Raw genomic sequence first — 56,407 nt, forward strand, 5'->3', positions numbered from 1 at the left:
CCCGCCTGCTGGGGGGTCGGGGGTGTGTGCTCATTTCGTTCCCGCCCCTGCGGGCGCCCCGCCCGGGGGGGGGCCCCGCCCCCCTTCGGCGTTGCTCAGGCCTGCCGGTCGCGGCGCAGCTGCTCGAAGAAGCGCAGGTGGTCGATGTTGTCGACGGAGCCCGGGTTGACGGCCTGCTCCAGCGGGGTGCCGGAGAGGATCCGCTTGACCGGGACCTCGATGCGCTTGCCGGTGAGGGTGTGCGGGAGGCCGCGCACGACGATCACCTCGTCGGGCACGTGGCGCGGGGAGAGCTCGGTGCGCAGCGAGGTGCGGATGCGGCCGATGAGGGCCTCGTCGAGTTCGGCGCCGGGGGCGAGGACGACGAACAGCGGCATCCAGTAGCCGCCGTCGGGCTCCTCCAGGCCGATGACCAGGGATTCGGCGATCTCGGGGAGTCGCTCGACCACCTCGTAGATGTCCGAGGAGCCCATCCGGACGCCCTGGCGGTTCAGGGTGGAGTCGGAGCGGCCGTGGATGATCACGGTGCCGCGGGAGGTGACGGTGATCCAGTCGCCGTGGCGCCAGATGCCGGGGTAGGTGTCGAAGTAGCTGTCGTGGTAGCGGGTGCCCTCGGGGTCGTTCCAGAAGCCGGTGGGCATCGACGGGATGGGCTTGGTGACGACGAGTTCGCCGACGGTGTCGGTGTGCGGGTGGCCCTGGACGTCCCAGGACTCGACGGCCGCGCCGAGGCAGGGGGCCTGGATCTCGCCGAGGTGCACCGGCAGGGTGGGGACGCCGCCGACGAAGCAGGAGCAGACGTCGGTGCCGCCGCTGACCGAGGCGAGCCAGACGTCCTGCTTGACCTCGTCGTAGATCCAGCGGAAGCCGTCGGGCGGGAGCGGGGAGCCGGTGGTGCCGATGCAGCGGACGGCGGAGAGGTCGAGCTCGCGGCCGGGGTGCAGGTCGGCCTTGCGGCTGGCGATGACGTAGGCGGCGGAGGTGCCGAGGACGGTGGCGCGGGTGCGGGCCGCGACGGACCAGAGGGCGCCGGTGTCGGGGTGGCCGGGGCTGCCGTCGTAGGTGACGATCGTGGCCCCGACCAGGAGGCCGGCCAGCAGGAAGTTCCACATCATCCAGCCGGTCGAGGTGTACCAGAGGAAGCGGTCCTGCGGGCCGAGGTCGAGGTGGAGGCCGGCCTGCTTGAGGTGTTCGAGCAGGATGCCGCCCTGGCTCTGGACGATGGCCTTGGGCAGGCCGGTGGTGCCGGAGGAGTAGAGGACCCAGAGCGGGTGGTCGAAGGGGACGGGCTCGAAGACCGGCTCGACGTCCTCGGCGACCAGGTCGTCCCACTGGAGGGCGCCCTCGGGGGCGGGGGCGCCGAGCAGCGGGACGTGCACCACGGTGTGCAGGCTGGGGAGTTCGCGGCGCAGTTCGGCGACGACCTCGGTGCGGTCGTGGTCCTTGCCGCCGTAGTGGTAGCCGTCGACGGCGAAGAGGACGCCGGGTTCGATCTGCTGGAGGCGGTCGAGGACGCTGCGGGCGCCGAAGTCGGGGGCGCAGCTGGTCCAGACGGCTCCGACGGCGGCGGTGGCCAGGAGGGCGACGGCGGCCTGCGGGATGTTGGGCAGGTAGGCGCTGACCCGGTCGCCGGGGCCCACGCCGCGGGCGCGCAGGGCGGCGGCCAGCGAGCCGACCTGGCGGCGGAGTTCGGCCCAGGTGAGGACGGCCGGCTGCTCGGTGGTCTCGTCCAGGTGGAGGATCGCCGGGCGGTCGGCGTTGGCCGGGTCGTCGGCCGCGCGCAGGGCGTGCTCGGCGTAGTTGAGGCGGGCGCCGGGGAACCAGCGGGCGCCCGGCATGGCCGGGTCGGCGAGGACGGCCTCGGGGGCCCGGGTGAAGCGGACGTCGAACCACTGGGTGACCGCCGTCCAGAAGCGGTCGAGGTCGGCGGTGGACCAGGCGTGCAGGTCGGCGTAGCGCTGGGCGGCCTGCTGGTCGTCCTCGGCCGGGGCGAGCGGGGCGGCCGGGGCGGCGTGGTGCTCGGCGGCCCAGGCCTGGAAGGCCACCAGGGTGGTGGCGGCGGCGCGAGCGGGGTTGGGGCGCCAGAGCGGCTGGTCCTGGGTTGGGGTGCTCACGGTGGTGGTCTCCCGGCCGGTGGTGGGGACGGGTGAGCTCGTGGCCAACCCGTCCGGTTGGGCTGTCGGTGCAGACCATGCCATGTGCGGGCCCGCTGCGCCAGGGTCGGCCGGTGGGCCGTGGGGGCCTGTCCCGCCGGACGGGCCCGAGGTCAGCCGGTGGTGAACTCGCCGTCGAACCAGCGGCGCAGGATGCCGTTGTGGAAGTCCCAGACGAGCGGGGTGTCGGCGGTGGCGAGCAGCCAGCCCTCGGTCTCGTCGGTGGGGCGGGAGGGCGGGAGTTCGGCGAGCGGGCGGGCGGGGAGCAGCCCGCAGACCATGACGAAGCGGCCGTTGGGGTCGGAGGCCAGGTGGACCAGGCGGATGTCGGCGGCGTCGGCCAGGATGCCGGTCTCCTCGGCGAGTTCGCGCACACAGGCCTGCTGCCAGCTCTCGCCGAAGTCCATGTAGCCGCCCGGGAAGGCGAGTTCGCCGTAGCCGGGCTCGATGGTGCGGCGGATGACGACCAGGGCCGGGTCGGCGTCGGGCCGGGTGACGGGGAGGACCGTGACGGCGACGGGCAGCGGGTTGCGGTAGCTGATCTCGGCGCAGCCGGGGCAGGTGCGGGGCCAGCCGTCGGTGCCGGGCGGGTAGGGCGTGCCGCAGAAGTGGCAGTGGGAGAACGGCCGGTGGGTGGGGCGGGCGGCTTCGTCGATGGTCATGGGCGGATGGTAGCCGGGGGCTCAGCGGGGCCGGTCGGCGGTGCTGGGCCGGTCGCCGGGGGGTTCCGGTTCCTCCTCGCGGGCGGGGCGGAGCAGGGCGGGGTGGAGCAGCCGGGCGTCGCCGGCGTGGTAGGTGCGGGCGCGGGGGCCGCCGCGGGCGCCACCGCGCTCGGTGGTGGTGCCGGTGCTCTCGACGAAGCCGGGGCAGGAAAGGACCTTGCGGTGGAAGTTGCCGGGGTGGAGCTTCTCGTCCCAGACGGCCTCGTAGACGGCGCGCAGTTCGGGGATGGTGAAGTCGTGGGGCAGGAAGGCGGTGGCGAGCGGGCTGTACTCCAGCTTGGCGCGCACCCGGTCCAGGCCGTCGGCGAGGATCCGGGCGTGGTCGAAGGCCAGTCGGATCGGGCCCGCCGGGCCCGGGTGGGGACCGGTGTGCCCGTCGACGCCACCCCCGTGGGTGTCGGCGGGCACACCGGTGTCCGGTGCGCGGTCCGGGGACCGCGGTGCCGGGTCGAGGTCGGCCACCGGGTGCCAGGCGGCGGCCGCGGCGTCCGTCCCGGCCTGCGGGTCGGGCAGGTCGGGGGCGAAGGCCAGGTAGGCGACCGAGACGACGTGCATCCGCGGGTCCCGTTCGGGGGCTCCGTAGGTGCCGAGCTGTTCGAGGTGCAGCCGGCAGAGCGCGGCCTCCACCTCGGAGGCGCTCTGCAGACCCGTCTCCTCGGCGAGTTCGCGCGCGGCGGCCTCGTCGAGGTTCTCCTCCCCCGCCCGCAGGAAGCCGCCGGGCAGCGCCCAACAGCCCTGGTGGGGCGGGGCGCCGCGCTCGACCAGCAGGACGTGCAGGCGGCCGTGCCGCAGGGTCAGGGCGACCACGTCGACCGTGACGGCGATCGGGGCGTAGGCGCGCGGGTCGTACGCGGCGAGCCACTCCTGCTCGGCCGCGGGCCCGGCGGCGGGCTGGGGGGACGGTTCGTCCGCGGCCATCGCCGGCTCCTCTCCCGCACCCCTGGGGCACGTGGTGCTGTCGTTCTCGGGATGAGCACAACGTAATGGCTTCGTTCCCCGGCGGCAAACGGTTTTCCCGGTGGCCGGAGGGCTCCGGCTTCTAGGCTGTGACCAGGAACTACCGTGTTCGAGGAGGCCGAGATGCCCACTGCTCCCCCGCCGGACTTCGCCGCCGCGCTGGCGGCCGGCCCGCTGGTCCTGGACGGCGGGATGTCGAACCAGTTGGCCGCCGCCGGTCACGACCTGTCGGACGGGCTGTGGTCGGCGCGGTTGCTCGCGGACGAGCCGGAGGCGGTGGTGGAGGCGCACCGGGCGTACTTCGCGGCCGGGGCCGAGGTCGCCATCACGGCGAGCTACCAGGCGAGCTTCGAGGGCTTCGCCCGGCGCGGGGTCGGGCACGCGGCGGCGGCGCGGCTGCTGGCGAGCAGTGTGGAACTGGCCCGGGAGGCGGTGCGGGCCGAACCGGGCGGGCGGCGGCGCTGGGTGGCGGCCTCGGTGGGTCCGTACGGGGCGGTGCTGGCGGACGGTTCGGAGTACCGCGGCCGGTACGGGCTGGACCACGCGGAGCTGGTGGCCTTCCACCGGCCGCGGCTGGAGGTGCTGGCGGCGGCCCGCCCGGACGTGCTGGCGCTGGAGACGGTGCCGGACGCGGACGAGGCGCGGGCACTGCTGGAGCTGGTGCACGGGCTGGGGGTGCCGGCCTGGTTGTCGTACAGCGTGGCGGACGGTCGGACCAGGGCCGGGCAGCCGCTGGCGGAGGCGTTCGCGCTGGCCGCGGACGTGGACGAGGTGCTCGCGGTGGGCGTCAACTGCTGTACGCCGCGGGACGCGGACCTGGCGGTGGCGGTGGCCGCCGAGGTGACCGGGAAGCCGGTGGTGGTGTACCCGAACAGCGGGGAGGAGTGGGATCCGGAGCGCCGGGGCTGGCGCGGGGAGCCGACCTTCCGCTCGGCACGGGTGGGCGGCTGGCTGGCGGACGGCGCCCGGCTGGTCGGCGGCTGCTGCCGGGTCGGCACGGACGGGATCGCGGCGCTGGCGGCCGAGGTGACCGTGCGGCGGGGGCTGCTGAGCGGGGTGGACGGGTAGGGCCCGTCGTCGGACTCCCGCCTGCGGGGCCGCGGAGGTTAACACCCGGCCGAGCGCGGGTTACCGAGGGGGAAGGTGCACGGACGGACAGCGGCCTGGCAGACTCGTCCCGTCACCACTGCGGTCGACATTGTCGACCGCCTGTCAGCGCGGAGGTACCCATGCCCGGCCCGATCCAGTCGCTCTCCCGGGCCGCCGCGATCATGCGCCTGCTGGCGGGCGGTGAACGCCGGCTGGGCCTGTCCGAGGTCGCGACGGCGCTGGACCTCGCCAAGGGCACCGCGCACGGCATCCTGCGCACGCTGCAGCAGGAGGGGTTCGTCGAGCAGGACCCGGAGAGCGGCAAGTACCAGCTGGGCGCCGAGCTGCTGCGGCTGGGGCAGAGCTACCTGGACGTGCACGAGCTGCGGGCCCGGGCGCTGGTGTGGGCGGACGACCTGGCCCGGGCGGCCGGCGAGACGGTCTACCTGGGGGTGCTGCACCAGCAGGGCGTGCTGATCGTGCACCACGTGTTCCGGCCCGACGACACCCGGCAGGTGCTGGAGGTCGGTTCGATGCAGCCCCTGCACAGCACCGCGCTGGGCAAGGTGCTGGTGGCCTACGACCCGGTCGCGCGCGGGGAGTTGGGCGACGGCCCGTACGAGTCGTACACCCTGCGGACGTTGACCGAGGCGAGCGACCTGGACGCCGAGTGCGCGCTGATCCGCGAGCGCGGCTGGGCGGACTCGATCGAGGAGACCTGGGAGGGCGTGGCCTCGATCGGCGCGCTGATCCAGGACCGGCGGCGCAACCCGGTGGGCGCGGTGTGCATCAGCGGGGCGGTCGAACGGGTCTGCGAGGACGGCTTCGTGAAGCCCTCGCTGGTGGCGTCGGTGCGCAGCGCGGCGCGGGCGATCTCCCGCGATCTGGGTGCCGGGCGGTTCTGACCGCAGCGGTCTTTTTCGTCACGCTGAGGCGCGGACGGGCGGGAGGCCTGTCCGCGCCTTGGCGTTTTGCCCCGATTCGGGGCACTCCGCTGGGTAACTTCGGGGGACCCGCCGAGGCGAGGGTCACAGCTCCGTAACCCCGCCTTGACGTGGGGCCGACCTGGGGAGGAAGCTTCCGCATGACGGTCGACATTGTCGAACGATGGCCGGGAAGATCACTTCCCCCGATGCGCTCACCCGCACAGGGATCGACCCGCCGCCTGCCCCCACCCGCACCTCGGGCCATGACAAGGGAGTCTTTGTGTCCGCGTTCTCCAACGGCGACGTCTTCGTCGGCGAAACCCTCGGCACCGCCGCCCTGATACTCCTCGGCGGTGGCGTCTGCGCCGCCGTGACCCTCAAGAAGTCGAAGGCCGTCAACGCCGGCTGGCTGGCGATCACCTTCGGCTGGGGCTTCGCGGTCCTCATCGCCGCCTACATGTCGGCTCCGAAGTCCGGCGCCCACCTCAACCCGGCCGTCACGATCGCGCTCGCGGTCAAGAGCGGCGAGTGGAGCCAGGTGCCGCTCTACCTCGGCTCCCAGCTGCTCGGGGCGATCATCGGCGCCGTACTGGTCTGGCTCACCTACCTCGGCCAGTTCCAGGCCAACGAGGAGCCCACCCTCGGCATCTTCGCGACCGGGCCCGAGGTCCGGAACAAGCTCCAGAACGTGATCACCGAGGTCATCGGGACCTTCGTGCTCTGCTTCGCGATCCTCACGATCGGCACCAACTCCGGCCTCTCGCAGTCCGGCACCAGCACTCTGATGGTCGCCTTCACCGTCGTCGGCATCGGCCTCTCCCTCGGTGGCCCGACCGGCTACGCCATCAACCCGGCCCGTGACCTCGGCCCGCGCATCGCCCACGCCATCCTCCCGATCCCGGGCAAGGGCAGCTCGGACTGGTCGTACGCCTGGATCCCCGTCGTCGGACCGCTCCTCGGCGGCCTGGCGGCCGGTGGCCTGTACAACGCGATCTTCTAGAGCGACGGCTTCGAACCCGCCGAGCACGGGGACTGACCGGACAACCGTGTCAGACCCACCCACCCCGTAATCCCCCGAACTTGAGCCGAGGACCCTCCACATGACCTCCACTGGCAACTACATCGCCGCGATCGACCAGGGCACCACCTCCAGCCGCTGCATCATCTTCGGCGCCGACGGCCGGATCGTCTCCGTCGACCAGCAGGAGCACCGGCAGATCTTCCCCCAGCCCGGCTACGTCGAGCACGACGCCGCCGAGATCTGGACCCGGGTGCAGTCGGTCGTCCGCGGTGCGCTGGAGAAGGCCGGCCTGACCCGGGACGACATCCGCGCGATCGGCATCACCAACCAGCGCGAGACCACCGTCCTGTGGGACAAGAACACCGGTGAGCCGGTGCACAACGCGCTGGTGTGGCAGGACACCCGCACCGAGGCGCTCTGCCGCGAGCTGGGCCGCAACGTCGGCCAGGACCGCTTCCGCCGCGAGACCGGCCTCCCGCTGGCCAGCTACTTCGCCGGCCCGAAGATCCGCTGGCTGCTGGACAACGTCGAGGGCCTGCGCGAGCGCGCCGAGGCCGGCGACATCCTGTTCGGCACCATGGACACCTGGGTGATCTGGAACCTCACCGGCGGTGTGAACGGCGGCAAGCACGTCACCGACGTGACCAACGCCAGCCGCACCATGCTGATGAACCTCAAGACCCTGGCCTGGGACGAGGAGATCGCCGAGTCGATGGGCGTGCCGATGGCCGTCCTGCCGGAGATCCGCTCCTCCGCCGAGGTCTACGGCGAGGCCGTCGGCGACCTGGCCGGCGTCCCGGTCGCCTCCGCGCTCGGTGACCAGCAGGCCGCGCTGTTCGGCCAGACCTGCTTCAACGAGGGCGAGGCCAAGTCCACCTACGGCACCGGCACCTTCCTGCTGCTGAACACCGGCGAGAAGATCGTCAACTCGTACCACGGCCTGCTGACCACGGTCGGCTACCGGATCGGCGACCAGGCCCCGGTGTACGCCCTGGAAGGCTCGATCGCCGTCACCGGCTCGCTCGTCCAGTGGCTGCGCGACCAGCTCGGCATCATCTCCACCGCCGCCGAGATCGAGACCCTCGCCAACACCGTCGAGGACAACGGCGGCGCCTACTTCGTCCCGGCCTTCTCCGGCCTGTTCGCCCCGTACTGGCGCTCCGACGCCCGCGGTGTGATCGCCGGTCTGACCCGGTACGTCACCAAGGGCCACCTGGCCCGAGCCGTCCTGGAGGCCACCGCCTGGCAGACCCGCGAGGTCGTCGACGCCATGCAGAAGGACTCCGGGGTCGAGCTCACCGCCCTCAAGGTCGACGGCGGCATGACCAGCAACAACCTGCTCATGCAGAACATCGCCGACGTCCTGAACGCCCCGGTCGAGCGCCCGTACGTGGCCGAGACCACCGCCCTCGGCGCGGCCTACGCGGCCGGACTCGCCGTCGGCTTCTGGAACGACCTCGACACCCTGCGGGCCAACTGGCACCGCGCCGCCGAGTGGACTCCCCGCATGGACGAGGCCACCCGGGAGCGTGAGTACAAGAAGTGGCTCAAGGCCGTGGAGCGCACCATGGGCTGGGTGGAGGAGGAAGAGAACAACTGACCGACAAGCCGGTCGGGGCCCCGTGCCCCGACCGGCCGGTTCCGTTTGATCGGCCCGCCGCACACGGGCCGACCGGCCTCTCCCGGAGGGGCCGCACCGCACACGAGAGGAGTAACGGCGCCGCCCGACCAGCGCGCCGTACACAACCACCATGGCAACCATCCCGACCCTGGGCGCCGAGCGCACCGCCGGCCGCACCGCCTCCCGCGCCGAGACCCGTGAACTGCTCGGCAAGGCCACCTACGACCTGCTGGTGATCGGGGGCGGCATCCTCGGCACGGCCGTCGCCTGGACCGCGTCCCAGGCCGGCCTGAAGGTCGCCATGGTCGACGCCGGCGACTTCGCCGGCGCCACCTCCAGCGCCTCGTCCAAGCTCGTTCACGGCGGCCTGCGCTACCTGCAGACCGGTGCGGTCAAGCTGGTCGCGGAGAACCACAAGGAGCGCCGCGCGCTCTCCACCGACGTGGCTCCGCACCTGGTCAACCCGCTGACCTTCTTCGTGCCGGTCTACAAGGGCGGCCCGCACGGCGCGGCCAAGCTCGGCGCCGGCGTGTTCCTGTACTCGGCGCTGTCCGCCTTCCGCGACGGCATGGGCCGGGTCTCCACCGCCGCCCACGCCGCCCAGCAGGTGCCCGCGCTGCGCACCGAGGGCCTGCGCTCGGTGGCCGTCTACGGCGACCACCAGATGAACGACTCGCGCGTCGCGGTGATGACCGTGCGCGCCGCCGTCGACGCCGGCGCCGTGGTGCTCAACCACGCCGAGGTCACCGGCCTGCGCTTCACCGGCGGCCGGGTCACCGGTGCCGAGCTGCGCGACCGCCTGGACGGCAGCGAGTTCGGCGTGAACGCCCGCCTGGTGCTCAACGCCACCGGCCCGTGGGTGGACCACCTGCGCACCATGGAGGACGCCGGCGCCGCGCCGTCGATCCGCCTCTCCAAGGGCGCCCACGTCGTGGTCAAGCGCCGCTCGCCGTGGCGCGCCGCGCTGACCATCCCGATCGACAAGTACCGCGTCTCCTTCGCCATCCCGTGGGAGGACCACGTCCTCCTCGGCACCACGGACGAGGAGTACACCGGCGACCCGAAGGACGTCCGGGCCACCGACGCGGACATCGACCAGATCATGGGCGAGGCCGCGCACGCGATCCGCGACGAGCACCTCGACCGCGACCTGATCACCTACTCCTTCGCCGGCCTGCGGGTGCTGCCCGGCGGCCCCGGCGACACCGCCGCCGCCAAGCGCGAGACCGTCGTCACCGAGGGCCGCGGCGGCATGCTGTCGGTCTCCGGCGGCAAGTGGACCACCTACCGGCACATCGGCCGCGCGGTGCTGGAGAAGCTGGCCCACGTGCCCGGCACCGGCCTCGCCGAGGACATGTCCCCGATCGCCCCGACCGTCCCGCTGCCGGGCGTCGGCGCGCCGAACGCCGTGGCGCACCGCCTGCTGATCGACCGCGAGCCGGGCTCGCGGATGGAGCCGCTGGTGGCCAAGCACCTGGCCAGCCACTACGGCACCCTGTCCTTCGACATCGCCCGCATGATCGACGAGAACCCGGAGCTCGGCCGGCCGATCCACGAGGACGGCCCGGACGTCTGGGCGCAGGTCGCGTACGCGGCCGAGAACGAGTGGGCGTACACCGCGGACGACGTGCTGCGCCGCCGCACCACCATGACGGTGCGCGGGCTGGACACCCCGGAGATCCGGGACGAGGTCGAGGCCTTCCTGACGAAGCGGGCCGGCAAGTAGGCACCTCTGCCGGCAGGCGACTGCGGTACGGCGGGCGGGCGTTCGGGGTTTCCCCGGGCGCCCGCCCGCCGTTTCGCGTTCCGCCGGGGCACGGACCGGTCGGCCGCTCGGACCGGTCCGTCGCTCAGACCGGTCGGCCGGCCTTGATCACGTGGCGGAGGTGGCGCTCCGGCCGGGTGAGCACGGTGAGGTCGGCCAGCGGGTCGCCGTCGACCAGCAGCAGGTCGGCGTGGGCACCCGGGGCCAGGGTGCCGATCTCCCCCGCCAGGCCGAGCAGCCGGGCCGCGGTGGTGGTGGCCGAGCGGAGCACGTCGGCGGCCGGCTGGACCCGGGCGCGCAGGGTGAACTCCTCCAGCTGGGCCTGGTGCAGCGGGCCGAGCAGGTCGCTTCCGTAGACCAGGTTGACGCCGGCCCGGTGGGCGCGCTCCAGGGCCTCCAGACCCCGGTCGCGGACCTCGGCGAGCTTGGCCAGCGAGGCCGGCGGCAGGCCGCTCGCGGCGCCGAGCCGGGCGGTCTGCTCGTAGGCGACCAGGGTGGGGACCAGGAAGGCGTCCTTCGCCAGCAGCAGCTCGATCGTGCTGTCGTCCAGCAGGTTGCCGTGTTCGACGCAGCGCACGCCGGCCCGCAGGGCGCGGTCGATCGCCCGCGGGTGGTAGGCGTGCACGGTGACGTAGCGGTTGTGGTTCTCCGCCTCCTCGACGGCCGCCCGGATCTCCTCCTCGCTGTACTGGACGGCGGCGATCTCGTCGTGCGGGGAGGCGACGCCGCCGGAGAGCAGCACCTTGAGGTGCCGGGCGCCCTTGCGGAACTCGTCCCGGGCGGCCGCGCGCACCGCGTCCACGCCGTCGGCGGTCCGGCCGAAGTGGGGGCGGGCCTCGCAGCAGGGCAGCGAGTCGTCGCCGAGCGGGCGCAGGTCGCCGTGGCCGCCGGTCTGGGAGAGCGCCTTGCCGCCGTGCAGCAGCCGGGGGCCGGGCACCAGGCCCTCGGCCAGGGCGCGGGCCATGCCGTGGTCGGCGCCGCCGACGTCGCGGACGGTGGTGAAGCCGCGGCGCAGCATCCGCTCGGCCTCGGCGAGGGCGCGCACGGTGGCGTAGCCGGGGGTCCAGTTGGCGACGTCGGGCAGGTCGAGGCTGGTGACCAGCAGGTGGACGTGGGCGTCGATCAGGCCGGGCAACACGGTGGCGCCCCGCGCGTCCAGGACCCGGACGTCGTCGCCGGCGGCGGGCGGGCGGCCGGTGCCGGTGGCGGTGATCCGGCCGTCGGCGGCCTCCAGCCAGCCTCGGTCGGTGCGGGTGCCGTCCTCGGGGTGGAGCAGGTGGGCGTCGGTGATCAGCAGTCGGTTCATGCCGTGGTCCCCTCCGGTTCAGTACGGGCCGTATTGAATACGACTCGTACTGAATACACCATGTATCGTGCTCCCGTGAACCCACCCCCCGTCGACCGCACCGACCCCGCCGCTCCCCGGCCGCCCCGCCGCCGGGCCCACACCCGGGCCCGGCTGCTCGCCGCGGCGGGCGAGCTGTTCCTCACCGCGGGCTTCGCCCGGACGAGCATCGAGGACGTCTGCGCCGCCGCCGGCTACACCCGCGGCGCCTTCTACTCGAACTTCCGCAGCAAGGAGGACCTGCTGCTGGCGCTCTTCGACGACCAGGCCGCCGAGCGGATGGCCGAGCTGGAGCGGCTCGCCACCGCCTGCGGGGCGCTGGAGCCGCGGGAGCGGGCCCGGCGGCTGGTCGAGGCGCTGCTGCGGGTCGAGCCCGCGGAGACCGGCTGGATCCTGCTGTTCCTGGAGTTCCGGCTGGTCGCGGCCCGGTCCGAGGCGCTGACCGGGCAGATCGCCGAACACGACCGGACGGTCGCCCGGGCGCTGGCGGACGTCCTGGAGCGGGCGCTGCCCGAGCTGGTGCCGCCGGGGGCGGACGCCGGGCAGGCCGCGGTGGTGGTCCTGGCGGCCCGCGAGGGACTGCTGGCCCGGACCGCGGCGGGCGGCGCGGCGGCCGAGGAGCTGCTGACGGCCGCCTCGGCGGTGCTGTCGGGACTGCTCGGGCCCTGACCCCGCCCCGGGCGGGCGTGCGGGCGCGGACGCGCCGAGGGGCGGCACCCGTACGGTACGGGTGCCGCCCCTCGGCGGTGACGGTGGCGGTGGCGGGACGCCGGGCTAGATGATCATGCTCAGCGGCAGGATCAGCGCTATCGCGACGACCGAGATGATCGTCTCCATCACCGACCAGGACTTCAGCGTCTGCCCGACGCTCATCCCGAAGTACTCCTTCACCAGCCAGAAGCCGGCGTCGTTGACGTGCGAGAGGAACAGCGAGCCGGCCCCGATCGCGAGCACCAGCAGGGCCGCGTGGGTCGAGGACATGTTCGCGGCGAGCGGGGAGACGATGCCGGCCGCGGTGATGGTGGCGACCGTCGCCGAGCCGGTGGCCAGGCGGATCAGCACCGCGATCAGCCAGCCGAGCAGCAGCGCGGAGATGTGCCACTTCGCGGACCAGTGGCTGACCATGTCGCCGACGCCGACGTCGATCAGGGTCTGCTTGAAGCCGCCGCCCGCGCCGACGATGAACACGATGCCGGCGATCGGGCCGAGCGCCTTGCCGACGGTGTCGGAGATCCGCGCCCGGTCGAAGCCGGCCGCCTTGCCGAGGGTCAGCATGCCGAGCAGGGTGGCGGCGAGCAGCGCGATCAGCGGGGAGCCGATGAAGTCGAAGACCCGCTGGCCGACGGCCTTCGGGTCGTCGATCACCACGTCGGCCAGGGCCTTGCCGAGCATCAGCACGACCGGCAGCAGGATGGTCGCCATCACCGCGCCGAAGGACGGGGTGCGCTCGGACCTGGCCGTCTCCTCGGGGGTGACGGCGGCCGGGATCTCCAGCGGGCCGACCCAGCGCTCGGCGACCCGGGCGAACAGCGGCCCGGCCACGATCAGGGTCGGGACGGCGATCAGCAGGCCGAGCGCCAGGGTGATGCCCAGGTCCGCCTTCAGGGCGTCCACGGCGACCAGCGGGCCCGGGTGCGGGGGCACCAGGCCGTGCAGCACCGACAGGCCGGCCAGGGCCGGGATGCCGACCCGCATCAGCGGCACGTTGCCGCGCCGGGCGACCAGCAGCACGATCGGGACCAGCAGGACGACGCCGACCTCGAAGAACAGCGGCAGGCCGAGCACGGCCGCGATCAGCGCCATCGCCCAGGGCAGCGCCTTCGCGCCGGTCCGGGACAGCACGGTGTCCGCGATGATGTTGGCGCCGCCGGAGTCCGCGAGCAGCTTGCCGAGCATCGCGCCCAGGCCGATCAGCAGGCCGACGCTGGCGACGGTGGAGCCGAAGCCGGTGGAGAAGCTGCTCAGCAGCTTGTCGAAGGGGGCGCCCGCGACGGCGGCCAGCAGGCCGGAACCGAGCGTGAGGGCGAGGAACGGGTGCAGCTTCAGCTTGCTGATCAGCAGGACGATCACGCCGATGCTGAGCAGCACCGCGATCAGCAGCTGGGAGTCGCTGCCGGTGTGCGGCAGGGCCGGTGGGGCGGCCGCCAGGAGGGTGGGGGTCAGGCTACTCACGCGAGGTCTCCATTGACGGGCCGCAGCAGCGCCACGGCCTTCTCGACGAGTTCTTCGGGGGACGGGCCCACGTCCAGGACGGCGCCGTGCTCGTCCGCGCCCAGGGGCTCCAGGGCGGCGTACTGGGATCCGAGCAGCGACGGCGGCATGAAGTGGCCGGCGCGGTGGGAGAGCCGGTCCTCGACCAGCTCGTGACCACCGCTGAGGTGCAGGAAGAAGGCGCCCGGGGCGGCCGCGCGCAGGATGTCGCGGTAGCCGTGCTTCAGCGCCGAGCAGGTGACCACGCCGCCGGTGCCGGCCTCGGTGCGCTCCTTGAGCCACCCGCCGACGGCGTGCAGCCAGGGTTCGCGGTCCTGGTCGTCCAGCGGGATGCCGGCGGACATCTTGGCGATGTTGGCCGGCGGGTGGAACTCGTCCGCCTCGGCGAAGGGGAGATCGAGGCGGTCGGCCAGGAGGCGGGCCAGCGTGGTCTTGCCGACTCCGGAGACACCCATCACCACGACGGTGAGGGGGGCGTCCGGGAGGGCTCGGTTCTCGACGTTGAGAGCCATGGGTGGTGCTCCTTCGTTGCAGGCCGCCACTATCGCTTCAAAGATATGACGTATTCAAGTGGGGGAAACCAAATCGTCATACTTTTGCGGTGTGTGCTCGATCGCAGGGGCGGCCGGACCCGACCGCGGGCCCGGTCGGGGCGGAGGCGCCCGGGAGAGCCCGGGCCCGGCCGTCTACGCTGGGCGGATGGAGATCCAGGGGCTGCCCGGTCGGGTGCTTGACGAGCTCGGGCCGGCGATCGCGTCGGGGGAGATCCCCGAGGGCGCGGTGCTGCGCGGGGAGGAGCTGGAGCAGCGGTTCGGGGTGTCCCGGACGGTCGTCCGGGAGGCGGTGCGCGTCCTGGAGGGGATGCGCCTGGTGGCCTCCCGGCGACGGGTCGGGATCACCGTCCAGCCGAAGTCGCTCTGGGACGTCTTCGACCCGATGGTGATCCGCTGGCGGCTGGCCGGCGCCGACCGGTCGGCCCAGCTGCGCTCGCTCGGCTCGCTGCGGATGGCCGTCGAACCGGCCGCGGCCGCGCTCGCCGCGACCCACGCCACCGACGACGACCGGCGCCAACTCAGCTCGCTGGCCGTGGAGTTGACGGTCGCCGCGCGGGAGGCCGACCTGACCACCTTCCTCGGGCACGACATCGCCTTCCACGCCCTGGTGCTGCGCGCCTCCGGGAACGAGATGTTCGCCCACCTCGGGGACACCGTGGGAGCGGTGCTCACCGGCCGGACCGAGTACCATCTGATGCCCCATCAGCCGGAACCGTACGCGATCAGGCTGCACCGGGAGGTCGCCGACGCGATCTGCGGGGGCGACGCCGCCCACGCCGAGCAGGCGATGCGGACCATCGTCACCGGCGCCCTGGCCGAGCTCAACCAGCAGCTGGGCTGAACCGGCAGTCGGTCGGAGCGGGCCGGGAGTTGGGGCGAGCCGGGCGCAACGCCTGTCCGGATGACACGATTTGGCAGCAGTTCAGCGGATTCGGACGCATAGTCCGGGTTCGACGGGGCAGAGTGTGTCGAGGGGGGCGCATTTCGCGTGCGCCCGTTCCGCGTTCACCACCGGATCCGCGCCTGGGGGTCGCCCGATGTCCGTGCCACGCCGCCGTCGCCGCCTGCCCGACGAGGTGCGCTCCGCCGCGGTCCGGGCGGTGCTCTCGCTGGCCTTCACCCTGGTGGGCGTGGTGGTCGCGACCCTGGCCTCGTACGCGGGCAGTTGGCTGATGACGCCCGCACTGTTGGCGATGGGGGTCGGCGTGTTCGGCACCATGTGGTGCCTGCTGGAGATCCTGATCTCCCGCCAGGTCGCCGCCCAGCGGCAGCGCGGGCCGAACTCCGCCTCCCCCATGGCGGGCAGCCGGGTCGCCCCCGAGCCGCTCGCCGCCCGGCCGTTCCCCCGCCCCGGCGCCGCTCCCCCACAGCACCAGCCGCAGCGTCGGCCACCGCAGCCGCACCCGTCCCAGCAGCCGTACCCGCCCCAACAGCCGTACCAGCGCCGGATACCGCCCGGCCGGCAGTACGGCTCCTGACCGGGCCCGCCGGCCGGGCCCGGTCGGACCGGGCCTACTCGGGGACCACCCGGTAGTGGGTGGTGAGCCGGGCGTCGTCGCCCAGGACGTGGAAGGCGAGCATCGGCGGGTGGTCGAAGCTGATGCCGCGCCCGCCCTCGCAGGGCAGCGTGACGGTGGAGACCACCCCGGGCGCGACCAGCACCGGCCGGCCCGCGAAGGTGGTCGCGGCGGGGGTGTGGGAGTGGCCGCAGAGCAGCGCGGCCACCCGGGGGTGGCGGTGCAGGACCCGCGCCAGCCGGTCCTCGCCGAACTGGCGGATCCCGTCGACGCTCGGTATGTGCAGCTCCACCGGCGGGTGATGGAAGGCCACCAGGGCCGGCAACTCCTGGCGGCCGTCCGCCAGTCGGGCGTCCAGCCAGTCGATCGTCGGATCGTCCAGCAGGCCGTCGTGCTGCTCGGGTATCGAGGAGTCGAGCATCAGCACATCGGCGCCCGGCAGCCGGTGCAGCCGGTTGACCGGGTCCGTCGAGGGCTGCTCGCCGAGCAGCACCTGCCGGTACGGCTCCCGGCGGTCGTGGTTGCCGGGGCAGGTGAGCACCGGGTGCGGCGAGGCCAGCACCTCGGCGACCTGCCGGTACTCCTCGGCCAGGCCGTGGTCGGCGAGATCGCCGGTGGCCAGCACCGCGTCCAGCGGGCCGGGCAGGGCGTTGAGGTACGCCATCACCTGCTCGGCCCGCCGCCGGGCGCGCTTGCCGCCGTCCCGGCGGTGGACCTGGCCGAGGTGGATGTCACTGAGGTGCGCGATCGTCAGCATGGCGGTCACGCTAGTGACTTCACTGCCGGGCGGGTAGCTCGCCCGGCATCAGGCCTCCGCCGGGCGCTTGAACATCCGGGTGGCGGTGATCTCGCCGTGGATGGTCGGGCCGTCCGGGTCCTGCGGGGCGGGCAGGCCGGGGCGCAGGTGCTCCTCCACCGAGATGTACTTGAGGCCGGCCCGCAGGTCGGCGTCGTTGCGCAGCCGGATCACCAGCGGGAACTCGGCGAGCGCGGTGGTGTCGAACAGGCCGGTGGTGTAGATGAGCTGGACGCCGAGCGCGTCCGCCACCGCGCGCTGGAGCTCCAGCAGGTAGGTGGCGTTGGCGCGGCCGATCGGGTTGTCCAGGAACAGCGTGCCGGCGTGCCGCAGCTGGGACTGGCCGCGGTCGTTGGCGCGCAGCGCGGCCATCGTGCAGTAGAGCGCGATGGCGGCGGTGAGCAGCTGGCCGCCGGAGAAGACGTCGGACATCTGGCCGACGCTCACCCGCTCGGCGCGCAGCACCGCGTCGGGCTTGAGGATCTCGACGCTGACGCCCTTGGGGCCGATCGCCGCGGCGACGCCGCGCAGCAGCAGGGACATGCCGTCGCGGCGCAGGTCGCTGTTCTTCCGGACGGCGGCCCGGGTGGCCTCGTCGATGACCTCGCCGAGCCGCTCCACCAGGGTGGCGTGGTCCGGGTCCTCGAAGCGGATCCGCAGGAACTCCTGGCCGGACCACTCCCCCAGGCCCTCGGGCAGCCGGGACAGCCGCTGGGCGGCGCGCAGCGTGGTGAGCGAGGACTCGACCAGTCCGCGCAGCCGGTCCACGATCGAACCGCGGTTCTTCTCCAGCTGGGTGAGCTCGTCGGTGAGCACCCGCAGCCGGGGCGCGAAGGCGGCGGCCCAGGCGGCCGCGTGCTCGGGCAGGGCGGCGGCGGGCAGTTCGCGGATCTGCTGGCGGGCCGGGGTGCGGACGGCCTCGTAGCGGGCGGCGTTGGCGTGCCGGACCAGCGCGTCGGAGGCGTCGCGGACGGCGAGCTCGGCGGAGGACAGCTCGCCGACGGCGGTGCGGAGGGCGCGGCGGGCGTCGGTGGAGGCGTTGCGGGCCTCGGGCAGCGAGCCGAGGTAGGGCTCGGCCGACTGGCCGTCGTCCTCCGGCTGCTCGCGCAGTCCGTCGCGCAGCTGGCCGGCCAGTTCGTCGAAGTCGGCGCCGGCGGACTGGGCGGCGTCGAAGGTGCGCTGGAGGTCGGCGTGCGCGGTGCGGGCGGCGTCCACCGCCTCCCGGCACTCGGCGAGCCCGCTGGTGGCGGTGCGCAGCAGGGTCTGGGCGTGCTCGGGGTCGGTGGGGACGAGCTCCTCGGGCAGCTCGGTGTGCGCCTCGCCGTTCGCCGGGGCGGAGCGCTCGGCCTCGCCGCGCAGTCGGCCGAGCTGCTCGCTGGCGGCGGCCGAGCGGGCCTCGATGGTGGCGACCAGTTCCTCGGCGCGGGCGGCGGCGGCCTGGCGGGCCGGGCCGTCGGCGCCGTCGGGGCTGCCGAGCAGCTCCTCGGCGCGGGTGCGGACCTTGTTGGTGAGGCGGTCGAGTTCGGCCGCGGCGGCAGCCTCGTCGCCCTCGGCGCGGGCCTGCTCGGCGCGCAGGTCGGCGCCGACGCCGACCTTCTCGTACAGCTGGGAGGCGGCCCGGTAGGCCTCGCGCAGCGCGGGCAGCGCGGCGGGAGCGGTCTGCTCGGCGGGCTCGTCGGCCTGCTCGGCGGCGGGGATCTCGGCGCGTTCGGCGCGCAGCGCGCGGACCGTGCGGCGGGCGTCGTCGGCGGCGCGCTGGGCGGCGCGGCGGTCCTCGTCGCAGGTGCGGGCGCGTTCGGCGCAGACCGTCTGGCGGCGGTCGCACTCGGCCGCGTCCTCGGCCAACTCGCGCTGGCGGCGCGCCCAGTTGGCGCGCTCGCGGAGCCGGAAGGCGAGGCCGGAGAGGGCGTCGGCGCGGCGGCGGGCGCGCTGGGCGGACTCGCGGTGCTCCTCGTGGGCGGAGGCGGCGGCCGCGTGGTCGGTCTCGGCCTCGTCGTGCTCGGCGCGCAGGGTGGCCAGGGCGGCGGCGGCCTGCTCGGCGTGCTCGCGGGCGGCCTCGGCGGCGGCGGCGAGTTCGGCGAGGGTGCCGGGCGGGCAGCTGGCGTGCCAGGAGGCGAGCCGGGCGGCCAGGGCGCGGTCGGCGCCGAGCCGGCCGGCGAGTTCGCGGATGTGCTCCTCGCGGGCGGCGGCGCGGGCGCGCAGTTCGCGGCGCTCGCCGTCGGCGGCGGACTCGTCGTGCATGGCCGGGTTCGGCGGCACCAGGAAGAAGGCGGGCTCGTCGGTGATCGGGGCGATCAGCGCGGCGGCGGCGCCGACCGCCACGGTGGAGCGCGGCAGGAGGGCGGCGGCCTGGAGGGCCTCGCGGGCGCGCTCCAGCGAGGACGGGTCGGTGACGACCACGCCGTCGACCAGTTCGGGGCGGGCGGCGAGGATCGCCTCGTGGTCGGCCGGGTCGACGGACTGGGCGAGGTAGCGCCAGCCGGGCAGCGCGGGGATGCCGTGCTCGGCGAGGTACTCGACGGTGGCCAGCACGTCGGGGCCGGGCGGCAGCAGGCCGCCGTCGCCGAGCGCGGCGAGGATCCGGGAGTCGTCGGCGGCGGCGGTGCGCAGGTCGAACAGGGTGCGTTCGGCGTTGGCGATGGCCTCGTCGAGGAGTTCGCGCAGGTACTCGGCGTTGCGGTCGAGCACGACGGGGGTGAGGAAGCCGGCGTCCTCCTCGGCCTCTTCCTGGTACGGGGTGAGGGAGAGCAGGTCGGCGAGGCGCTGCTCGGTGGCGAGCAGGGCGGCGGTGCGCTGTTCGGCGGCCAGGGCGCGGGCGGCGTCCTTGCGGGCGTCGCCGGCGCGTTCGGCGGCGAGTTCGGCGCGGGAGGTGGCGGCGGCGGTCTCGCGCAGCCGGGTGGCGCCGGCCTCGGCGGCGGTGCGGGCCTGGGTCAGGGCCGCGGCGGCGGCCTTCTCCACGTCGGCGGCGTGCAGCGCGGCGCGGGCCGGGTCCACGTCGCCGTCGGCGTCGATGAAGCCGGCCTGGACGGCGGCCTCGGTCTCCTGCTCGACCTCGGCCAGGCGCTGGCGCAGGTGTTCGGCCTCGCTGCGGGCCTTCTGGGCGGCGGTGGCGGCCTCGGTGGCGTCGGACTGCGCCTTGCCGCCGTCCTGCTGGAGTTCGCCCGCGCGCTGCTCCTCGGTGTCGGCGCGGGTCTCGGCGGCCGCGGCGGCGGTCTCCAGGGCGCGGGCGAGGGCGCCGGCGGCGCGGGCGCGGGCGGCCAGTGCGGGGGCGGCGTCGAGTTCGGCCTCGCGGATGGCGGCGGCGACCCGGGTGACCCGGTCGGCGGCGGCGCGCTGGCGCAGCACGGCCTCGGCGGCCTGCCAGGCGGAGTGGAGGGTGCGGGCGTCGGTGAGTTCGCGGCGCAGCGCGGCGGCCTCGGTGGTGGCCGCGGCGAGGCTCAGGGTGGCGTGCTGGTGGGTGAGTTCGTCGGCGATCAGGCTGTGCCGGGTGCGGTCGGACTCGGCGGCGGTGACGGCGCTCGCGGCGGCGGCGACCTCGATGGCGAGGTCCTGGGCGCGGTCGCGTTCGGCGGCGGCCCGGGAGGTGAGGGCGTGGGCGAGGCGGCGGGCGCGGCGTTCGGCGGTGCGATGGGCCTCGCGGACCGTCTCGCGGGCGGCGGTGGCCTCGACGATGCGCTCCAGCAGGTCCAACGAGCCTGCGGTGAAGTCGCGTTCGGCGGTGAGTTCGGCGCGCAGGCCGAGCTTGGCGGCGAAGCCGTGGACGAGGTCGGCCAGGCCGTCGGTGTCCCGGGTGTCGGTGACGGCGCGCAGCAGCAGGTCGGTGAAGTCCTTGTCCTGCTTGACCGCGAAGAGGCCTGCCGCCTCGCCCTCGTCGGCGTTCATCTCGCGCTGGTAGCGGAAGAGTTCGGGGTCGAGGCCGAGTTCGCCGAGGTGTTCGGTCCAGCGGTCGTGGCCGTCCTCGAAGATCAGGTCGAGGTGCGGGTGGGCCTTGCCGGCCTCGGTGAGGGCGTCGCGGAAGCCCTTCATGGTGCGGCGGCGGCCGCGGGCCTTCTGGTCGCCGACCAGGCTGACCCGTTCGGCGACCGGCAGCGAGTCGAGGGTGAGGCCGGGGCCGGGGCGGAAGGAGTACCAGGTCTCGGCGAACTTGCGCGGGTCGGAGGAGACCTGGCGGCCGCGCCACTCGCTGACCTTGCCGACCACGATCAGCTCGCCGGTGACGGTGTGCTGCCACTCCAGGGCGACGTGGCCGCAGTCGTCGGCGAGCAGGAACTTGCGCAGCACGCCGGAGCTGGCGCCGCCGAGGGTGTTGCGGTGGCCGGGGAGCATCACCGAGAAGATCAGCTTGAGCAGGACGGACTTGCCGCCGCCGTTCTCCAGGAAGAGCACGCCGGCCGGGGCGGGGCGGCGGACCGGGCCCTCGGTGTCCTCGCCGAACAGGCCGATCTGCTGCGGGGCCGGGTCGGCGACGGGCTCGCCCACGCCGCGCAGGTCGAGCACCGTGTCGGCGTAGCGGGCGCCGGCCGGTCCGATCGAGTAGAGGCGGACCCGGTTGAGCTCGTACATGTGCGGCGGTTCTCCGTGCGTCTTATGGGGTTGTCAGAACGATCAGAGCGAGTGGAACGGCAGGCCGGCGTCGGCGACCAGCTCGTCGGAGGTGTCCGGCGGCAGCAGGCTGGCGGTGCCGTCGGAGACCGGGACGATGCCGAGGTCGAGCAGTTCGGCCATCGCGGCGCCGCCGGCCAGGTCGCGGACCTGGAGCTGGTAGCGGGCGGTGGTGCGGTAGGTGCCGCCGGAGTCGTCCGAGACCTTCTGCAGGAAGCCGGAGTCGACCAGGAACAGCACGGCCTTGGCGACGATGCCGATGGTGGAACCGGAGAGCCGGCGGGCGTCCTTGGTGGCGCCGGTGGCGGTGCGCCGGGCCCAGACCCGCCAGGCGGCCTCCAGACCGGGGGCGTCGGAGGCCGGGTCGGTGTTGGCGCCGTCGGCGTCGGCCCGCTCCTCCAGCCGGCGGCAGGCCTGGCGGACGAAGGAGTCGACGCCGTTGACGGTGATCCGGCCGAGGTAGCCGTCGTCGGCGAGGTCCTCGGGGCGGGGGAAGGCCATCGCGGCGACGGCGAGGTGCGCCAGGCCGTGCAGGAAGCGGTCGGTGGACTCGGAGGCGGCGCGACGCGAGTAGTCGCCCATCCGGACCGCGAACAGCGACTCCTCGGCGGCGGCGACGGCCATGCCGGCCCGCGGCGAGACCTCCAGGACGACCAGGCCCATGCCGGTGGCGATGGCGTCGGCGAGGCGGGCGAACGGCGGGTCCTCACGGTGGCGGCGGACGAGTTCGGCGTACTCGGCGTCGCGGGCGGGGAGCAGCTTGGCCTGGAGGCCGAAGGAGACCAGCCGGGCGGCGTCGGCGACGTCGGCCGGGGTGATCGGCGCGGGGGCCGCGGGTTCGCTCTCGGCCGCCCAGGACGTGTCGGGGTGGGTCGTCACGGGCGGTGCTCCTCGGGGGTGGCGCGGTGGTTACGGTTCGTCAAGGTGGGTGTCGGGGCAGTCGCTGCCCGGCCGGTCAGCCGGCGTCCTTGCGGTCGGCGGCCATGCCGACCGCGTCGAGCAGGGCGCTGCCGACGATCAGGTCGGCGCCGCCGAACTCCCGGTCGCGCAGCGGGGTTCCGTCGTCCACGGCGAACAACAGCCGCTCCTCGCCCTGGCGGTAGGCGGTGCCGACCGGCGGGCTGGCCGCGTGCACGGCCAGCAGGGCGACCAGGTACGGGAGTTCGGGATCCTGCCGGCGGGCGTCCGCGAGCAGGCCGGAGAGCCGGCGGGGGGCGTCCGGGGGCAGGTCGAGCAGTTCCTGGGCGGCTTCCAGCTGGGCTTCGGAGAAGCGGCTGTCGTCCGGGGTGGCGACCAGGTCCGGGTCGGGCAGTTCGGCGCCGAGGTGCTCGCGCTCGACCGGCGGGGTGAGCAGCAGGTCGACCAGGTCGGCGACCCGGACCGAGACGGGCGTGCGCAGTCCGGCTCCGCGGGCGAAGAAGGCGCCGGTGGGGCGGACGGCCTGCTCTATCGGCAGCCGCAGCACGGGGGCGAGCAGCTGGCCGTAGAGGTCGATGCCGCTGCGGGCGCCCGGGGTGGCGAAGGCCTGCCGGTCCTGTTCGGCGCGGAACAGCGGGCCGGCCTCCAGCAGTCGGGTCTGCAGCTTCGTGTGGCGGCGGATGCAGTCCTTGACGATGTCGAGCAGTTCGGCGGCGCGGCGCTTGTGCTCGGCCCCCTCAGGGGTGTGGGGCTCGGCCTCGTCGCGGGCCTTGCGGATGTTGGTGAGAATCGCGTTCTCGTGCCGGTAGCGGTCGGCGATGTGGTCCAGCGCCTCGTCGATGAGGTCCGGGACGGCCTGCATCCAGTCGACCGCGCGGACGTTGCGGCGGGTGGCGTCGAGGGCGCGGCGCAGCGTCTCGGCGTACTGGACGGTGCGGTAGCGGGCCTGCTCGGCGGCCAGCTGGGCGTCGGCCAGCCGGCCGCGGCGGATCAGCACCTCCAGCTTGACCTCGGCGGCGATCTGGGCCGAGGTGACGTCGGTGTCCAGCGCGCCGACCAGGACGTTGACGGCCTCGTCGGTGGTGCGCAGGTAGACGCCGCCGTCGGGGCCGGGGACCTCCTCGATCAGCTTGAAGTCGTAGTCGCGGCGGACGTACTCGCCGTCCGCGCCGAAGGTGCCGTAGACGGCGCGGAAGCCGCGGTCCACGCTGCCGACGTTGATCAGCGACTCCAGCACCCAGCGGGCGACCCGCTCGTGCTCGGCGGCGGGCCGGCGCGGGGCCTGGGCGGCGACCCGGGGCAGCAGCCGGGCGAGCACTATGTCGCGGTCGGCGCCGGTGTCGAAGTCCATGTGCAGGGTGACCAGGTCGATCGCGGCGAGGCCGACCTCGGCCATCGCGTAGCCGCCGTACTCGCCGGCCAGGTTGACCTTGCGGTTGTCCAGGTCGTGCAGCGGGGCGGTGCAGGCCAGCGCCTTGAGCCGGCGGGCCAGGCCCTCGTCGGCGGCGGGGCCGGGCGCGGGCCGCGGGGCGGGCACGGCGGCACCGGCGGCCGGGCGGAGGCCGGGCTCGGTGGGCGGGTCAGCGATGACGGTCACGGTGGACAAGATTAGGGGTTCGCACCGACATCGACCGAAACGGACCTTGCGGACGGGTCCGTCGGCAGGTCGGACCGCCCGTCCGGGAGGCATTCAGAACGTGGTTTCGACGGGATCCCGCCATTCCCGAACCGATATTCGGGAAACCCGTGAAGGCCGTGCGGGGCAGCCGTGATGATCGACCTATGATCACCCGACTCGCGAAAGCGGGCCTCGCGGCCGCGCTGTCCGTGACCGTCCTCACCACCGGCGCCGCCGTCGCCACGGCCGCGCCGACCGACGGGCCCGGCCCCTCGGCGCAGCACGTGACCGCGTCGCTGAACGGCTACCTGCCGAGCACCACCCCGCCCGGGCCGGGCCAGTTCTCGGTCGGCTGGACGTCCTCCGGAACGAGCGACCTCACCGGGCCGACCCACATCACCCTCGACCTGCCGGCCGGGCTCACCACCGGGATCGGCATGTTCTACTCCACGCCGTACGACTACACCTTCACCGAGTCGGTGTCGCCGGACGGCCGCCACCTGGACGCCGTGCTGACCGGCACCCGGCGGGTCGGGTTCTCCGAGTTCATCAAGGCCCGGGTGTACGGCGACGTCTCCCAGGCCTCCGGCCAGATCGTGGAGACGGTGAGCAATCCCAACGACACCGACCCGACCGGCCACATCTCGGTCGTCAACCTGGACGGCAGCACGCCCGCGCCGGCCGTCCAGGCGCCGCCGACCGTGTCCGGCGTCGACACCACCACCGGACCGGGCGCCGGCGGCACCTCGGTGACGGTCAGCGGGAGCGGCCTCACCCACGGGATGGTGCTGGTCGGCGGCGTCCCGGCGACGGGCGGCTGCACCGACACCGCCTGCACGGTGACCACGCCGGGCGGCTCGGGCAGCGCGCCGGTCAGCGTGGTGACGCCCGGCGGTACGGCCGTGGCACCGACCGCCTTCGACTACACCGGCGCCCCGCCCCCGGCGCCGCCCGTGCCGGTGGTCGGCGCCCTGTACCCGGCCACCGGGTCGGTCGCCGGCGGCAACATGGTCGGGATCCCGGGCACCGACCTGACGGGCGGCTCGGTGCTGTTCGGCGGGGTGCCGGCCGACCACGTCTCCTGTGGTCCGAAGTTCTGCTCGGCGTTCCCGCCCCCGGCGGCCCAGCCCGGGCCGGTGGACGTGACGGTGACCACGGCGGGTGGGACCAGTGCGCCGGTGACGTACACGTACACCGCCTAACCGTTCGCTCCACGGATGCCCGGGGCCGCCGGTCGGCGCCCGGGCATCCGTGCGTCCGTGCGTCCGGACGTCCGGACGTCCAGGCGTCCGTGCGTCCCGGCGGACGCTCAGAGGCGAGTTGAACACGTTCAAATAAGGGGTCTACAGTCGGTCGTACGCAGTCGGGACAAGGCCCGCCTGCACGATCGGCATGGGCGCGCGCCCGGCGCGCGCGGGAGGTGTGCGAGATGGACGGCGACCCTGCGGTCATCCTGCGGCGGGTCCGGCACTGGCTCCGGTTCTTCCTGGTCTGCCTGGTGCTGAGCGGGCTGACCGCCTTCCCCTTGGAGACCGAGACCCGCTGGCTGGTGGAGTTCACCACCGGCCCGGCCGCCCCGCTGGCCGACCACGTCCCGGCCGTCACCGCCTGGTTCGAACGGGTCCACACCGGGATCGCCGAGACCAACCGGCACTACCCCTTCCTGGCGTACGGCACCGACTGGCTGGCCTTCGCCCACCTGGTGATCGGCGCCGCCTTCTGGGGGCCGCTCAAGGACCCGGTCCGCAACATCTGGGTGATCCGCTGGGCGGTGCTCGCCTGCGGCGCGGTGATCCCGCTGGCACTGATCTGCGGACCGCTGCGGGGGATTCCACTCGCCTGGCGATTCATCGACATGTCGTTCGGCGTCTTCGGCGTCATTCCCCTGCTGATCGTGCTGCGAGCGCTCCGTCCGCTGGAACGTTCCTTCCAACAGCGCCTTGCCGCCCACTGAGTCGACGGCCCCGGGGCGCCGCCCTGGGGCGCGTGATCGAAGGCTGCGCGCCGGTGGTCCCGTCGGCCGTCCGGGTCACGGACACCGGGCTTCACCGCCAGGCCCTACCATCTGGCTCAACAGCTGCTGGGAGGCGGACGGGCGTGGCCGATGCGGTGATCGATCTCAATGCGGACCTCGGTGAGGGGTTCGGACGCTGGACCCTGACCGACGACGAGGCCCTGCTGTCCGTGGTGACCAGCGCGAACGTCGCCTGCGGCTTCCACGCCGGGGACCCGTCGACGATGCGCCGGGTCTGCGCACTGGCCGCCGAGCGCGGTGTCCGGATCGGTGCCCAGGTCTCCTACCGCGACCTGGCCGGCTTCGGCCGCCGCGCGATGGACGTCCCACCGGAGGAACTGGCCGACGAGATCGCCTACCAGATCGGCGCGCTCCAGGTCTTCGCCCGCGCCGCCGGCTCCCGGGTCTCGTACGTCAAACCGCACGGCGCCCTCTACAACCGGGTGGTCACCGACTCCGAGCAGGCCGAGGCGGTGGTGGCCGGCGTGCTGCGGGCCGGCGCGGTCAGCGACGGACCGCTGCCCGTCCTCGGACTGCCCGGCTCCCGGCTGCTCGCGGTCGCCGAGGGCGTCGGACTGCCGGTGGTCGCCGAGGCCTTCGCCGACCGCGCCTACACCTGGGCCGGCACCCTCGTCCCGCGGCGCGAGCCCGACGCCGTGGTGCACGACCCGGAGTCGGTGATCACCCGCGCCGTCGGCATCGCCCGGGACGGCTCGGTGGAGGCCGTCGGCGGCGACCGGATCGCGGTCGAGGCCCGCTCGCTCTGCGTCCACGGCGACACCCCCGGCGCTGCCCAGCTCGCCTGGCGGATCCGCGGCGCCCTCGCCTCGGCCGGGGTCCGGGTGGAGGCCTTCACGTGACGGACGGCGGGGCCGCTCCGGTACGGCGGGTGGGTGAGCGGGCGCTGCTGGTCGAGCTCCCGGGCACGGCCGAGGTCGCGGCACTGTACGGCTGGCTGCGCGAGCGGCAGGCCGCCGGGGAGCTCGGCGAGGTCGACGAGGTCGTGCCCGCCGCCCGCACCGTGCTGCTGGACGGCGTCGCCGACGTCGCCGCGGTCGCGGCGCTGCTGCGCGCCGCCCGCCCGACGGCGGCCGCGGCGACGGGCGGGCGGCTGGTGGAGGTGCCGACGGTGTACGACGGCGCCGACCTGGCGGAGGTCGCCGCGCTGTGGGGCGTCTCGCCGGAGGCCGCGGTCCGGATCCACACCGAGCCCGAGTACGTGGTCGCCTTCTGCGGCTTCGCGCCCGGCTTCGGCTACCTCACCGGGCTGCCGCCGCGGTACGAGGTGCCGCGCCGGGCCACCCCGCGCAGCGCCGTCCCGGCCGGCTCGGTGGCGCTGGCCGGGCGGTACACCGGCGTCTACCCGAGCCCGTCGCCCGGCGGCTGGCAGCTGATCGGGCGGACGGCGCTGCCGCTCTGGGACACCGCGCGGGAGCCGGCGGCACTGCTGGCGCCGGGGGTGCGGGTCCGGTTCACGGTGCGGCGGGCCTAGGGCAGTCGGCGGGCCTGGCGGGGCCGACCGGCCTAGCGGGACCGACGGGCCTAGCGGGACCGACGGGCCTAGCGGGGCCGACCGGTCTAACGGGGGCCGACGGGCCTGCCCAACAGCACGTCGGCGATGACCCGTTGGGCCGGATCCAGCACCGTCTCCCCGTCCTCAGCGTCCCAGACCGCGTTCTGCAGCACCCGGGCGAGCGTCCACGCCGCCGCCACCTCGCCGTCCAGCCCCAGCGCCTCCACCAGCAGGTCGAAGCGCCGCCGCACCGCCCGGGCCGGGTCACCGGTGGCGGTGACGTCCGTCCAGCGGTTGCGCAGGGCGGGCAGCAGCTCGAAGCCGGGGTGTCCGGCCAGCGGCTTGGGGTCGATGGCCAGCCAGGGCGCCCGCCCGGTGCCCGGCAGTGGGGCGAGGACGTTGCCGTGGTGCAGGTCCCAGTGCAGCAGCCGGTCGCCCGGCTCGGCGCGGACCGCCCGCACGGCGGCCGCGCAGTCGGCGAGCAGCCGCCGCTCGTCGGGGTCGGCGTGGGCGGCGGCCGCCGCCGGGGCCCTCAGCAGCAGGCCGTCCGCCAGGTGCGCCAAGGAGCGCAGCCCGGGCGGCGCCTGACGATTCGTCAATTCCCCCAGCAGTTCGCCGATCACGCGCAGCGCCGCGAGGTCGTCCGGCACCGAGAGCAGCGAGCGCGACGGGTCCAGGCCCTCCAACAGCATGGCGCCGGAGGCCGGTTCGTGGTCGAGCAGCCGGACGGCACCGCGCCCGCCCCAGGCCCGCAGGGCGAGCGGCTCGCCCGCCGTCTCCTCGTCCACCGGCTGGAGCTTGAGCGCCGCGGGCGTGCCGTCGGCGCGGCGCACCGGCAGCACCAGCCCCACCACGCCGTGCGCCGCCGGACCGTCCTGGCGCAGCTCCCAGCGTTCGATCAACTCGGCGGCGAGGAACGGGAGTCGGGCCGCCCAGGCGAGCCCGTCCGGGCCGAGGTGGTGGGCCAGCGAAGCGGCCAGTGCGGGCGGGACGACGACGGACGGCATGCGGGCTCCTCTCGACCGCCGCCGGTCAGGCCGGACCGAGCGCCGCGGCGGCCTCCGCAGCGTATCCGTCCGGGTTGTCGAGCATGATGTTGTGCCCGCAGTCCGGCACGGCGACCACCCGCACCCCGGCCGCGCGCAGCCCGTCGGCGCCCACGGGCTCACCGTCGGCCGCCGGGTGCAGGAAGGTGCGCGGGAGGTCCAGGGCGACCAGCAGTTCGCGCATGGTCGGCTCACTGCCCCGGGCGAGGTGCACGGCGCTGCGGTGGAGCGCCTCCGGTCCGGCCAGCCGCATGGTGGACCACCAGGACGGGCCGACCCGCTCGGCGACCTCGGCGCGGCCGCGGTCCAGGAACTCCGCCTCGGTGTAGCCCGAGATCCCGCTGCTGCCGATCCGCTGCCGGTCGGGGGCGATCGGGTCGAGGTTGGCGTCCACCAGGAGCAGCCGGGAGACCAGCCCGGGGTGCCGGTGCGCCAGGACGATCGCGATCGCGCCGCCCATGCTGTGGCCGACCACCTCGACCCGGCTCAGCCCGGCGGCCGCGACCGCCGCCGCGACCGCGTCGGCGTGCGCCTCCAGGGTGTACGGGAAGTCCGCGGGCCGGTCGCTGATGCCGAAGCCGAGCAGGTCGAGCAGCAGCGAGCGGCGCCCGGCGAGCAGCGGGTGGGTGGCGGCGGCCGCGAAGTAGACCGGGGAGGTCGCACCGAGGCCGTGCAGGTGGAGCCTGGCGGGTTCGGCGCCGGGCAGTTCCACCCAGCGGATCCGGTCACCGCTCGGCGTGACGACGGCGTCGCGCATGCGTTCACACTCCTGTGCTGTCGATGGTGCTGTCGATCGGGAATCGCCGAGGCCAGACCATACCTCGAAGTCGAGGTACAACAGAACCGATATACCGATGCCCCGAGGCACGGATCTGAGAGAGTGGCCCCATGCTGAAGCTCGCGATCCTCGGGTTCCTGTACGACCGGCCGCTCCACGGCTACGAGCTGCGCCGCCACCTCGCCGCGCTCACCGGCCACATCCGCCCGATCAGCGACGGCTCGCTCTACCCCGCGATCAAGCGCCTGGAGGCCGACGGCCTGCTGGTGCGCGAGACCGAGCCCGGCAGCGCCGCCGCCCCCCGGCACACCCTGCACCTCACCCCGGCCGGCCGCCGGGCGCTGCTCGACCGACTGCGCGCACCCGAGCCGCTGGACATCAGCGACGGCAACCGCTGGACCACCCTGCTCTCCTTCCTCCGCCACCTCGACGAACCGGCCGCCCAGGCCGCCGTGCTCCGCCGACGGCTGGACTTCCTCGCCGAGCCGGCCAGCTTCTACTACGAGGGCGACCGCCCGCTCCGCGCCGAGGAGTTCGGCGATCCGTTCCGACGCGGCCTGCTGCTCACCGCCCGGGCCACCACCGAGGCCGAGGTCTCCTGGCTGAGCTCCGCCGCGGCGGAGCTGGAGGGTCTCGCCCGAGGCTGACGGACCGGCGGACGAATGAACCGGCGGACCGGCGGACTGCCCGATTCCGCCCCCGCCGTCCCGCCCCCCGTGTTCCGATGACAGGCATGGGCAACGACACGCACAACAGCGACGAACGACGCGAGGGCTACACGGGCACCGGCGCCGGCGCGATCACCCCGGACGGCTGCGCCGTCGAGGTCTGGACCCGCCTCCCCGCGGGCGACGCACCGGAGGTGATCGAGGCGGCCGTCCCGCCCGGCGCCCGGATCCTCGAACTGGGCTGCGGCGTCGGCCGGATGACCCACCCGCTGGTCGACCGCGGCTTCACGGTCACCGCCGTGGACGAGTCCGCCGAGATGCTGGCCCGGGTACGGGAGGACGTCCGCACGGTGCGCAGCCCGATCGAGCGGCTGGACCTCGGCGAGCGCTTCGACGTCGTGATGCTCGCCTCCTTCCTGGTGCACGCCGGCGACGAGGCCGTCCGCCAGGGCCTGCTGGAGACCTGCCGCCGCCACGTCGCCGAGGACGGCTGCGTGCTGCTGCAGCGCGAGGGCGAGGACTGGCACCTGAACGTGCCGCGGGAGAGCCGGATCGCCGGGACGGACGGGCTGTCCCGGATCCTCTCCACGACACCGGTCGGTTCCGGGGTGCATTCCGTCCGCGCGGAGTACGTCTTCCCGGACGGCACCTGGACCCAGACGTTCCTCTCCCGTCCGCTCACCACGGCGGCCTTCGAACAGGCGCTGGACGAGGCCGGTCTGCGGGTCGAGACCTACCTGACCGAGGACCGCACCTGGGTCCGGGCCCGGCCGACGGGCTGATCCGGAGCGGCCCGGGTACGAGCCCGGCTGCGGACCCGGTGCGGACCCGGTGCGCAAAGTCCGGTTAAAGGGTGAACAAAGAACTGTTACCTTCACCCCGTACCATCGGCCGCGCGCCGGGCCCGTGCGCGGCCCCGGGTCGCGCGGGTCGCGGACGTCCGCACGCCCGCTCCGACCCGCGAGGACCCGCCCATGCCGCAGCCGCGCCACACCCGCCCGATACCCCTGGCGGGTGTCCGGTGATCGACTGGTTCCACGGGGCCGTGCTCGGCCTGATCCAGGGGCTCACCGAGTTCCTGCCCGTCTCCTCCAGCGCCCATCTGCGGGTGTTCTCCGCCCTGTTGGGCTGGGACGACCCGGGCGCGGCCTTCACCGCCGTCACCCAGCTCGGCACCGAGGCCGCGGTCCTGATCTACTTCCGCCGGGACATCGCCTCGATCGTCCGGACCTGGGCGCTGTCGCTGTTCCGCCCGGCCCTGCGCTCCGACCCGGACGCCCGGATGGGCTGGTTCGTGATCATCGGCACCCTGCCGATCGCCGTCCTCGGCAAGCTGTTCCAGCACTCCATCGAGACCCACCTGCGCGACCTGCGGATCATCGGCACCACGCTGATCGTGTTCGGCCTGGTCCTGGCCCTCGCCGACCGCACCCGGGCCGTGCGCCGGGCCCGTCCGATCACCGACCTGACCCTGCCGCACGCGGCCGCCTACGGCTTCGCCCAGGCGCTGGCGCTGATCCCGGGCGTCTCCCGCTCCGGCGGCACGATCAGCGCGGGCCTGCTGCTCGGCTACAGCCGGGAGGCGGCGGCCCGCTACTCCTTCCTGCTCGCGATCCCGGCCGTGCTCGCCTCGGGCACCCTGGAGCTTTTCAAGATCGGCGAGGGTCCGGCCCCGGCCTGGGGGCCGACCGTCCTGGCCACCCTGATCGCCTTCGCGGTCGGCTACGCGGCGATCGCCTGGTTCCTCAAGTACATCTCGAACAACAGCTTCATCCCGTTCGTGGTGTACCGGGTGCTGCTCGGCGCACTGATCATCGGACTGGTGGCCGGCGGCGTCCTGGCCCCGGATGCGGGCTCGGTCAAGTAGAACGCCGTTCCACAGCAGTGGGCCGGGACACCGTCGGGTGTCCCGGCCCACTGGAACGTCGGCAACCTAGCGCCCGAACTCCCGGGCGGCGGTCAATCGGCCGCGGACGGCGGCGTGGACCTCGGCCTCCTCGGCCGGGTCGGCGGCGAGCCTTCGCAGCCGCTCCAGCACACGCGCGTCGCCGGTGGTGGCGACATGGCGCGCGGCGAGCTCGCGGGTGGACTCCTCGCAGTCCCAGAGGCACTCGACGGCGGGCCCCTCGGGGAAGTGCACATCGGTCACGGCGAGCGCCCGGGCGGCGCGGCCGCGCAGTTCGGAGGAGGCGGCCTCCCCGTAGATGTGGCGCAGGACCGGGACGGCGTCGGCGGCGGCCAGCCGCCCCGCACCGTCGACCAGCGACCCCAGGCCGGTACCGCTGACCCCGCGCACGGAGATCCAGCGGCGCAGCCCGGCCACCACCAGCGGCGCGTCGGCCGGCTCCCCGGCGTCCGCGAGCAGGCGCACAGCGGTCTCGCCGAGCGCGCTGTCCGCTCCCCCGCTGGCCGGGTCGGCCCAGCGACGGGCCTGGACCAGCACCTCGGGACCGCGCATCCGGCCGAGCAGCTCCAGAGCGGCCCGGACGATCCGGTCGTCCACATCAGCTGCAGCGGCCTCGATCAGTTCGAGGGCGGCCGGATCGTGCTGGTCGACCAGGTAGCGCAGGGCGGCCCGGCGGGCACCGGGCAGACCGTCGCGGGCGGCCTCCAGCAGGACCGGACGGTCCTCGGGGCGGACCACGGCGGTCAGACAGCGAGCGGCCGCGGCGGCCCGGCGGTCCACGGCGTCGGGGCCGGGCCCGTCCTCGTCGGCGCGCACCGGCTCGGGGCGGCTCAGGAAGGCGTCGGCGCCGAGGTCGCCCAGCCGGCCCTGGTCGGCCCAGGCCAGCACGTCGGTGGTGGACCAGCCCGGGGTGACCCCGCCGCGGTTGAGCTGGCGCTGCCAGAGGTCGAAGGGCGACTGCTCGCTGGCGGCGGCCACTCTCGGGTGGTAGGCGGCCCAGAGCCGCCAGGGGCGGGGCTCGTAGGCGTTGCGGATGAACTCGCGCAGCTCGGCGTCGCCCTCGGGGCCCGGCGCGAAGTGGTCCAGCACGGCGGTGCCGAGCAGCAGCAGGCCCCGGTCGTCGTCGCGCAGGGCCAGCTCGTCGAGGGCCCAGGCCCAGTTGGCGCCGGTGGCGGCGTACTCGCGCAGCATCAGCAGCGCGTCGCGCCGGCCGTACGCGGCGAGGTGGCCGAGGACGGAGAGGACGAGGCCGGTGCGGCTCTCGTCGTCGCTGACGAGGTCCTCGGCGGAGTGGAGGTGGTCCTCGATGCCGTCGAGGGGGGCCTCCAGCTCCATGTACAGGCGGGCGTAGTAGAGGGAGCGGCTCTCGACCTGCCAGTCGGCCCGCGGATCCCTGGTGACGCACTCCTCCAGCGCGGCGATGGCCTCGGCACGGTCGGCGGCCAGCGCGTGGAGCTGCCCGTCACCACGGCCTCGCTGAAGGAGGCCTAGGAGGCTGGCACTAGGTGCTATCACTGGCTCGAACATGAGGTCAGCATCCGTTGCGGCGGTCGTAGTGGCAACGGGATTTCCGTCGCCGGGGTCTCTGGATCTTTACTGCGGTGGGCGCCCGGGCGCCGGAATCACCGAAGGTTACCGCCTCGGACCCCCTTCCGCACACAGGGCGACGAAGGCCGCTGCCACAGTGGCATATGCCACTGGAACTTTGCCTGCGTTCTGTCCAAATCGCCCACACCGGTGCGAACCCTGTGCGACAGTCGTCTCACCACCCCCCGACCCGCGTACGGCGGGCCGCATCGAGCGATGGACCGCCATGAACATGCCCTTAGGCACCGCTCGCCCGCCGGACCCCGCCACGGCGGCCGGCCCCCGGGCGGGCACGGACCACGTCGTCGGCACCGCGGGCGGCGCCGACGACGGCTGCGACAGCGGAACGGACGGCAGAGTGGACGGCACGGCGCGGGAGCCGTCCGGCTTCCTCCACAACGGCGGCACCGCCCACGACAACGACCGCGCCGTCGGCTCGGCCGAGTGGGACCTGCTCACCGACGACGTCCGCTGGACCGCGGAGACCTACCTCCTCCTCGGCTGCGATCCGCGGCACGGCCCGCTCAGCCTCGACCGGCTGCCCGACCGCCTCCCCGAGGCGGACCGGCCGGTGCTGCGCCGGATGATGACCGACGCCCTGGTGCACGGCCGCCCGGCCGCGGGCACCCTGCGGATCAGCCGCCCCGGCGGACGGCACGACGACGTCGAGTGCGCGGGCGAACCCGTCCTCGGCGCCGACGGCACCGTCACCGCGCTGCGGATGCTGCTCCGGAAGGCCTGACCCCTCCTTCCGTCCCTCCGCCCGCCGCGCCGGACCCCGTCCGGCTCACCACCGACCGTCCCCCGCCCTCCTCACGTCCGCCGTGGTCGGTTCTTGGCGTCCGCCGCGCGCAGCTCCCGGCCGAGCTCCGCGCGCAGCTCGTCCACCACCGGCAGTCCCCGGTAGCGGGCGGTCAGCCGGTACATCTCGCGCAGCCGGTCCCAGGTCCGGTGCGAGGAGTTCTGGCCGATCAGGTTCAGCACCATCTTGGCCTGGAACTCCGCCGCGTCCGGCTCCCCGGTGATCCAGTGCACCGAGGCCAGGGTGATCCGGTCGAACAGCGCCGAGCGCAGTTGCCCGGTGCCCTCCCGCAGGGTGATCACCCGCTCCGCGTGCCGCCGCGCCCGCGGGGCCGCCGCCGGGTCGTGCTCGGCCAGGGTGCGCAGCACCAGCGCCTGCATGCCGCGCAGTTCGGCCTCGTCGAAGACCTGCATCCAGGACGGCGGCGGCTCCGGCGCGTCCTCGGCGAACAGCTCCTCCGCCTCGCCCAGCAGCCGGTAGGTGTCCTGGCCGTGCCCGATCGAGGCGTGCGCCCAGGCCTCCACCGTGTTGAACATCGCGCGCGTCCTGGGCAGCAGCAGGCCGCCCCCCGCCTTGGCCGCCGACATCAGCTCGATCGCCTCGTCGGCCCGGCCCAGGTGCACCATCTGCCGCGCGGCCCGGGAGATCGCCTCGCCGGCCCGCGGCCGGTCGCCGGCCTCCTTGGCCGCCTCGGCCGCCATCATGAAGTACCGCTGGGCGGTGGGCTCCAGACCCACGTCGTGCGACATCCAGCCGGCCAGCACCGCCAGGTTGGCCGCGACCAGCCACAGCCGCCGCTCCACCACCGGCGTGTGGCGGTGCGTCAACAATCCGCCCACCTCGTTGAGTTGACCGACCACCGCCTTGCGCTGGAGCCCGCCGCCGCGGGCGGCGTCCCAGGCCCGGAACACCTGCACCGAGTGCTCCAGCGACTCCACCTCGTCGAGCCCCACCGGGCCCGCGTCGTACACGTCGACCACCGGGCGCGCGGCGCTCCCGGTGACCAGTTGGCGCGGGCCGGGCACGGAGGCCGCGTACGCGACCGCGTCCCCGCCCAGCCAGCCCTTCAGCGAGTCGGCGACGACCGCCCCGGCCGTGAGCGCGGCTCCGGCGCCCACCAATCCACGTCGGTTCAGCATGAGGTCCATTCCCGTGAACTCGGTGAGGACCGCGGCTGTTCGATCCGGCGTCCACGGCACTGCTGCGGACGGCTCCGCTCCGGACCTGGTGGGCCGGTGTCGTTCCAGACCGAGGTCCTCAGTGGTGACGACACGTCCGAGCCGCTCCGTGAACACGGCCGCCAGCACCCTCGGCACGGGATCGCGCGGGATCTCCCCCTGCTCGATCCACCGCCGTACCCTCGAAGTGTCGGTGGACAGTTGCTGCTGTCCCAGCGCGGCACCCCGACGGTTGACCAGCCGGGCCAGTTCGCCCTTGGACCATCCGGTCAGGACGAACAGATCGGCGAGTCGGGTGTTGGGTTCCCTGCTCAAATGAAGCCCCCAGGTTCCTCGGCACCTCCGAGGCTAGAGGCTCCGGCAAGTGCCAGGCGAGCATTCGCCACCGTTCGCCAGGGCCCGCCAGACTACTAAGCCAGTGCCTGAGGGGTGTGTTGTAGGAATGCGCCACCGCGCCCCTCGGGTCCGGCGGCGTCCCACCAGGGCCTGGGCATTCCCCCGACCGTGGCACGGGACGCTCCCGGTCCTCACCCGAGGGGGTGGCGCGGCCGGGTGGCGCGGGGGCGCCGGGCACGGCCACGGCAGTCCGGTCGGTCGCATTCCCCAGGGTGCGGACGGCCGGAGCGCCGTCGAACCGGGGTTCCGACCCCGCGTCCGTGCCCGGCGCCCGCGCACCACCCGCCGACGACCGAAGCAGGGCCGCCGTCACGCCAGGAAGCTCGCGGCACCAGCCCTCCCCCGCCCCGCGGGGCGCACCCGCAGACGGACCGGAAGGGACCACCCTCAGCCCATGTACTCCTCAGCGACGACCCCCACGCCGACCGCGACCCGAACGGCGCTGCGCCCCCCCACCGCAGCCGCCGGCCGTCCCGGCCCCAAGCAGGTGCCCCCGGCGAGCCGCCCGGTGGCCCCGCGCGGCGCCGAGGGCCGGGTCACGGACGCCCGGGTCCCGGCCGGCCGTACGGCGCTGGGGCTGCGCGGCCCCGAGACCGCCCCGCCGCCCGGCCACCGCCTCCCGCTGGCCCGGCAGGCGGACGGCCAGGTGCTGCGTGCCCGGCGGCCCGGCCAGCCGGGCGGACCGGAGCGGATCGACCCGTCGGCGCTGCAGACGCCGTCGGTACGGGCCGCCCTGGGGAGCATCGCGCGGATATGTCCGGCGTTCACCCCGCGTCAGGTCCTGCGCGAGGGCAGCCGCCACATCCTGGTGGCGGGCACCATCGGGCGGGCGCCGGTGGTCGCCAAGTGCCTGGCGCCGCAGGCGGTGCGGAGTGAGTACTTCGAGCAGCTGGTGGCCGATTTCCACCACGAGGTCGCGGTCTACCGGGCGTTCGTCCGGCACCGCCCGCCGGTGCGGCTGCCCCGGCTGGTCGCGGCCGACCACGACCGCTGCGTGCTGGTCATGGAGCGCATTCCGGGGCGCCCGGCGGCCCGCGAGCGCCACCCGGTCAACGCGCCCACCCCGGGCGAGGTGCGGGCGCTGCTCGGCGCCGTCCGGACGCTCAACCTCTGGCGGCCGCCGAGCGACGTGTTCCAGCCGCGCCTGGACTACCAGATGGAGATCGCCCGCTACCACTCGGTGGGCCAGCTCACCGACCGGGACGCCGGCGACCTGCGCGGCCTGCTGCACGGGCTGGGCAACACCCCGCTCCAGCTGTGCCACGGCGACGCCCTGCTCAGCAACATGCTGCTGGCGCCGTCCGGCCCGGTGCTGGTCGACTGGGAGCAGGCCGGCTGGTACCTGCCGGGCTACGACCTGGCGGTGCTGTGGAGCGTGCTCTCCGGCGACACCGCCGCCCGCCGCCAGATCAGCCAACTCGCCCAGAGCGGCGGCACGATGGCCCGGGACGCGTTCCTGGTGAACCTGGTGCTGGTGCTGATGCGGGAGATCCGGCTGTACGACGTGCCGGGCGCCGGCGAGGAGCAGCGGATCATGATCCGCCGGCTGTACGACGACGCCGCGCTCGCCCGTCGCGCGGTCCGGGCCGCGGTCGGCACCCGCTGACCGACGGGCCGTCCCCCCGGCTGACGGGCTCCTACCGCCGGGCGGCCCTCACGGCCGGGCGCCGCGGGCCAGGGCGGCCCGGCCGGCGGTGTCCAGGACGCTCTCCTCGGGCGCCAGGTGCACCCGGCTGCTGAGCACGTCCCGCAGGTAGCGCTCCAGCGGGTGCCGGCGGCTCAGCCCCGGGTTGCCGGTGAGCGCCACGGCCTGCTGAACGGCCGTGGTGGCGGCCCGGGTGGCCAGCAGGTGGGCCGGTCCGGTCCGGGCGACGGCGTCCGGTTCGCCCCGGTCGACCCGGGCGGCCAGGCCGTGCACGAGTTCCTCGGCGCCGATCAGCTGGGCGTCGATCTCGCCTAGTGCGGCGCGGTAGCGCGGCAGGGTGCCGAGCGGCTCGGTCAGGTTGGCCGGAGTGCGCTGGTTCAGGAAGCGGACCAGCCAGGCCTCGGCGGCCCGGGCGACCCCGATCGCCACTGCGGCGAGGGCCAGATCGTGCCAGGCGCGGGCGAGTTCGGCCGCCACGCCGTCCGCGTCGTCCGCCCGATCGGGTGTGCGCAGGCCGAGGGCGAGTTCGACCGGGACCGTCACCCCGTCGAGGACGACGTCGTGGCTGGCGCTGGCGCGCAGGCCGAGTTGGTCCCAGGTCGGGTCGATCTCCAGGCCCTCGCTCTCGCCGCGCACCAGGAAGGTGCCGACCCGCGGCTCGGGTTCGTCCGTCCGCGCCGTGACGGCCATCCAGGCCAGCGCCTCGGCGCCGGTGCAGTAGGTCTTCCGGCCCGTCAACTGCCAGCCGTCCGCGCCCCGTCGGGCGACCGTGCCGGGCAGCGCGTCCGTTCCGCCGCCGGGCTCCGCCCGCAGCGTGTTGACCAGCGCCGGCCCGCGCCGGGACTCGGTGAGCAGCCGCCGGTAGCCGGCCGCCGGCCAGCTCGCCCGGCGGGCCTGCTCGGCGTGCTGGAGCAGGGTGAAGGCGGTGACCACGGCCACCGAAGCGTCGCCGCGGCCGAGTTGGGCCAGCACCCGGACGGTGTCGGCCAGCGTGCCGCCCGCTCCGCCGTACCGCTGGGAGACGGTCAGGGTGAGCAGCCCGGCCTCGTGGACGGCCTCGATGCCCTGGTACGGGAAGGTGGCGTCCCGGTCGTGCTCCTCGGCGCGGGCGGCCAGCAGGTCGACCACCCGGGGCAACCCGGCCAGGGCGGCCTCGACCGCCGAGCGGTCAGAGGCCGCGGATCCCGCCGCCGGGGTCGACGGCGCCGGGGCCGACGGCGCCGGGGCCGGCGGCGCGGGATGACCGGAATCCGTCGGTGCGGGGCGCGGTGCGGTTCGAGATGCGGATCGATGCGCGGATCGGGAACGATCGTTCGACGAGCGGTCGTCGGCAGCGGTGGTCGTCATGGTGCTGGTGCCTCCGGGCGGCAGCATGGGCTCAGCGGGTACGGGCGGCACGCCCTGACGGCGCGCGGAACCGGTCGGCGGCCCCGGAGGCCGGTCGCTCGACCCGACCCCCGGTCTCGGCGCCGACCCGGTCCGGTCGGTCGCCCGCCGCCACGGGGACGAGATCCCCCTCAGCGGCCCGGACACACCGCGCTGGCGGTCCGACACAGGTCCAGATGCCTGCGACGGGTCAACAGCGGGAGACGGCACGGCATGTCCGCGACTGTACGAACCGTTGATCGATACCGTCAAGCAGCGTCCGGGTCCCGGGCGGGCCCGGTCAGCCCTGCTGGAACATGTCGGCCGGAAGCGGCTTCAGCAGCTGATACAGGTCGTCCGAAATCGGTCGGTCCCAGGACGCGATGGTGACCAGGACGCCGTCGCTGCGGCCGAACTGGGCGCAGAACACGCGTTCCTCGCTGACCTTGACCTTCTTCACGATCAGCAGGTCGTCCCCGAGCATGACCGGGAAGTCCTCGGCCGAGACGAACTCGACCGGCTCGTCGTTCTCCAGCGCCGCGAGCAGCTGGCGCACCTCGAAGGGCACCTCGTCGCCGGTCTCCCGCGCGGGCGACCCCTCGGGGAGGTTGCCGATGAACATCGCCGGCCCTCTGCCGCCGAACAGGTCGTAGCGCAGGAAGATGCCCTGGCAGGAGCCGTCCGGGCCGGTCATCATGGCCGCACCGAAGTCGCCGGGCCAGTCACCCGGGTCCATCGCGAGCACGTCGAAGTCCGGGCCGGCGGGCTGTCCGGAGCGACGGCGGAGAAAAGACATGGGAACATCGTACGTGTCCGGCACACCACACTCGCGAGGCGGGTGGGGCACCGACGGGGGACCGGCGGGAGGTCGACGCTCAGAGACCAATGTTGACTCTGAGCAACCGTCCGGGCTACGTTCGGTTCAGCACGGCAGCCGTTCTGGGTTTCACCCTCCGGGGGGACGGCATGTCGCAACGCGGCCCTACACGCGTATCCCTCACTGTGCACTTGTCGTGCCGAACTGCCGAGCACCCAGCTTCGTCGTCGCACACAGCACAAACACACAAGCCAACAGTTCCACTGCAGTTCCGTGCAACAAGAGCCAGATCCGCGGGGCCCCGGCCCGTCGCTCCCGTGGATCTGCTCGGGACGCCGCCGCGTGGGGGCGTGCGGGTCCCGAGCAAACGGTGCCGTTTCCGAGTCGCTCTCGGCGTCGGCGCCAGCCTCCCGGCGACTGCCGGCCCTTCGTGGGCCGGGACCGGCCGACGCACCCCGGTGCGCAGGGGATGACTGGGAGGTAGGCCTGGCAGCTGCCGGGCCGCACAGCAGGCGCCGTGTCTGGCCGCGTGGGGGCGGTGGGCACGGCGTCTGCCTGTGCTCATACTCTGAGCTGCGTTTGTCTAACAGTCAACAGAAATTCTGACGGGGCACGCTCAAAAGATCATCAGTTGTGATGTTCGGTGCCGAAATCATCGGCGGCGCCGGGACCCGCGTCGCCCTGCCATCGACCCGTCGTCGGCCCGCGTCGCCCCGCCATCGACCCGGAACCACCTGCGGAGCGGTCCCGAGACTGCGCGTCCTGCCGCAGTTCGGGCCGCTCCGCGACGCGCCCGGACGGCGCGCGGCTGGCTCGGGCGTGGACTCAGGTGAGGTCGAACTCGCCGTCCCGGGCGCCGAGCACGAAGGCCCGCCACTCGGCCGGGGTGAAGACCAGCACCGGCCCGTCCTCCTGGCGGCCGTCCCGCATCCCGATGTACCCGTCCACGAACGCGATCTGGACATCCCCGACCCCCTGGCTGCTGCACAGCCACTCGGCCCCGGTGAAGTCCACCCTCGGCTTGCCGTTCGGCGCGAGCGCCGGCTCGACGCCGACCTCGGCGGTGTTCGCCCCGATGTCCGTCCCGCTGTTGACTGCCACTGACCGATCTCCTCCCGACGGAATTCCACGGCCAGCCTAGCCACACCCCCGGGGCCCGGTCAGCGGGTTGACGAGGACTCCCCCGAGGGCTGCCCCGAGGACTCCGCCTGCTCCCCGGCCGGGGACGTCCCGGGGTGGGGAGCAGGGCCGGTGGAGAAGCGCTCGGGGCGCAGTGGGGCGTGTCCCGACCGGCGGGGCCGCGGGCAGCTGCCAGAGTGCTGCCAGGACGCGCTCGTGACCCGTCCGTGCCCCGCCCACGACGCACCCCGCGCCCCGCACCCCGCCCACGAACTCGCCCCATCCCGACCCACCTCGCCCCAGGGAGCAGCCGATGAGCCGCCGGGACGGCACCCGCGCCGACGTCATCCCCATCTCAGACGCCCCCTCGGCCCACCCGCCGGCGCCCCGCACCCCGCCCTCGGCCACCCCGCTGCCCCGGCCCACCCCGGCGCGGACCGCCGTGCACGGCCGGGTCGGGATCGTCCTGGTCTCGCACAGCCGGGAACTGGCCACCGCCGTACGGTCCCTGGCGCTCACCCTGACCGGATCCGACTCCCCCGCGCCGCTCGCCGCGACCGGCGGCGACCCGGCCGACGGACCGGGCATCAGCGCGGTGCTGGTGGCCGCCGCCACCCGGCGGGTCGACCAGGGCCACGGCGTGGTGGTGCTCGCCGACCTGGGCAGCGCAGTGACCACCGTGCGGGCCCTGCTGTCGGAGGCCGACGAGCACGGCCTGCCGTTCCCGGTCCGCTTCGCCAACGCGCCGTTCGTGGAGGGCGCGGTCGCCGCCGCGGCGACCGCCACCGCGGGCGGGGACCTGGCCGCCGTGCTGGACGCGGCCGAGGAGGCCTACCGGCAGCAGAAGGGCTGAGCCCGACCGCCCCGGGCCCGCGGGGCTGCCGGGCTACCGGGCTACGGGTGTTCCCGGCCGTCCAGGGTGAAGACCGCCGGGCCCTTGCACTCCAGCGCGTGGCGCAGCCGGTCGTGCTCGGAGTCGATCATCGGCGGCAGCTCGTCCAGCGCGAACCAGCCCACCTCCAGCGACTCGTCGTCGTTCACCCGGGCCTCGCCGCCGACCGCCCGGCAGCGGAAGGTCAGCACCAGGTACTGCGTCACGTCGCCGTTCGGGTAGCTGATCGGCGGCGTGACGGTGGCCGAGGCGAGCAGCTCGGGCACCACCACCACACCGGTCTCCTCCTGGCACTCGCGCACCACGCCGTCGGCGGGCTGCTCGCCCGGGTCGAGGATGCCGCCGACGGACGCCCACCGGCCGTCGTCGGCCCGGCGGGCGAGCAGCACCCGCTGCCGGTCGTCCACGACGACGGCGGCGACGGCGCTCAGCCAGAGCGGGTGGTTGCCCACGAAGGTGCGGAGTTCGGCGAGGAAGGGAGGAATGGCCATGCGGCGCAGCCTATCGAGCGGGTCGCCCGCACTCCTCGTCCAGTGGGCGGGTGGCGGACGGGCGGAACGCGGCGAGCACCGTGCGGCCGAGGATGCGCAGGTCGAGCCGGAGCGAGCGGTGCTCGACGTACCAGAGGTCGAGTTCGGCCCGGGACGGCGGGGTGAGCGGGCGGTCGGCGTGCAGTTGGGCCCAACCGGTCAGTCCGGGCCGTACGGCGAGGCGGCCGCGCTCCCGGCCGGAGTAGCGGAGCACCTGCTCGGGCCGGTCCGGGTGGGGGCCGATCACGCCCATCTCGCCGCGGGCGACGTTCCACAGCCGGGGCAGCTCGTCCAGGCCGGTGCGGCGCAGCAGGGCGCCGAGCCGGCCGTGCGGATCGGTGCGGAAGCGCAGGATCCGGAACTCGCGCCCGTGCCGTCCGGTGCGGGTCTGCCGGAGCAGCACCGGTCCGGTGGTCCCGCAGCGGAGCAGGACGGCGATCAGCAGGGCCAGTGGGAGCGCGACGACGGCGGCCAGGGCGGCGACGGCGAGGTCGCCACCGCGTTTCATGAGGCGGACACGGCGATATCCGGTCTGCCGCTCATCACTCCCCCTTCAGGGCGTTCCGAGCCGCCAGAACGCATTCACAGTAGAGGGGGGACGAAGCCGCTGTCCGGGAATGGCGGAAGAAGAGCGCAGAGAATTGTCGGATGAGCTGGAATTCGGTCGTTCTGACCAATTTCGATCGATCTGTTGATCAATCGCACGGACCGCGCGGACGTGCCCGGGAGCACCCGGAAGGCCTCCGCCCGACCGGCGGTCACCCCGGCCGTCAGAGCGTGGCACCCCGCCGACGGAGCACCCCGAAGGCGATCCGGCCGAGCAGCAGGACCCCCGTCGCCAGGCAGCCGGCCACCGCCATCGCCCAGGCCGGACCGTCACTGTCCGGAACGATCACGGCCACGACGATGCCCAGCGCGAGACAGGCCAAGCCCGTCACCGCCAGCGGAATCCGGTGGGTGACCAGGGCTCCGCCACTGCACGCGCGGTTCCAACGGGTCGCACCGTGCAGGTGGAAGGGATCACGGTCCGCATCTGCCATGAGCCCAAGGTACCCCGGGCCGGGCCCCGGGGCAGCCCGCAGGGAGTGAAGGCCCGGACACGCTCCGCAAGGCCGCTCCAGGGGTGCTCCCGGCCTGCGGACACGTGTGCATGCTCCACAATCAGTCCACGAAAAATCCTCGTCCCCCCGGTACAACCATCCGCCTGGTGCAGCGGTCTCAATGGCATCGAGTGATCCAGGAGCCGTTCCCGGGACGGGTGAGAACCCCCCACCGGGAACCGGAATACCCAGGGGGCGGAGCCGCCGCACCCTGGAGTCGGAGGCCGGGCTCCGTCCTCCGGCGGTACCGCCACGCCGCTCGGCGACCAAGGGGGAACCGTTGCCGCAGACCCAATCCACCCCGTCGACCTCCACCGCCCGCGCCAGGCCCGTGCCCGGCGTGCGGGCACTGCCCCCTCCCACCGGCTACGCGTCCGACCACCACGGCGCCGGCCGACCCCCCGTCGAGGCGAAGCGCCTCGACACCAAGCGCATCGACACCAAGCGACGCGAGACCAAGCGACTCGACACCAGGCTCCTCGACGTACGACACGTCGACGCCACGTATGCGGACGCGACGTACGCGGACGCCACGCACGTCGAAACGCCGTCCACCGGAAGCGGGCACGTCGACGCCGAACGGACCGAGCCGGAACAGCAGGACGCACGGGGCGAATGGCTGCGGTTCGCCCCCGTCCAGCCGCTGTTCCGGGCCCGGGCCGCCCAGCGACTCGCCGTGCTCGCCTACCACGGGGTCACCGACCACCGCTCCTTCGGCGCCCAGCTGGACCGGCTGCGGCGGCTCGCCACCCCGGTCTCGCTGGAAGCCGTCCTCCAGGCCGTCACCGAGCGGCGGCCGCTGCCGCCGCGCAGCGTCCTGGTCACCTTCGACGACGCCGACCGGAGCGTCCTCACCCACGCCCTGCCCGCCCTCGACGCCCGCGGGATCCCCGCCACCGCCTTCGTCATCTCCGAACTCATCGGCACCGAGCGCCCCTTCTGGTGGCACGAGGCCGACTTCCTCGCCCGCCACGGCGGCCGCGCCCGCTCACTCGACTGCGGCCACCCCTCCCAGCTGCTCCCCCGGCTCAAGGCCATGCCCGACCCGGACCGGCGCCGCAGCCTGCACGAACTGCGGGCCAGCGCCGACCGCCGGCCGCCCCCCCAGGAACAGCTCACCCCCGCCGACCTGCTCGCCCTGCGGGCCGGCGGCGTCGCCATCGGCAACCACACCCAGGGGCACCCGTGCCTCGGGCGCTGCGACGACGCCACCGTCCGGGCGGAGATCACCGGCGCCCACGAAGCCCTCACCCACTGGCTCGGCGAACCCCCGATCGCCTTCGCCTACCCCGACGGCGGCCACGACCCGCGTGCCGAAACCGTCCTGCAAGAGCTCGGCTACCGCCTCGGCTTCCTCTCCGACCACCGCCTGGGCCCCCGACTCCCCACCCACCCGCTCCAGATCAGCCGCCTCCAGGTCGACTCCACCACCAGCATCCGCCGCTTCGACACCATCCTCTCCGGCCTCGAACCCGCCTACCGCCGCTGGCGGCGCCAGGCGGTGGCCTGACCGACGGGGTCACTGCTGCGCAGGAAGTCGGGCCGGTCGACTTCCTGCGCGGCGCGGTTCCGTGCGTCGCGCGGCAGGGTCCGTCGCGTGACAGGATGCGTCGAGCGGCAGGGCGTGCCGGCGGCAGGGTGCGCCGAGCGGCCTGCCGGTCAGGCACGCACCGTGCCTGACCGGTACCGCCGGGCGCGCGATCCAGCCACCTGCGGGCACTGGTCGGGCGGGTGGGCGCTCCTCCATCGACAAGTCGACTCCGGAGCTCTCGGCCGGGTCCACGGGCGACTTCCGGTCGATGAGTCGACTCGGGAAGGCACGGGGACGTCCTGCCTCGCGCGAGAAGTCGGCCGGGCCGACTTCCGGTGCCGGGCCCGGCCCGGGGTCAGGCGGTGACCGGGGCCAGGGTGCGGCCCTGGGGGTAGAGCGTGGCGGTGCCGGGGAGGGTCGCCGGGATGCCGGCGTGGAGGACGGTCAGGGTGCCGGTGCCGGGGCGGGAGGGGTCGGCGACCCGGCGGAGGGCCTGGGCGGCGACGGCGTCCGCGGAGCCGAGGAAGGTGAGCGCCGGGGAGGCGGTGGGGGCGACGGCGGCACGGATGCGGTCGACCACCAGTTCGTAGTGGGTGCAGCCGAGCACCAGCGCGTCGATGCCCTGCGGCGTCCGGGCGGCCGCATCGGCGATGGCCGCGGTGATGCCCTCGTCGTCGCCGTGCTCGACGGCGTCCGCGAGGCCGGGGCAGGCGACCTCGGTGATGTCGGCGGTGCCGCCGAAGTCACGGATCAGCCCGCGCTGGTAGGCGCTGCCGGTGGTCGCCGGGGTGGCCCAGATGGCGACGCGGCCGCCGAGGGCGGCGGCCGGCTTGATCGCGGGGACGGTGCCGATGATCGGCAGGCCGGGTTCGAACTCGGCGCGCACCGCGGCGAGCGCGTGGACCGAGGCCGTGTTGCAGGCGATCACCAGGGCGTCCGGTGCGTGGGCCGCCGCGGCCCGGCAGCAGTCGAGGGCCAGCTCGGTGACCTCTTCCGGCGTGCGCGGCCCCCACGGCATCGAGGCCGGGTTGGAAGAGAGCACCAGATCGACGTCCGGGCGCAGCTTCCGAAGGGCGTCGGCGGCGGCCAGCAGGCCGATCCCGGAGTCCATCAGTGCGATCTTCACGAGGCAAGACTTTAGTCGATCCACCCGTCGCGACCCGTTCTGCGGCAGACTGCCGGGGTGACCGTCCTGCTGTGGATCGCCGCGTTCTCCCTGCTGGTCTGGCTCTGGCTGGCGTGCTGCCACGGCGGGTTCTGGCGCACCGACGTCCGGTTGCCACCGCGTCGCCCGCCGGTGCGGTGGCCGGAGGCGGCGATCGTGGTGCCGGCCCGGGACGAGGCGGCGATGCTGCCGGTGAGCCTGCCGACCCTGCTGGCGCAGAGGTATCCGGGGCGGGCGCGGGTGATCCTGGTGGACGACCACAGTTCGGACGGCACCGGCGCGCTGGCGGCGGAGCTGCGGACGATGGACGGGCTGGAGCTGACCGTCACCGCTCCTCCCCCGCTGCCGGCCGGCTGGACGGGCAAGCTGTGGGCACTGCGGCACGGGGTGGAGCTGGCCGGTCCGGACGTCGAGTACGTGCTGCTGACGGACGCGGACATCGCGCACGGCCCGGACTCGCTGGCCGAGTTGGTGGCCGCGGCCGAGTCCGCAGGGCTGGACCTGGTGTCGCAGATGGCCCGGCTGCGGGTGGAGACCGGCTGGGAGCGGCTGATCGTCCCGGCCTTCGTGTACTTCTTCGCCCAGCTGTACCCGTTCCGCCGGGCCAACCGCCCCGGTGCGCGGACGGCGGCCGCGGCGGGCGGCTGCTCGCTGGTGCGGCGGGACGCGCTGGAGCGCGCGGGCGGGGTGGCGGCGGTCCGGGGGGCGGTGATCGACGACGTCTCGCTGGCCCGGGCGGTGAAGTCCGCGGGCGGGCGCACCTGGCTCGGCCTGTCCGGGGTGGTGGACAGCGTCCGGCCGTACCCGCGGCTGGAGCAGCTGTGGCGGATGGTGTCGCGCAGCGCGTACGCCCAGCTGCGGCACTCGCCGCTGCTGCTGCTCGGGACGGTGCTGGGGCTGGCCCTGGTGTACCTGGTGCCGCCGGTGGCGACGGTGGCCGGACTGATGGCGGGGGCGCCGGCGGTCGCGGTGGCGGGCGGGGCGGCCTGGGCGCTGATGGCGGGCACCTACCTGCCGATGGTCCGCTACTACGGGCAGCCCGCCGTGGCCGTGCTGCTGCTGCCGTTCACGGCCGCGCTGTACCTGCTGATGACGGTGGACTCGGCGGTGCAGCACTGGCTCGGCCGGGGGGCGGCCTGGAAGGGGCGGACGTACTCGCGGGCGTAGCCCCGGACGATACCGACGGGCCCGGGACGGCGGGTCCACGGGCCCCGGGACGGCGCGAAAAAACCCGGCGCTGCGGGCCGGGCTGATCCATACTGCTCGGATGGACCGTCAGCGGATATCCCGGCTCGCCCATGCCCACCATCCGATCGCGGCACCGCTGGCGGACGACTCGGTGGCCCGTCTGCTGGAGCGTGCGCTGGGCGGTCGGGAGTCCGGCCGGGCACTGGACCTGGGCTGCGGCGAGGGCGCCTGGCTGCTGCGGGCGCTGACCGCGCGGCCGGGCTGGCGCGCGGTGGGGGTGGACGTGGACGCGGCGGCGCTGACCCGGGCCCGGGAGACGGCGACCGCGCTCGGCGTGGCGGGCCGGATCGGCCTGCACCACCGGGACGCCCGGGAGTTCACCGACCGGGAGCCCTTCGACCTGGTGCTGTGCGTGGGCGCCACCCATGCCTTCGACGGGTTGCTGCCCACCCTCGCGGCGGCCCGTGAACTCCTCGCTCCCGGTGGGCGGTTGCTGGTCGGCGAGGGGTTCTGGGAGCATCAGCCGTCGCGGGCCGCGCTGGACGGACTGGGCGCCGCCGAGGAGGACTTCGCGGACCTGGCGACCACCACCGACCGGGTGCTCGCGGCCGGCTGGACCCCGGTGTACGGGCATGTCAGCACCGCCCGGGAGTGGGACGACTACGAGTTCTCCTGGACGGGTTCGCTGGCCGCGTGGGCGCTGGACCACCCGGAGCACCCGGACGCGGCGGCCGCCCGGGAGGCCGCGGACCACCACCGCTCCGGGTGGCTGAACGGCTACCGGGGGACGCTCGGCTTCGTCACCTACCTGCTGCGCCGCGACTGAACTCCCGTACCGGCGAAGCCGATTGCGGACCTCGCCACGGGGAGCCACGGGGAATCAGTGCCGCTGCACCTGTCCGTGCCGCTGCACCTGCTCCTGCTGCACCAGGTAGTCGAGGACCTCGGGCATCGCCTCGACGCCGCCGGCCTTGGTCGGCGAGGTGCGGTACTCGCCCTGGACGACCACCGTCGGGAGCTCGTTGATGCCGTAGCGGACGAACTGGGCGGCCGCGTCGTCCACCGACGTCCGCACCTCGGCGGAGTCGTAGGCCGTGCGGAAGCTCTGGGCGTCGACGCCGTGGCGCACCGCCCAGTCGGTGGCGGCGGTCTCGGTGGTGAGGTCGGCCCGGTCGGTGTGGATCGCGCGGAAGGCGCTGACCTGCAGGCGCTCGACCAGGCCGAGGCGTTCCAGCGTGTAGTACAGGCGGGCGTGGGCGCGCTGCGTGCCCTCGTCCGGGCTGCCCTGCCAGATCGCCGGGACACGGCGCAGCGCGACGTCGGAGCGGTGCTTCTCGGCCCAGGCCTGCAGCGGCTGTTCCAGTGCCTGCGAGTGGCCGCAGTCGTACCAGAAGAACTCGACGGCCTCGGTGCGGGCGTTCTCGCGCACCGGCTGCGGGTGGTCGAGCCGGACGAACTGCGCGCCCTCGGAGGGGGGTTGGTGGGTCACCGCACCGGCCTGGACCGGGGACACCGCGATCCCGGCGGCGACGGCGAGCAGGACGGTGGACCGCAGCAGCGACTTCGAGTTCACACCGGGCAGTGTGGTGCTGACGTCCCGTTACCGGCGAGTCGGTACGGGGCGTCGGGCCCGGATTCGCCCGAACGGCGTAACGGGGCCCGCGCGCCCGACGCTCCTGGAACGGCGGCCCGACCGGTCGGCTCCGCTGGGCGGCCCAGCCGGTCGACTCAGTCGGACGGTCCGCGGCTCAGTCGGCGGGAGCGCCCGTCCACACCTCGGCGACCAGGCGCTGCCAGTCGTCCACCACCGCGCCCAGTTCGAAGTGCTCCAGCGCGTGCGCCCGGGCGGCCGCGCCGAGGCCCGCGCGGTTGCAGGCCAGCACCTTGGCCAGGGCCTCGGCCAACGCGAGCGGGTCCCCGGGGGCGACCACCGCTCCGGTGGCACCGTCACGGACGACCTCGCGCACCCAGCCGACGTCGGTGGCCACCGCGGGCACGCCGGCGAGTGCCGCCTCGATCAGCGCACCGGGCACCCCCTCGCTGTCGCTGGTGAGCAGCAGCGCGTCGGCGGCCCGGTAGAGCGGGACCGGGTCGGGCAGCGGGCCGAGGAAGTGGGCGCGCGCGGCGGCCGGGTGGCGGGCCAGCGCCTCCAGCAGCGGGCCGTCCCCGGCGACGGCCATCCGGACGTCGGGCAGCCGGTCGAGCACGTCGAGGGCGAGGTCGAGCCGCTTCTCCGGGGATATCGCGCCGATCCAGGCGACCAGCAGGACGTCCGCCGGCAGGCCCAGGGCGTGCCGGGCGGCGCGCCGGTCGTCCCGGCCGTCGGCGGGCGGATAGCTCTCGGCGGCACGGGAGTTGGCGATCACCCGGACCTTGCCCTCGGGCAGTCCGAACTGCTCCTCCAGCACCTCGCGCGCCTGCTCGGTGAGCGTGGTGACGGCGGCGGCCCGGTGCATCAGCGCTCCGCCGCGGAGTCGGCGCAGCCGGGTCGCGGTCCAGTAGCGGGGGTGGCCGACCGAGACGTAGACGAAGGGGGTGGTGGTGCCGGCCAGGGCGAGGGCACAGGCGGCCAGGGTGTCGGAGCCGTGCGCGAGCACCACGTCGGCGGAGCGGGCGGCGGAGCGCAGGGCCCGCAGGGTGGTCGGGCGCAGTCGGCCGGGGCCGAGGACGGCGGCGGCGCGCAGCCGGGCCGTGTCGGGGCAGCCCTCACCGCAGGTTCCCGGGACGGCCGTCCCGGCGGTGCACAACCCCGGCAGCACCGGGTCCTCCGACGTCCCCGCCGCCGTCGGCTTCCCCGGGACGGCGGACGGCCCTGCGGACGGCCCCGAAACGGCCGCACCCGGCCGGGCGGGTGGCACGGCCGGGTGCGGGGCGAGCGCGCACAGTGCGGAGGCTTGGCCCCGGCGGCGCAGTTCCCGGTGGAGGTCACGGGCGAAGTTCTGGGCGCCGCCCCGGCGTTCGTCGCTGATCAGGTGCAGGACTCGCGGGCGGGCTCCGGCCGGATCGGCCGCAGTATGGTCGGGCATGGACCGACCTTGGCACAGCGTCCCGCCCGGTACAGCCCCTTCGCGCAACCTGGTGGTGGCCCGTGCGCCCGCGCCCGTACACCCGTTGTGCGCTGAAGGCCCGCCGTCGTGCGCCGGTTGCGACCGCCGTGCGCCCCGTCTCGCCCCGCGCCGCTCCGCCCGACCGCCCTCCGCTCCTTCGTACGCCGCGTCGGCCACCGGCTCACACCATCGGGTCAACCACGAGCCGTCGGACGGCGAACCGCCGGTACGCGGAGGGCCCCGGCGCCGCCCGGGCGGGCCGCGCCCGGGGCGCGGGGCGGTTACGCGGATCGGGTGAACGCGGTTGGACCTCGACCCCGGCAGGTCGGCAGGATGTCCGGCCGGGGCGCCCCTCGCGCTGCCCCATCTCCCCCTTCCCCGTTCGGATTTGGAGTCACCCGGTGTTCAAGGGATTCCGCAGCTTCCTGCTGCGCGGAAACGTGGTGGACCTCGCGGTCGGCATCGTGATCGGCGCGGCCTTCACCGCCGTCGTCACCGGGTTCGTCAGTGCCTTCCTCACCCCGTTGGTCGGGGTCGCCGCCGGTACGGTGGGCGACTTCACCCAGAAGACCTTCGAGGTGGGCGGCACCAAGTTCCCGTACGGCCTCTTCGTCAACGCGGTGATCGGGTTCGTGCTGGTCAGCGCCGTCATCTACTTCTGCGTGGTGGTGCCGGTCGGCAAGCTCCACGACCGCTTCGAGAAGAGCGGGCCCGCGCCGGTCGCCAAGGCGGACTGCCCGGAGTGCCTGAGCTCGATCCCGGCCGCCGCGACCCGCTGCTCGTTCTGCACCTCCGAGGTCGCCGCCCGGCCCGGGCTGCCGGCGCAGTCCCAGGCGCTGCAGTCGCACTGACGACCCGACGGCGGTGTGTCCGGGGCGGGTTCGAGGCCGGCTCCGAGTCGGCCTCGGACCGGCTCCGGGCCGGCTGCGTGCCGGTTCCGGACAGGCTCCGTCCCGCTCGGACCGCGTCCGGATCACCCCTTCTGAGCCCTGACGGGAAATTTATTCCCCAAACATTCACGAGCCCCCGTCGCACCGTCGGCGGGGGCTCGAATGCGCCGGCGCACGCCCCGTGCGCAAAAGTTTCTCCACAAGGCCCTCGGGCGTCCACCGCCCGGTCACCGCAAGGCCTTCCGGCGGCCGCGTCCGGGCACTGTTCGATCACTGACGGGGCGCCAAGGTTGTCCGGAACCGAACGCCGTTATGTCCGTTCTTCCTACTTTCGAAACCTTTGTGCGGGCGAAGACTGTGTAAACACTCGAACTGCTCCCCCTCCCGCTCTCCTCAGCAGCCGCATTGTGGGCTTACCGTATGCCCCATGACCTCGCCCCGCTCCTACGACGGAGTCGGCTACCCCTCTCCGTCCTTCTCCTCCGGCACGCCGATCTACGACAGCCTCGTGGCTGAGCGCGGCGTCCCCCAGATCGCACCCATCAACGTGCCGGCCGCCCTCCCGCCGGCACTGTCCTCCGGTTACGGATCCGGCCTCGGCCAGTCCTACGAGAACCGGTACGGCAACGGGTACGAGAGCGCCGGCAGCAACCTCCCCGCGCTGCCGCCCGCCCGCCTCGCCCTGGGCCCCGGCCCGAGCAGCGGCCCCTCCGCCGGCCCGGCCACGGCGTACATCCCGGCGCAGCCCGCGCCCGCGTACGCCGCCGCGCCCCAGCCGCCCGTCCCCGGCTACGGCGCCCCCCAGCCCTACCAGCGGCAGCAGCCCCCGGCCCCGACCTTCGCGCAGACCGCCAGCGGCGGCTACCAGCCGACCGGCGGCCAGAGCTTCGGCGGCCAGAACACCTTCATCGGCCAGGGCGGCCAGCAGACCTTCGGCGCGCAGCCGACCGGTGGGCCGGCCGGTTTCGGCCAGGGCCAGCCCGGCGGCGCCCCGCAGGGCGGTCCGCAGAGCTTCGGCGGCCAGCAGTCCTTCGGCGGCCCGAACCCGGCCGGCCCCGGCTTCCCCGGCGGCCAGGGCGCCGACCAGGGCTTCGGCGGCGGCCAGCTGCGCCCGGCCATGGCGCCGGTCGCGCCGGTCCGCCCGATGCAGCCGCAGCGTCCGGGCCCGTACGGCGAGCCCGGCGGCTACCAGCAGGGCGGCTACCAGCCGCAGGGGCAGGGCTACTGAGCCACTGACCCGGGGCCGACCCCACCGGCCCGCACCCGCACCACCTGAACAGCACCCGGCGACCCCCGAGCGCCGGGCGAACGGAGAAACGGGTCATCCACGGACCGCCCGGAACGCCCCCCACGGCGTACCGGGCGGTCCGTGCGCGTACGGGGGGCACTGGGGTGTGCGGCGGGTCCGGCCGCGGGTCGGGTGGCGGGAACGGACGGAGGACGCGGGCGGCGGGAAGCGGGCCGGGCCGGGGCCGTGCGACCGGCCGAAGCGCTGCTGGCAGGATGGGGGTATGCAGCTCACCGGACTCCACGTCCACCCCGTCAAGTCGATGTACCGCCTGAGCCCGGAAACCGCCGCGGTCCATCCCTGGGGTCTGGCCGGAGACCGCCGCTGGATGCTCGCCGACCCCACCGGGCGCTTCGTCAGCCAGCGCGAGAACGCCGCCCTCGGACAGATCCGGGTCGGCCTGCTGCCCGACGGCGCGCTGGCGCTGACCGCGCCCGACGGCTCCCGGATCGAGGTCACCGCCCCCGCCGCCGACGCCGGCGACCCGGTGGCCGAGGTCGAGGTCTGGGGCACCCGCTTCCGCGCCGCCGAGGCCGCCAAGGAGGCACACCTCTGGATCGCCGAACACCTCGGCGACTACCGCCTGGTGCACCTGGACGACCCACGCGCCCGGCCGGTCGACCCCGAGTACGGCGCGCCCGGCGACACCGTCTCGATGGCCGACGGCTTCCCGCTGCTGCTCACCACCACCGGCTCGCTGGACCGGCTGAACGAGCTGATCGCCGCGGAGCAGGACGGGGACCCCGCCGGTCACCAGCCGCTGCCGATGGAACGTTTCCGCCCCAACGTCGTGGTCGGCGGCTCCGCGCCCTGGGCCGAGGACGGTTGGCGCCGGATCCGGATCGGCGCGCTCACCTTCAAGGTGGTCAAGCCCTGCGGCCGTTGCGTGATCACCACCACCGACCAGGAGACCGGCGAGCGACGCGGCCCCGAACCGCTGCGCACCCTGGCCCGGCACCACAGGCTGCTGCGCAAGGCGGCGTTCGGCCAGAACCTGATCCCCGAACGGCCTGCCGGCGTCGAGGGCGACGTGCTGGGCACGCTGCGGCTCGGCGACGACGTCGAGGTGCTGGAGGACGGGGCGCACTGGACCGCCGACGGGCGCTGAGCCGCCGTCGCGCCCTGGCCGGAGTTCCGCGCGCGGTCCGTCCGGGACGGAACTCCGGCTGTGCGCGCTCGTTGAAACAAGTGGTCGGAACCTGTGGCCGCGGTGGGCTCCCCCCGTGTCCGCCCGGCGGCGGACGGCCGGGCCGTCCCCCCGGACCGGTCCGGACGGGCGGACGGACCACCCGTCCGGGCGCGCTACGGTGGGCGGACGGCCCGCGCACCCCCGCGCCCACGGCCCGTTGATCGCCGGCACGACGAAGGTGGGGACGACAGATCGTCATGGCTGAGCACAGGGTCCGGGTCACCCAGGACAGCGCATCCCGCTGGCGCCGCCGCGCCGGCGAGTACGACACGCTCGCGGAGGCGCTGGCCGCCGCCGAGCCGGGCGACACCGTGACCGTCCGGCCGGGCACCTTCCGGGAGAACCTGCTGCTGGACAAGCCGGTGACGGTCGTCCCGGCCCAGGGCCCGGGCACCGTCCGGATCGAGCCGGCCTCCGGGGTGGCGATCACCGTCACCGCCGCCGCGACCGTACGGGACCTGGTGGTCGAGGGCGGCGACAGCTCCACTCCCGCCGTCCTGGTCACCGGGCCGCAGGCGACGCCCTCCTTCAGCGGCTGTCGGATCGAGACCCGCTCCGCCACCGGGGTCGAGATCGTCGGCGGTGCCCGGCCCACCCTGCGCGGCTGCGTGGTCGCCAACCCGGGCGGACTCGGACTGCGGCTGCGCGGCGAGGGAACCGCCGCCGCCTTCGAGGACTGCGAGGTCGCCGCGGCCGGCCAGGCCGGGCTCGCCGTCCTCGGCGGGGCGACCGCCGCCCTGGACCGGTGCCGGGTGCACCACGCCTCCGGCGCCGGGGTGCTGCTCTCCGACCCGGGCAGCGCCGCCGAGCTCACCGGCTGCGAGATCTACGAGATCCGCGGCAGCGGCGTGCAGGCCGAGGCGCAGGCCGGCGGACGGCTGGTCGACTGCGACATCCACCGGGTGACCGGCAACGGCCTGACCCTGGACGGCGAGGCCGAACTGGTACTCACCGGCTGCCGGGTGCACGACCTCCCGGAGAACGGCGCCGACCTGCGCGGACGCGCCAAGCTCAGCCTCGTCAACAGCACCGTGCGGGACTTCGGCCGCGGGGCGCTGTCGGTCTGGGACCAGGGCACCGAAGCGGTCGCCGAGTCCTGCCAGATCCACGGCTCCTCCGGCGAGTACCCGGCGCTGTGGGTCAGCGACGGCGCCCGACTCACCCTCACCGACTGCTCCCTGCACGACCTGCCGGACGCCCTGTTCGTGCTCGACCGGGACTCCGCCGCCGTCGCCCAGGGCTGCTCGTTCAGCCGGATCCGCAGCTCGGCGGTCTCGGTCAGCGGCGGGGCCACCGTCTCGCTGGCCTCCTGCCGGGTGCAGGAGGCCGGGACCGGGCTCTGGTTCCGCGACCACGGCAGCGGCGGGCTGCTCACCGACTGCGAGATCTCCGACGTCGCCACCGGGGTGATCGTCACCAAGGGCGCCGACCCGGTGCTGCGCGAGTGCACCGTACGGGCCAGCACGGACGCCGGGGTGTACGTCTCGGCGCAGGGCCGGGGCACCTTCGAGGACTGCCGGGTCTCGCACGGCAAGGGCTTCGGCTTTCACATCATCGACGGCTGCCGCACCCAGCTCACCCGGTGCCGGGCGGAACAGAACGAGCGGGCCGGGTTCGAGTTCTCCGAACCGGGGCCGATCGCGGAGGGCTGCACCTCGGACGACGTGGCCCGGACCGGTGCGGCCGGCCCGACCGGCTCCGGACTGCCCGAGCTGCCGACCCCGAGGTCTCCCCAACTGTCGCCCACGGCTCCGGCGTTGACCGCCGCCTCGCTGACCTCGGCGGTCGCCGGATCGACTCCGGCCGGCGTGGCCCCCTCCGCCGCGTCGACGGCGACGTCCACGATCGGGCCGATCCCGGACTGCCGGCCCGCTGACGAGGCGCTCGCCGAACTGGACTCACTGGTCGGACTGGCCACCGTGAAGCAGGAGGTGCGCACCCTGATCGACCTGATCTCGGTCGGCCGGCGCCGCCGCCAGGCCGGGCTCAAGGCGCCCTCGCTGCGCCGGCACCTGGTCTTCACCGGCGCCCCCGGCACCGGCAAGACCACCGTCGCCCGGCTGTACGGCGAGATCCTCGCCTCGCTCGGGGTGCTCCAGCGCGGACACCTGGTCGAGGTGGCCCGGGTCGACCTGGTCGGCGAGCACATCGGCTCCACCGCGATCCGCACCGCCGCCGCCTTCGACCGGGCCCGCGGCGGGGTGCTGTTCATCGACGAGGCGTACGCGCTCGCACCGGAGGACGGCGCACGGGACTTCGGGCGCGAGGCCATCGACACCCTGGTCAAGCTGATGGAGGACCACCGGGACGAGGTGGTCGTCATCGTGGCGGGCTACACCGCCGAGATGGAACGCTTCCTGTCCGCCAACCCCGGTGTCTCGTCGCGCTTCTCACGGACCATCACCTTCCCCGACTACACGGCGGACGAGCTGCTGGAGATCGCCCGGGCGCAGTGCGCGGAGCACGAGTACGCGCTCGGCGAGGCGACCGGGGCCGCGCTGCTGGAGCACTTCGCCCAACTGGAGCGCGGCCCCAACTTCGGTAACGGGCGCACCGCCCGGCAGGTCTTCGAGACCATGGTCGAACGGCACGCGGTGCGGGTGGCGGCGCTGGCCGACCCGTCCACGGAGGAGCTGCAGCTGCTGATCCCGGCGGACCTGCCGACCGCGCCGCTGCCGTGACGGCGGGCCCCAGAGGGCGGGAACTCTCTTGCCGTGACGGGGCGTTGGGGTGGACATGGGCATGCTTCTGACGGGCGCCGCGGGTGGACTGCTGCTGCCTGCCGGGTTGGTGGTGCTGTTCTTCCTCGGCGCGGTGGCACGACACCTGCGCACCCGACACGCCGCACCCGGTGAGCGCGGCGCGGGCGCGACCGCGACGGAGGAGCTGCACGCGCTGCTGTACCCGAGCAAGCGGGTGCAGCTCGAACAACGGCGGG

The 56,407-nt window shown here is 74.6% G+C and carries 50 protein-coding genes (1 of these 50 only partly in view); 26 read left to right on the forward strand and 24 right to left on the reverse strand.

The window, feature by feature from the left end; translation table 11 throughout:
* Positions 1 to 95: 95 nt before the first annotated feature.
* From ABTZ03_RS28610 to ABTZ03_RS28620, 3 genes are all read right to left on the reverse strand, one after another.
* Positions 96 to 2,114, reverse strand: a complete 2,019-nt coding sequence (locus ABTZ03_RS28610) for an acetoacetate--CoA ligase (protein ID WP_350515983.1) — start codon at positions 2,112 to 2,114, stop codon at positions 96 to 98.
* 152 nt (positions 2,115 to 2,266) lie between these two features.
* Positions 2,267 to 2,815 carry an NUDIX domain-containing protein gene (locus ABTZ03_RS28615; protein ID WP_350515984.1) on the reverse strand — a complete coding sequence of 183 codons (549 nt, stop codon included), beginning with the start codon at positions 2,813 to 2,815 and terminating at the stop codon, positions 2,267 to 2,269.
* Between the two features lie 21 nt (positions 2,816 to 2,836).
* The gene (locus ABTZ03_RS28620) at positions 2,837 to 3,793 is read right to left on the reverse strand and encodes an NUDIX hydrolase (RefSeq protein WP_350515985.1); all 957 of its coding nucleotides are present in this window, start codon (positions 3,791 to 3,793) and stop codon (positions 2,837 to 2,839) included.
* A gap of 162 nt (positions 3,794 to 3,955) precedes the next feature.
* On the opposite strand from ABTZ03_RS28620, the gene mmuM reads away from it, so the two are divergent.
* From mmuM to ABTZ03_RS28645, 5 genes are all read left to right on the forward strand, one after another.
* Positions 3,956 to 4,900 carry a homocysteine S-methyltransferase gene (gene mmuM, locus ABTZ03_RS28625; RefSeq protein ID WP_350515986.1) on the forward strand — a complete coding sequence of 315 codons (945 nt, stop codon included), beginning with the start codon at positions 3,956 to 3,958 and terminating at the stop codon, positions 4,898 to 4,900.
* A 161-nt stretch (positions 4,901 to 5,061) separates the two neighbouring features.
* Complete coding sequence (locus tag ABTZ03_RS28630) at positions 5,062 to 5,826, forward strand: IclR family transcriptional regulator (RefSeq protein ID WP_350515987.1); 765 nt, start codon at positions 5,062 to 5,064, stop codon at positions 5,824 to 5,826.
* Between the two features lie 301 nt (positions 5,827 to 6,127).
* On the forward strand, positions 6,128 to 6,847 hold the full coding sequence (locus ABTZ03_RS28635) for an MIP/aquaporin family protein (RefSeq protein ID WP_350515988.1): 720 nt from the start codon (positions 6,128 to 6,130) through the stop codon (positions 6,845 to 6,847).
* A gap of 100 nt (positions 6,848 to 6,947) precedes the next feature.
* The gene (gene glpK / locus ABTZ03_RS28640; RefSeq protein WP_350515989.1) at positions 6,948 to 8,468 is read left to right on the forward strand and encodes a glycerol kinase GlpK; all 1,521 of its coding nucleotides are present in this window, start codon (positions 6,948 to 6,950) and stop codon (positions 8,466 to 8,468) included.
* A gap of 151 nt (positions 8,469 to 8,619) precedes the next feature.
* Positions 8,620 to 10,215, forward strand: coding sequence for a glycerol-3-phosphate dehydrogenase/oxidase (locus tag ABTZ03_RS28645; protein ID WP_350515990.1), 1,596 nt, complete (start codon positions 8,620 to 8,622; stop codon positions 10,213 to 10,215).
* Positions 10,216 to 10,339: 124 nt separating this feature from the next.
* Here ABTZ03_RS28645 and ABTZ03_RS28650 read toward each other — a convergent pair whose 3' ends face one another.
* Positions 10,340 to 11,560 (reverse strand): metal-dependent hydrolase family protein, encoded by a 1,221-nt coding sequence (locus tag ABTZ03_RS28650; protein ID WP_350515991.1) that lies wholly within the window; start codon positions 11,558 to 11,560, stop codon positions 10,340 to 10,342.
* Positions 11,561 to 11,635: 75 nt separating this feature from the next.
* On the opposite strand from ABTZ03_RS28650, the gene ABTZ03_RS28655 reads away from it, so the two are divergent.
* On the forward strand, positions 11,636 to 12,268 hold the full coding sequence (locus tag ABTZ03_RS28655; protein WP_350515992.1) for a TetR/AcrR family transcriptional regulator: 633 nt from the start codon (positions 11,636 to 11,638) through the stop codon (positions 12,266 to 12,268).
* Between the two features lie 105 nt (positions 12,269 to 12,373).
* Here the strand turns inward: ABTZ03_RS28655 and ABTZ03_RS28660 are convergent, their stop codons facing one another.
* Positions 12,374 to 13,771, reverse strand: coding sequence for a GntT/GntP/DsdX family permease (locus tag ABTZ03_RS28660; protein ID WP_502894614.1), 1,398 nt, complete (start codon positions 13,769 to 13,771; stop codon positions 12,374 to 12,376).
* The gene (locus ABTZ03_RS28665; protein WP_350515993.1) at positions 13,768 to 14,322 is read right to left on the reverse strand and encodes a gluconokinase; all 555 of its coding nucleotides are present in this window, start codon (positions 14,320 to 14,322) and stop codon (positions 13,768 to 13,770) included. Before ABTZ03_RS28665 ends, ABTZ03_RS28660 begins: the two co-directional genes overlap by 4 nt.
* A 187-nt stretch (positions 14,323 to 14,509) precedes the next feature.
* Here ABTZ03_RS28665 and ABTZ03_RS28670 point away from each other — a divergent pair, with 187 nt between their 5' ends.
* Positions 14,510 to 15,205, forward strand: a complete 696-nt coding sequence (locus ABTZ03_RS28670; protein WP_350515994.1) for a FadR/GntR family transcriptional regulator — start codon at positions 14,510 to 14,512, stop codon at positions 15,203 to 15,205.
* 196 nt (positions 15,206 to 15,401) lie between these two features.
* On the forward strand, positions 15,402 to 15,842 hold the full coding sequence (locus ABTZ03_RS28675) for a hypothetical protein (RefSeq protein ID WP_350515995.1): 441 nt from the start codon (positions 15,402 to 15,404) through the stop codon (positions 15,840 to 15,842).
* Positions 15,843 to 15,876: 34 nt separating this feature from the next.
* On the opposite strand, the gene ABTZ03_RS28680 is transcribed toward ABTZ03_RS28675, so the two are convergent.
* The 4 genes from ABTZ03_RS28680 to ABTZ03_RS28695 form a co-directional block, all read right to left on the reverse strand.
* Entirely contained in the window at positions 15,877 to 16,638 is a 762-nt protein-coding gene (locus tag ABTZ03_RS28680) for a metallophosphoesterase (protein ID WP_350515996.1), read from the reverse strand.
* 48 nt (positions 16,639 to 16,686) lie between these two features.
* Complete coding sequence (locus ABTZ03_RS28685; protein WP_350515997.1) at positions 16,687 to 21,240, reverse strand: hypothetical protein; 4,554 nt, start codon at positions 21,238 to 21,240, stop codon at positions 16,687 to 16,689.
* 42 nt (positions 21,241 to 21,282) lie between these two features.
* The gene (locus ABTZ03_RS28690; RefSeq protein WP_350515998.1) at positions 21,283 to 22,158 is read right to left on the reverse strand and encodes a hypothetical protein; all 876 of its coding nucleotides are present in this window, start codon (positions 22,156 to 22,158) and stop codon (positions 21,283 to 21,285) included.
* Between the two features lie 76 nt (positions 22,159 to 22,234).
* Positions 22,235 to 23,734, reverse strand: coding sequence for a hypothetical protein (locus ABTZ03_RS28695; RefSeq protein ID WP_350516046.1), 1,500 nt, complete (start codon positions 23,732 to 23,734; stop codon positions 22,235 to 22,237).
* 245 nt (positions 23,735 to 23,979) lie between these two features.
* Here ABTZ03_RS28695 and ABTZ03_RS28700 point away from each other — a divergent pair, with 245 nt between their 5' ends.
* The 4 genes from ABTZ03_RS28700 (at position 23,980) to pxpB (ending at position 27,321) form a co-directional block, all read left to right on the forward strand.
* Positions 23,980 to 25,017: an IPT/TIG domain-containing protein gene (locus ABTZ03_RS28700; RefSeq protein WP_350515999.1), complete on the forward strand. Its 1,038-nt coding sequence runs from the start codon at positions 23,980 to 23,982 to the stop codon at positions 25,015 to 25,017.
* A 227-nt stretch (positions 25,018 to 25,244) separates the two neighbouring features.
* Positions 25,245 to 25,769, forward strand: a complete 525-nt coding sequence (locus tag ABTZ03_RS28705; RefSeq protein WP_350516000.1) for a hypothetical protein — start codon at positions 25,245 to 25,247, stop codon at positions 25,767 to 25,769.
* Positions 25,770 to 25,912: 143 nt separating this feature from the next.
* The gene (locus ABTZ03_RS28710; RefSeq protein WP_350516001.1) at positions 25,913 to 26,689 is read left to right on the forward strand and encodes a LamB/YcsF family protein; all 777 of its coding nucleotides are present in this window, start codon (positions 25,913 to 25,915) and stop codon (positions 26,687 to 26,689) included.
* The gene (gene pxpB, locus ABTZ03_RS28715) at positions 26,686 to 27,321 is read left to right on the forward strand and encodes a 5-oxoprolinase subunit PxpB (RefSeq protein WP_350516002.1); all 636 of its coding nucleotides are present in this window, start codon (positions 26,686 to 26,688) and stop codon (positions 27,319 to 27,321) included. The genes ABTZ03_RS28710 and pxpB overlap by 4 nt, the downstream gene beginning before the upstream one ends.
* Positions 27,322 to 27,407: 86 nt before the next feature.
* Here the strand turns inward: pxpB and ABTZ03_RS28720 are convergent, their stop codons facing one another.
* Complete coding sequence (locus tag ABTZ03_RS28720; RefSeq protein WP_350516003.1) at positions 27,408 to 28,349, reverse strand: aminoglycoside phosphotransferase family protein; 942 nt, start codon at positions 28,347 to 28,349, stop codon at positions 27,408 to 27,410.
* A gap of 25 nt (positions 28,350 to 28,374) precedes the next feature.
* Positions 28,375 to 29,145: an alpha/beta fold hydrolase gene (locus ABTZ03_RS28725; protein WP_350516004.1), complete on the reverse strand. Its 771-nt coding sequence runs from the start codon at positions 29,143 to 29,145 to the stop codon at positions 28,375 to 28,377.
* Between the two features lie 131 nt (positions 29,146 to 29,276).
* On the opposite strand from ABTZ03_RS28725, the gene ABTZ03_RS28730 reads away from it, so the two are divergent.
* The 3 genes from ABTZ03_RS28730 (at position 29,277) to ABTZ03_RS28740 (ending at position 31,701) form a co-directional block, all read left to right on the forward strand.
* A complete protein-coding gene (locus ABTZ03_RS28730) occupies positions 29,277 to 29,813 on the forward strand; it encodes a PadR family transcriptional regulator (protein WP_350516005.1) in 537 nt (178 codons plus the stop codon).
* Positions 29,814 to 29,899: 86 nt separating this feature from the next.
* Positions 29,900 to 30,616 (forward strand): class I SAM-dependent methyltransferase, encoded by a 717-nt coding sequence (locus ABTZ03_RS28735; RefSeq protein ID WP_350516006.1) that lies wholly within the window; start codon positions 29,900 to 29,902, stop codon positions 30,614 to 30,616.
* 242 nt (positions 30,617 to 30,858) lie between these two features.
* Complete coding sequence (locus tag ABTZ03_RS28740) at positions 30,859 to 31,701, forward strand: undecaprenyl-diphosphate phosphatase (protein WP_502894615.1); 843 nt, start codon at positions 30,859 to 30,861, stop codon at positions 31,699 to 31,701.
* Between the two features lie 66 nt (positions 31,702 to 31,767).
* Here ABTZ03_RS28740 and ABTZ03_RS28745 read toward each other — a convergent pair whose 3' ends face one another.
* On the reverse strand, positions 31,768 to 33,267 hold the full coding sequence (locus tag ABTZ03_RS28745) for a HEAT repeat domain-containing protein (protein WP_350516008.1): 1,500 nt from the start codon (positions 33,265 to 33,267) through the stop codon (positions 31,768 to 31,770).
* 286 nt (positions 33,268 to 33,553) lie between these two features.
* On the opposite strand from ABTZ03_RS28745, the gene ABTZ03_RS28750 reads away from it, so the two are divergent.
* Entirely contained in the window at positions 33,554 to 34,069 is a 516-nt protein-coding gene (locus ABTZ03_RS28750) for a hypothetical protein (RefSeq protein WP_350516009.1), read from the forward strand.
* Positions 34,070 to 34,140: 71 nt separating this feature from the next.
* Here ABTZ03_RS28750 and ABTZ03_RS28755 read toward each other — a convergent pair whose 3' ends face one another.
* Positions 34,141 to 35,622 (reverse strand): DNA-binding protein NsdB, encoded by a 1,482-nt coding sequence (locus ABTZ03_RS28755; RefSeq protein ID WP_350516010.1) that lies wholly within the window; start codon positions 35,620 to 35,622, stop codon positions 34,141 to 34,143.
* A gap of 475 nt (positions 35,623 to 36,097) precedes the next feature.
* Between ABTZ03_RS28755 and ABTZ03_RS28760 the strand changes: the two genes are divergently transcribed.
* Positions 36,098 to 37,309: an aminoglycoside phosphotransferase family protein gene (locus tag ABTZ03_RS28760; RefSeq protein WP_350516011.1), complete on the forward strand. Its 1,212-nt coding sequence runs from the start codon at positions 36,098 to 36,100 to the stop codon at positions 37,307 to 37,309.
* Between the two features lie 48 nt (positions 37,310 to 37,357).
* On the opposite strand, the gene ABTZ03_RS28765 is transcribed toward ABTZ03_RS28760, so the two are convergent.
* From ABTZ03_RS28765 to ABTZ03_RS28780, 4 genes are all read right to left on the reverse strand, one after another.
* Positions 37,358 to 38,476, reverse strand: a complete 1,119-nt coding sequence (locus ABTZ03_RS28765) for an acyl-CoA dehydrogenase family protein (RefSeq protein ID WP_350516012.1) — start codon at positions 38,474 to 38,476, stop codon at positions 37,358 to 37,360.
* Positions 38,477 to 38,865: 389 nt separating this feature from the next.
* Positions 38,866 to 38,949, reverse strand: a complete 84-nt coding sequence (locus tag ABTZ03_RS28770) for a putative leader peptide (RefSeq protein ID WP_350516047.1) — start codon at positions 38,947 to 38,949, stop codon at positions 38,866 to 38,868.
* Between the two features lie 65 nt (positions 38,950 to 39,014).
* On the reverse strand, positions 39,015 to 39,509 hold the full coding sequence (locus ABTZ03_RS28775) for a hypothetical protein (RefSeq protein WP_030288620.1): 495 nt from the start codon (positions 39,507 to 39,509) through the stop codon (positions 39,015 to 39,017).
* A gap of 846 nt (positions 39,510 to 40,355) precedes the next feature.
* Positions 40,356 to 40,544 (reverse strand): DUF397 domain-containing protein, encoded by a 189-nt coding sequence (locus ABTZ03_RS28780; RefSeq protein ID WP_360243590.1) that lies wholly within the window; start codon positions 40,542 to 40,544, stop codon positions 40,356 to 40,358.
* 418 nt (positions 40,545 to 40,962) lie between these two features.
* On the opposite strand from ABTZ03_RS28780, the gene ABTZ03_RS28785 reads away from it, so the two are divergent.
* Positions 40,963 to 41,502 (forward strand): PTS-dependent dihydroxyacetone kinase phosphotransferase subunit DhaM, encoded by a 540-nt coding sequence (locus ABTZ03_RS28785; RefSeq protein WP_350516013.1) that lies wholly within the window; start codon positions 40,963 to 40,965, stop codon positions 41,500 to 41,502.
* Between the two features lie 41 nt (positions 41,503 to 41,543).
* Here the strand turns inward: ABTZ03_RS28785 and ABTZ03_RS28790 are convergent, their stop codons facing one another.
* The 3 genes from ABTZ03_RS28790 to ABTZ03_RS28800 all read right to left on the reverse strand — a co-directional run bounded on the left by ABTZ03_RS28790 (position 41,544) and on the right by ABTZ03_RS28800 (position 43,111).
* Positions 41,544 to 42,032, reverse strand: a complete 489-nt coding sequence (locus tag ABTZ03_RS28790; protein ID WP_350516014.1) for an NUDIX hydrolase — start codon at positions 42,030 to 42,032, stop codon at positions 41,544 to 41,546.
* Positions 42,033 to 42,042: 10 nt separating this feature from the next.
* A complete protein-coding gene (locus tag ABTZ03_RS28795) occupies positions 42,043 to 42,579 on the reverse strand; it encodes a sugar transferase (protein ID WP_350516015.1) in 537 nt (178 codons plus the stop codon).
* A 262-nt stretch (positions 42,580 to 42,841) separates the two neighbouring features.
* Positions 42,842 to 43,111, reverse strand: coding sequence for a hypothetical protein (locus tag ABTZ03_RS28800; RefSeq protein WP_350516016.1), 270 nt, complete (start codon positions 43,109 to 43,111; stop codon positions 42,842 to 42,844).
* 340 nt (positions 43,112 to 43,451) lie between these two features.
* On the opposite strand from ABTZ03_RS28800, the gene ABTZ03_RS28805 reads away from it, so the two are divergent.
* Positions 43,452 to 44,681 (forward strand): polysaccharide deacetylase family protein, encoded by a 1,230-nt coding sequence (locus ABTZ03_RS28805; RefSeq protein WP_350516017.1) that lies wholly within the window; start codon positions 43,452 to 43,454, stop codon positions 44,679 to 44,681.
* Positions 44,682 to 45,057: 376 nt separating this feature from the next.
* Here the strand turns inward: ABTZ03_RS28805 and ABTZ03_RS28810 are convergent, their stop codons facing one another.
* On the reverse strand, positions 45,058 to 45,828 hold the full coding sequence (locus ABTZ03_RS28810; RefSeq protein WP_350516018.1) for a glutamate racemase: 771 nt from the start codon (positions 45,826 to 45,828) through the stop codon (positions 45,058 to 45,060).
* Positions 45,829 to 45,894: 66 nt separating this feature from the next.
* Between ABTZ03_RS28810 and ABTZ03_RS28815 the strand changes: the two genes are divergently transcribed.
* Together ABTZ03_RS28815 and ABTZ03_RS28820 are read left to right on the forward strand one after the other, a co-directional pair.
* The gene (locus tag ABTZ03_RS28815; RefSeq protein WP_350516049.1) at positions 45,895 to 47,034 is read left to right on the forward strand and encodes a glycosyltransferase; all 1,140 of its coding nucleotides are present in this window, start codon (positions 45,895 to 45,897) and stop codon (positions 47,032 to 47,034) included.
* Between the two features lie 100 nt (positions 47,035 to 47,134).
* On the forward strand, positions 47,135 to 47,881 hold the full coding sequence (locus ABTZ03_RS28820) for an SAM-dependent methyltransferase (protein ID WP_350516019.1): 747 nt from the start codon (positions 47,135 to 47,137) through the stop codon (positions 47,879 to 47,881).
* Between the two features lie 54 nt (positions 47,882 to 47,935).
* Here ABTZ03_RS28820 and ABTZ03_RS28825 read toward each other — a convergent pair whose 3' ends face one another.
* A complete protein-coding gene (locus tag ABTZ03_RS28825; RefSeq protein ID WP_350516020.1) occupies positions 47,936 to 48,628 on the reverse strand; it encodes a thiol:disulfide interchange protein DsbA/DsbL in 693 nt (230 codons plus the stop codon).
* A 175-nt stretch (positions 48,629 to 48,803) separates the two neighbouring features.
* A complete protein-coding gene (locus tag ABTZ03_RS28830; RefSeq protein ID WP_350516021.1) occupies positions 48,804 to 50,081 on the reverse strand; it encodes a glycosyltransferase family 4 protein in 1,278 nt (425 codons plus the stop codon).
* Between the two features lie 422 nt (positions 50,082 to 50,503).
* Between ABTZ03_RS28830 and mscL the strand changes: the two genes are divergently transcribed.
* The 5 genes from mscL to ABTZ03_RS28855 form a co-directional block, all read left to right on the forward strand.
* Positions 50,504 to 50,953 carry a large conductance mechanosensitive channel protein MscL gene (mscL, locus tag ABTZ03_RS28835; RefSeq protein WP_350516022.1) on the forward strand — a complete coding sequence of 150 codons (450 nt, stop codon included), beginning with the start codon at positions 50,504 to 50,506 and terminating at the stop codon, positions 50,951 to 50,953.
* 466 nt (positions 50,954 to 51,419) lie between these two features.
* Entirely contained in the window at positions 51,420 to 52,220 is an 801-nt protein-coding gene (locus tag ABTZ03_RS28840; RefSeq protein ID WP_350516023.1) for a DUF6643 family protein, read from the forward strand.
* A gap of 283 nt (positions 52,221 to 52,503) precedes the next feature.
* Complete coding sequence (locus ABTZ03_RS28845) at positions 52,504 to 53,388, forward strand: MOSC domain-containing protein (RefSeq protein WP_350516024.1); 885 nt, start codon at positions 52,504 to 52,506, stop codon at positions 53,386 to 53,388.
* 278 nt (positions 53,389 to 53,666) lie between these two features.
* A complete protein-coding gene (locus tag ABTZ03_RS28850) occupies positions 53,667 to 56,150 on the forward strand; it encodes a right-handed parallel beta-helix repeat-containing protein (protein WP_350516025.1) in 2,484 nt (827 codons plus the stop codon).
* A 61-nt stretch (positions 56,151 to 56,211) separates the two neighbouring features.
* Positions 56,212 to 56,407: the 5' portion of a DUF6191 domain-containing protein gene (locus ABTZ03_RS28855; RefSeq protein ID WP_350516026.1), read on the forward strand. 107 nt of this gene lie beyond the right edge of the window; only the first 196 of its 303 coding nucleotides appear in the window; it begins with the start codon at positions 56,212 to 56,214; its stop codon lies beyond the right edge, outside the window.

Source organism: Kitasatospora sp. NPDC096077, assembly GCF_040303245.1.
Taxonomy (GTDB): Bacteria; Actinomycetota; Actinomycetes; order Streptomycetales; family Streptomycetaceae; genus Kitasatospora.

Coding starts and splice junctions, on each gene's coding strand:
- ABTZ03_RS28615 (WP_350515984.1), bottom strand. CDS start 2,815: ATGACCATCGACGAAGCCGCCCGCCCCACCCACCGGCCGTTCTCCCAC.
- ABTZ03_RS28620 (WP_350515985.1), bottom strand. CDS start 3,793: ATGGCCGCGGACGAACCGTCCCCCCAGCCCGCCGCCGGGCCCGCGGCC.
- mmuM (WP_350515986.1), top strand. CDS start 3,956: ATGCCCACTGCTCCCCCGCCGGACTTCGCCGCCGCGCTGGCGGCCGGC.
- ABTZ03_RS28630 (WP_350515987.1), top strand. CDS start 5,062: ATGCCCGGCCCGATCCAGTCGCTCTCCCGGGCCGCCGCGATCATGCGC.
- glpK (WP_350515989.1), top strand. CDS start 6,948: ATGACCTCCACTGGCAACTACATCGCCGCGATCGACCAGGGCACCACC.
- ABTZ03_RS28645 (WP_350515990.1), top strand. CDS start 8,620: ATGGCAACCATCCCGACCCTGGGCGCCGAGCGCACCGCCGGCCGCACC.
- ABTZ03_RS28650 (WP_350515991.1), bottom strand. CDS start 11,560: ATGAACCGACTGCTGATCACCGACGCCCACCTGCTCCACCCCGAGGAC.
- ABTZ03_RS28665 (WP_350515993.1), bottom strand. CDS start 14,322: ATGGCTCTCAACGTCGAGAACCGAGCCCTCCCGGACGCCCCCCTCACC.
- ABTZ03_RS28670 (WP_350515994.1), top strand. CDS start 14,510: ATGGAGATCCAGGGGCTGCCCGGTCGGGTGCTTGACGAGCTCGGGCCG.
- ABTZ03_RS28675 (WP_350515995.1), top strand. CDS start 15,402: ATGTCCGTGCCACGCCGCCGTCGCCGCCTGCCCGACGAGGTGCGCTCC.
- ABTZ03_RS28680 (WP_350515996.1), bottom strand. CDS start 16,638: ATGCTGACGATCGCGCACCTCAGTGACATCCACCTCGGCCAGGTCCAC.
- ABTZ03_RS28685 (WP_350515997.1), bottom strand. CDS start 21,240: ATGTACGAGCTCAACCGGGTCCGCCTCTACTCGATCGGACCGGCCGGC.
- ABTZ03_RS28700 (WP_350515999.1), top strand. CDS start 23,980: ATGATCACCCGACTCGCGAAAGCGGGCCTCGCGGCCGCGCTGTCCGTG.
- ABTZ03_RS28705 (WP_350516000.1), top strand. CDS start 25,245: ATGGACGGCGACCCTGCGGTCATCCTGCGGCGGGTCCGGCACTGGCTC.
- ABTZ03_RS28720 (WP_350516003.1), bottom strand. CDS start 28,349: ATGCCGTCCGTCGTCGTCCCGCCCGCACTGGCCGCTTCGCTGGCCCAC.
- ABTZ03_RS28725 (WP_350516004.1), bottom strand. CDS start 29,145: ATGCGCGACGCCGTCGTCACGCCGAGCGGTGACCGGATCCGCTGGGTG.
- ABTZ03_RS28730 (WP_350516005.1), top strand. CDS start 29,277: ATGCTGAAGCTCGCGATCCTCGGGTTCCTGTACGACCGGCCGCTCCAC.
- ABTZ03_RS28735 (WP_350516006.1), top strand. CDS start 29,900: ATGGGCAACGACACGCACAACAGCGACGAACGACGCGAGGGCTACACG.
- ABTZ03_RS28745 (WP_350516008.1), bottom strand. CDS start 33,267: ATGTTCGAGCCAGTGATAGCACCTAGTGCCAGCCTCCTAGGCCTCCTT.
- ABTZ03_RS28750 (WP_350516009.1), top strand. CDS start 33,554: ATGAACATGCCCTTAGGCACCGCTCGCCCGCCGGACCCCGCCACGGCG.
- ABTZ03_RS28760 (WP_350516011.1), top strand. CDS start 36,098: ATGTACTCCTCAGCGACGACCCCCACGCCGACCGCGACCCGAACGGCG.
- ABTZ03_RS28770 (WP_350516047.1), bottom strand. CDS start 38,949: ATGCCGTGCCGTCTCCCGCTGTTGACCCGTCGCAGGCATCTGGACCTG.
- ABTZ03_RS28775 (WP_030288620.1), bottom strand. CDS start 39,509: ATGTCTTTTCTCCGCCGTCGCTCCGGACAGCCCGCCGGCCCGGACTTC.
- ABTZ03_RS28785 (WP_350516013.1), top strand. CDS start 40,963: ATGAGCCGCCGGGACGGCACCCGCGCCGACGTCATCCCCATCTCAGAC.
- ABTZ03_RS28790 (WP_350516014.1), bottom strand. CDS start 42,032: ATGGCCATTCCTCCCTTCCTCGCCGAACTCCGCACCTTCGTGGGCAAC.
- ABTZ03_RS28795 (WP_350516015.1), bottom strand. CDS start 42,579: ATGAAACGCGGTGGCGACCTCGCCGTCGCCGCCCTGGCCGCCGTCGTC.
- ABTZ03_RS28800 (WP_350516016.1), bottom strand. CDS start 43,111: ATGGCAGATGCGGACCGTGATCCCTTCCACCTGCACGGTGCGACCCGT.
- ABTZ03_RS28820 (WP_350516019.1), top strand. CDS start 47,135: ATGGACCGTCAGCGGATATCCCGGCTCGCCCATGCCCACCATCCGATC.
- ABTZ03_RS28830 (WP_350516021.1), bottom strand. CDS start 50,081: ATGCCCGACCATACTGCGGCCGATCCGGCCGGAGCCCGCCCGCGAGTC.
- ABTZ03_RS28840 (WP_350516023.1), top strand. CDS start 51,420: ATGACCTCGCCCCGCTCCTACGACGGAGTCGGCTACCCCTCTCCGTCC.
- ABTZ03_RS28845 (WP_350516024.1), top strand. CDS start 52,504: ATGCAGCTCACCGGACTCCACGTCCACCCCGTCAAGTCGATGTACCGC.
- ABTZ03_RS28850 (WP_350516025.1), top strand. CDS start 53,667: ATGGCTGAGCACAGGGTCCGGGTCACCCAGGACAGCGCATCCCGCTGG.